Raw genomic sequence first — 57,671 nt, 5'->3', positions numbered from 1 at the left:
TCGGTCACGCGGTGCTGGGCGGCCTGGCCGCCTATCTCGCCGATCGGACCGAGCCCAAACCCAAGACCCTGTACCGCCTGCTCGATGCGTGGATCGGCGAGCACGGGGTCGTGGTGGCCGCCGAGATCGCGGTGCACTGGGCCGGAATCACCTTCGCCAGAACGAAGGTCAATCGCGAGTACCAGCCCGCTGCCGCACGCATCGAGCCGGACGGCCCGTTCACCGATGTGGGTATGCAGTTGCTGTCGCGATTGCGCGCCCACCTGTGCACGGTTCCGGACGCCGAATACGACGCGACGGTCGAAGGTCTCGGGCGCTGCCGGGAATCGGCCACCCTGTCCGTGCGCAGTGCCACCTCGTATCTGATTCCGTCCCAGCGGGAGTGGCTCGAATCCGATCTGCGTTCGATCGGCCGCCACGACTTCATCTGGTACTGGTTCCTGCACCCGCTCGCCGTCGGGGCCGACACTCCGCCGGAACCGCTGCCGCCGGGCTTCTACGTCGGCGGTTTCACCGGCAAGGTCGAGGCGATGCGCGCACTCGTGCACACCGGTCCCGCCGCCGCGGGTTTTCTGGCCAACGCACTCGATGCCTACTACCTGCCCACCGATGATCAACGCCAACTCGGCGGCATGCTCGCCCAATTGCCCACGGACGCGGCCTATATCGCCCTGCTGGAGCGTGCCGATCGCCCGGTGCTGCGCAGCGCCCTCCTCGAGGCCACCCTGCGCTTCCCGAATCGGGCCCACCGCCTGCTCACCACGATATCCCCGCGACACCAGTTGGCGGACGCGTTGCTCCGACAGATAGCGCTCGTATATCCCTGCGCGGCAGTCCATTCCGACACGAACGGCGCATCGACGGACCCGTCGGGCGTCGCCGATCCCAGTGCAGAGGCAGAGTACGCCGCGACGGCAAGCCGGAGTGCCGCACCGGCGGAGCTACCGGAGCTCCTCCGCACGCCACCGTGGGAGCGCGGTACCGTCGCGACAACGCCTTTCGTGTTGAAGCGACCGCCCGCGCCGACCCCGGCCGCCCTGGCCTGGCTGCCCGGCGAGCAGCAGGAGTGGACGAATCTGCCCGCACCGCACTTCGTTCCGCATGAGGGATGGGAGGGCGCGCTCGCACAGGTGTTGTCCGACGAGGGCCGCGCGCGCTACAACCCGATCGACATCTTCGCACTGGCACCGCCCGAGCTCGTCACCCCGCACCTCGATGTGCTTCGCGCGCACTGCTATTCGGGTTGGACCGATCTCATGCGACGGGTGCTGGGCCGCTTCGGTGACGATATCGCCGCGGCGATGGTCGAAGCCGTCCAGCGGTACCCCTATGACAATGCGCACGTGCTGATGCTGGTCACCGGTACCGCGGTCACCACCCTCATGACCCCGCTCTACAGTTCCAAGCGCGGCCGACCGGCCGCACTGGCCTGGTTCGAACGCCATCTGGCCGTCGCGGCACCGGATCTGGTGGTCGCCGCGCTCGGCAAGCCGGGCAAGACGCGGGTGCTGGCGTGGAATGTGCTGCGCGCGTTCGACAATGGCGGTCACCGCGCGGTATTGCTGTCGGCGGCGGCCGGTCTGGGCGATGACGCCGCTCGGGCCCTGGAGGCCGAATTGTCTTCGGACCCGCTGCTGCATCTTCCACCGGAACTCCCGGCCCCGGCCGCCTGGCTCTCCCACGCCGCGCTGCCGCCGATCCTGTTGCGCGACAGCGGAAAAGCTTTGCCACCCGAGGCGGTGCACACGGTCTGTACCATGCTGGCGCTGTGCTCACCCGATGGCGACTACGCCGGGATCACCCAATTCACCGCATTGGCGGACCGCGCTTCGCTCGCGGCCTTCGCCTGGGGGTTGTTCGAAACCTGGCAGCTGGCCGGATATCCCCCGGCGCAGAGCTGGATCATGCACGCGCTGGGAATCTGGGGCGACGATGACATCGCCCGTGCGCTGACACCGTATATCCGGGCCTGGCCGGGCGAGAGCGGGCATGCCCGCGCGGTCGCCGGACTCGATGTGCTCGCCGCGATCGGCAGCGGGCTCGCGTTGCGCCAGCTCAGTGGCATTGCCGAAAAGGTGAAGTTCAAGGGTATTCGGGCGAAGGCGCAGGAGAAGATCACGCAGCTCGCCGCGGAACAGGGCATATCCGCCGATGAACTCGCGGATCGGCTGGTGCCCGAACTCGGGATCGACGCCGGTGGGGCGCTGCGGCTGGACTACGGCACGCGCGAGTTCCGGATCGCCGTCGATGAGCAGTTGCGGCCCTTGATCCTCGACGCGCAGGGCAAACCGTTGAAGGCGCTGCCGAAACCGGGTGTCAGGGACGATCCCGCGCTGGCGGCGGCCGCGTACAAGGAGTTCACCGACTTCCGCAAGGATCTCAAAACCATTGCCTCCGAGCAGATCCAGCGCCTCGAACGAGCGATGGTCGAGAGCCGCCGCTGGACCGTGGCGGCACATCGTGAGCTGTTCGTCGACCATCACCTGTCCACCCAGCTGGCCCGCCGCCTGGTCTGGATCGCCGTCGACGGCGAGGCGACACTGTCCTTCCGAATCGCCGAGGACGGCAGCCTCGCCGATGCCGAGGACAACCCGGTCACGCTCGCGGCGGATGCCGCCATCGGCATCGCACATCCGCTGCACCTGACCGACACCCTGGCGCAGTGGCATGAGCGATTCGCCGATTACGAACTGCTGCAACCGTTCCCGCAGCTCGCCCGCCCGGCGTTCCGGCTCACAGAGGAGGAGCGCGACGCACCGCGCATCGAACGGTTCACCGGCCGCATGGTGCATCCCGCCAAGCTGCTCGGTATGAGCAGATTCGGCTGGTATCGCCAGGAACCGCAGGACGCGGGCCAGTCCTGGTTCATCGCACGTCCGGTTCCGGGTGGTCGTTCGGCCGCGGTCCTGCTGGACCCCGGACTGTCCTCGATCGGCCTGCAGCACCAGCCGGACCAGCGCATCGTCGAGGTGGTGATCGCACCGCCGGGAGCCGAGATGGCGAATTGGCCGGGAGCCCCCGAGCGACACCGACCGGCCGACCTGGATCGGATCACCGCCTCGGAGCTGCTGCGGGAGCTGGATATTCTCACCGCCTAGAGGCTGGCAGTATTCGGACTTGTCGAGCCGCCGACGGCACGACAGGCCGCCCATCGGTCCCGCGAGGATCGATCCGTCCGCCGGTTCGAGCAGCGATTCCGACGGAAACCCACGCCATATAGAACGGTGTGCGCACGAAACCCGGGGAGGGACAGCATGACTGAGTTGCGACGTATGGACGAGGACACGTGGGTGGTGCCCGATGCCTGGTGGGCCAGGGCCGCCCGGTTCCGGGGACGCGGTCCGGAGCGGCCGATGCGGACGGCGAAGAAGTCCGGGGGCAGCGCCCGCGCGCTGGATCCGAAGGCCGTCCGCGCCACCCTCGAGGCCACCGCGGCCGACGGCCCGGATATCGCGGCGGCCGGGCTGGCGACACTGGACGAGACCGTGGTGACGCCGCTCGGGGTGGCGGCCGTCGCGATGAGCAGCCATCTCTACCTGAGCAGAACCTACAGCGGCTCAGCGCCGGACACCGCCATCGCGGACCAGTGGGTTTCGCGGTACGGCCCGGTATTCGCCGCCGAGGCAGCGGTGGCGGTGTCGGGCCTGGAGATTCACCACGGGCAAAACCGCCGCGCCCATCTGCGCTGGATCGCGCCGGACGAAATGCCGAAGGGCGGTGCGATGGGGGTCGTGCGCGGTGTGCGCGGACATCTGGCGAACCTGTCCAACGCCGATTACGCCGCGGCGGTGGCCGCGCTGGAACAGTGGCGCGGCAAAAGCGATGCGCTTTCGGTCCGGGTCGCCGCCTCGTATCTGGTTCCCACCGAACAGGAGTGGTTGGAACGGGATCTGGCGGCAGCGGCCGGAAAACGGACCAGGCACCACTACTACTGGCCGCTGCTCGCGAACTCGGTGACCACCGTGGAGCAGCTCGAATTGCTGGCGGCCGGGTCGATGAACGGCACACCATTCACGACCCCGGATGAGTCGCTGTACAGCGCGATCGTGCACGTCGGCCCGGGAACAGCGCGATTGGTCGCCGCGACAATCGATCTCGCGTGGATCGATATCGACAATCGGCGCTCACTGGCCGCTTTGCTCGCGCATTTCCCGACCGATGAGGCGTTCGGAATTCTGCTGGATCGAATCGCCGTCCCCGGCGTCCTGGGGCCGCTGATCGAGGCGGCGCGACGTTTCCCGCGCCGTGCGTTCCGCCTGCTCGCCGCGGATAACGCCGGTGACCGCAGGCGCACGGACCTGCTCGAAGCACTGGCACAGCTCTATCCGGAGCTGGCCGCAGCGGCCGGACAACCGGTACGGCCATTGTCGAGTTCGATTGCCTTCGAGGGTATTTGCGCCGCCGAGGAACTCCCGGAATTCCTGCGCACCCCGCCGTGGGAGCACGATGCGCGGGCGGCCGCCCCGGCGGTGGTGCCCGGCCTGCGCACGACAGGCGTTCGGCTGACCTGGCAGCCGGGCGAGCAGGAACGCTGGCTGGCCATTCCATCAGTGTGGGACGATCACGGCGCGGAATGGCCCGCCTACGTCGACAGGGTGCTCGGCAACCCGAATTCGATCGCCTGGCCCCGCGGCCACGTTTTCGCCGATGCCCCCGCGGCGCTGGTCGCACCGCGACTGGCCGAGTTGCGCGCCACCGATATCGGATCGAATGTCTCCGTCGCGCAACGCATTCTGGCTCGCTTCGGCACTGCGGTCGCCGACCGCGTGGTCGAGGCGGCGCAGGTGTATACCGCACTGTTGACGGACGCGCTGCAACCCCTGAGCGGACCCGATATCACCGACTCGATGGTGCGACTGCTCGCGGTGCGCAAACATCGCGACATGGCGCTGGGCTGGCTACGCCGCCATATCGACACGGCCGCACTCGATCTGGTGGCCGCCGCACTCGACAAGCCCGGCAAACAGCGCACGCTGACCTGGCAGGCGGTACACGCGCTCGACGAAAACGGTTATCGCGCAGCGCTGCTCGCGGCCGCCGCGACCTTCGGGGAACCGGCGGCAGCCGGATTCGAAGCCGAACTGTCAGCAGATCCGCTGTCCCGCCTGCCCTCTCGTATTCCAGCCCTCCCGACCTGGCTGCTGCCGACGGCACTGCCCGCCCTGGTACTGCGCGATAACCGTCGGGCGCTACCCCGCGATGCGGTCACCGCGGTCTGCGTCATGCTCGCCATGCACGGACCCAATGGTCATTACCCGGGCGCGGTGCGGGTCGCGGAAATCACCGATCCGCGCTCGCGGGCCGAGTTCGTCTGGGCACTCTTCGACGCTTGGCGCGTCGTCGGCTATCCGGCCGCCGACGGCTGGATACTGCACGCGCTCGGCCTGTTCGGGGATGACGACACCGCTCGCCGCCTCACCCCGCTCATCCGGACCTGGCCGGGCGAGTCCGCGCATCAGCGCGCGGTGACCGGGCTCGAGGTGCTGGCGGCCATCGGCACCGATTTCGCGCTCATGCAGCTCAACGGCATTGCCGAGAAGGTCAAGTTCAAGGGCATCCGGACGCGGGCGCAGGAGAAGATCCAGCAGATCGCCGAGGAACGCGAGCTGACCGCCGAACAGCTCGCCGATCGCCTGGTCCCGCGCCTCGGCCTCGCCGATGACGGGACACTGCGACTGGACTACGGGCCGCGCGCCTTCCTCATCGGTTTCGACGAGACGCTCGCACCGGTCGTCAGCGATGCCGACGGTACGCGCCGCAAGAGCCTGCCCAAGCCCGGCGCGAAGGACGATCCGGAGGCGAGCGCGCACGCCTACAAGGCGTTCACCACCCTCAAGAAGGATGCGAAAACCATTGCCAGCGAACAGGTCCGGCGCATGGAACGGGCAATGGTCGATGGCCGTCGCTGGACCGTCGCCGAACATCGGCAACTGTTCATCGACCATCCACTGCTGTGGCATCTGACCCGGCGACTGGTGTGGGCTGCCTTCGACGATGCGGGAGCGCTCACGCGGGCATTCCGCGTCGCCGAGGACCGCACCCTCGCCGATCTCCGGGACGAGGCTTTCGTCCCGGCCAATGACCTGCTGCTGGGCATCGCACATCCACTGCATGTGACCGAAGAACTGGCGGCCTGGAACGAACTGTTCGCCGATTACGAACTGCTGCAACCTTTCCCGCAGTTGGCCCGGGAAACCTACGCCCTCACCGACGCGGAACGCGATGGCACCGATCTCACCCGGTTCGCCGGAATCAAGGTGCCGCCCACCGCCGTTCAGGGTCTGACCGCGCGCGGCTGGGAACGCCAGTCACCGCAGGACGCCGGAAACTCGAACTGCTTCTACCGCCCGGTCTCGGAAGAGTTTTCGGTCGTGGTGGACATCTATCCCGGCTTGAGCGCCGGTATCCCACCCGCCGACCACGATCCGCAGGAGTTGCCGCATGTCCATATCAGCAGGCGCGGCCACGAGGACCGATTGCACTTCTCGACACCCCATCCGTTCAGCGCGATCGATCCGATAGCCGCCTCGGAGATGCTCCGCGATCTGGTCCGGCTCACCGGATAGACAGCGGGCGCTTGCGGGGAGGGATGTCACCGCCTCGCAGCTCCGGCGCGATGTTCGGCCGACCGCCGGTGCGGCACCGCCACCTTCGGGCGGACGACGGATGTCGGCGGGTGTGTTTACAGTCGATCTCGAATCGGCTCGAAGGATGGGGAGTTCATGGCAGAGGCACTTGGTCGCGCCGACGGGGAGGCCGTGGCGGCCGAGGATCGGTTCGCGCCGCCGGAGGCGCTGCGGGCGCTGGTGCGCATCCGCCGCGGTGGCCTGCTGGCGGCCGAGCCGCGAGCGGTTGACGCGTCGGCGGTGGCGGCGCGTGCCGAAGCCTTGACGATCGAGTCCTTCGAAGCCGCGCTGCTTCGCCTGCAATCCCGGGATCCCGCGCATTCGATCGAACCGGCCGCGACCCATGTCAGGAATCTGCTCGCGGCCTCCCCCGCCGAAGGCTCCACTCCCGGCGACGGATTCATCACCGCCACCTGGGAGATGACCGTCGAGATGGCGGCGGCCCTGATCACCGTACGGGTCGAGCGAGCCGTCCGGCCGACACCGAAGGATCGGCGCATCGCGGGCGAGGAAGTGACCGCGCTGCTGGATCACTGGATCGGGGTGCGCGGAATCGAGTTCGCGGCAGAGGCACTGGTGCGGGCGGTGACAGCGCCGCTGTGGCAGAAGCCGAACAGGTGGTCGGACGGGGATATCGAGGCGCTGCGCGGCACGCTGGGGCCATTGCGCGCCCGGCTGGCCGAATGCGCCGATATCGAAGGTGTCATCGCGGTGCTGACACGGTTTCGGGCACGGAATCGGCAGGGGCGGGTGGTTTCCTCCTATCTGCTTCCGACACAGCATGAGTGGGTGGCGGCCGATATCACCGAGGTGACCGCGGCCGGTAAGGCCGACGCGCATGCCCGGCTGCTGGTGGACGCCGCGCACACGCCCGGGCAAGTGCGTCAACTCGACACCGTGTTCACGCACTACTGGATGCCCGGACCGGGGGCGGCGGTCGACTCGGCGGGTTCGGCCATGACCGTCATCGACGGTGTCGGATTCGGGGTGCTGCCGGTGCTGGTGGACTGGCTCGAACATCCCGATGTGGCGGCCGCGCTCAAAGGGCAGGTGGCACAGGCCATTGCGACGATTCCCACCGATGACGCGTTCACCGCGCTCGCGACGCGCCACGGCCAACCGGCCGCTCGCAATGCGGTACGGCAAGCCGCGCAATGGTTTCCACACCGCGCGCTACGACTGCTGGATGCCCGGCGCGATGGCGATGTGCTGCGCGCGCTGGTGCACCTGTCACCTCGGCTCGTCACCGAGTCGATACACCAATTGCCAGCCGACACAGCCGAATTGGTCACCGCGGAATTGGCGGCGATGGCCGTCGCCGCCGCGAACGACCGGCACGCCGACATCCCGGGAATTCTGCGCACCCCGCCGTGGGAGCGCACCCGGCCCGCACCGGTGGTGATCGAGGGCCTGGCCGCACCCGCGACGGTGCGCTGCGCCTGGCAGCACGGCGAGCGCGAGGAATGGCGTACCGCCGCAGAGTTCACACGGCCCGAGAATCTCGGGAAGGAATTGCGGGAGCTCCGGCCGACCGCCCTGACCCCGTGGCAGCTGAACACCCTGCTCAATGCCGAACCCGATTATGTCCGACCGCTGTTGGCCGGGGCCCGGATGGACTACGCCTGGAACGTCCTCGGACGGCTGCGCGTTCTGACCGCACGGTACGAGGCGGACGCGTATCCCCTGATACTCGATATCGCACGCCGATCCGCGCGCGAGGTCGGCGAACTGCTCATGGCATTCGAGTCGGCGACGGCGGTACAACTGGCTACGCAGTGGCTGGAACGACGCACGCTGCGCCCGCTCGGTATCGACTACCTCGAAAGACACGCCGAGTTCGCTTCGCGCACACTGATTCCCGACGCGCTGTCCAAGGGTATGAAGGCGCGCCGGGAGGCCGGACGGACCCTGCGGCTGCTCGCCGACCTCGGCCACGGCGACACCGTTCGGGCCGCCGCCGCGACCTTCGACCCTCGGGTCGTCCTCGGCGTCGACGCGGTGCTGGCGACCGATCCGGTCGATGTGCTGCCCGCGCGCATGCCCGTCCTGCCCGACTGGGTGAATATCCCCGTGCTGCCCCCGATCTCGGCGGGCGCGTGCACCGCGCTGCCGGTCGGCCCGGTGCGCAATCTGCTCACCATGCTGCAGCTCTCGACGCCCGGCGCACCGTATGCCGGACTCCAGATCGTCCAACGCGATTGCGACGCGGCGGCATTGGCCGAATTCGCCTGGGCGGTATATCGGCAGTGGCAGCAGGCGGGCGCGCCGACCAAGCACTACTGGGTGTACGAGGCGCTAGGCGCGTTCGGCGATGACACCACGGTGGAACGGCTGCTGGCCGATGTACGCGGTATGCGTTCGGATCCGCGCTCGGTGGCGGCCTTGGACGCCTTCGTCACCATCGGCTCGGATGCGGCACTGCTGGCGCTGAAGACGATCAGCGAGAAGGTGAAGACCACGCGGGTGCGCGAGGGAGCGCGGGAGCGGATCACCGAGATCGCCGAGCGCATGGGGCTGTCGGCGGATCAATTGGCCGACCGACTGGTGCCCGATCTGGGCTTGCGCGCCGACGGCACCGGCGAACTGGATTTCGGCTCGCGCCGATTCACCGTCGGGTTCGACGAACAGTTGCGGCCCACGCTGACCACCGGGGACGGAAAGACGATCAAGACGCTGCCCAAGGCGGGCGTGAATGACGATCCCGAGCGAGCCGAGCAGGCGCACACGGTCTTCCGGAAGATGAAGAAGGACGCACGCGCCCTGGCCGCGGATCAGATCGCCCGGCTCGAGCGCGCCATGGTGACGCAGCGGCGATTCACCGTCGCCGAGCTGCGGGAGCTGTTCATCGCGCACCCGCTGCGCTGGCATATCACCCGCCGCGTGGTGTGGGGCGTGTACCGGGATGAGGTGCCGGTATCGACCTTCCGGATCGCGGAGGATCGTAGTTTCGCCGATCACTCCGACGAGACGGTGATAATCGCCGAGGACGCGGTCCTCGGCGTTGCCCACCCGCTGCACTTCCCGGAGGAGAACCGAGCCTGGGGCGAAGTGTTCGCCGATTACGAACTACTGCAACCCTTCCCGCAGTTGGCCCGGGAGACATTCACCCTCACGGCGGAGCTGCGCGGGGCGACCGGAATCGCGGACGACGGCGGCAAGATCGACGGCACCCGCTTCTTAGGACTCACCGCCCGCGGCTGGTCGCAGCCCGAGACCGGTGACGGCGGCTGCTTCTACGACTTCCGGAAACCGCTGCCCGACGGCCATTTCCTTCAGGTACTGACCTCACCCGGAATCGCGAGCTGGGATCCGCGCGGGGATCAGACCTTCGATGCCCGGCTCTACCGGGGTCGGCACGGCGGGGGCGAACTCGCCCTCGGCGAGCTGGATCCGGTCACCGCGTCGGAGGTGCTGCGCGATATCGCCTGGCTGCGGGAAGCCGCCGGATAGCTCCGAGTCCACCCGCGGTAATCACAGCTGTCGACCCGCATCGGTCACACCTGTCGACCCGCAGCCATCACACCTGTCGGCCCGGCTCGATACAGTCGGCTCGAAAGCCATACGTACCAGGGGATATCGTGACCAGCACCGAACATATGCAGCGCCCGCCCGCCGAATTGCGCTGGGCGGAGGATCTGGAGCGGCTGCGCGCGGCCGATACCGCGCCCAAGCCGCCCGGGTGGGCGCTGAGCGTGGATGCCGCCAAGCGGTTCATCGTCGGCGATCCCAAGCTCGGCATCGCCAATAAGTTCGTGGGCGACGCCTCGCTGGTGGACCGGGCGCTGGTGAGTCTGGCCACCACGCGCGGACTGTTGCTCACCGGTGAGCCGGGCACCGCGAAATCGCTGCTGTCGGAACTGCTTTCGGCGGCGATCTCCGGGGATTCCACGCTGACCATTCAGGGTGGTGCGGCCACCACCGAGGATCAGATCCGGTACGGCTGGAATTACGCGCTGCTGGTGTCCGAGGGTCCGTCGGAGCGGTCCATCGTGCCCGCGCCCATGATGCGGGGTATGCGCGGCGGCAAGGTGGTGCGGTTCGAGGAGATCACCCGCTGCCCGCTGGAGGTGCAGGACTCGATTCTGTCGCTGCTGTCCGATCGGGTGCTGGCGGTGCCGGAGCTCGGTGAGATGGTGTATGCCACGGCGGGTTTCAATGTCATCGCCACCGCCAATACCCGCGACCGCGGCGTGAACGATATGAGCGCGGCGCTCAAACGGCGGTTCAATTTCGAAACCGTCTTCCCCATCGGGGATTTCGCGGCGGAACTGGCATTGGTCGAGGCCGAGGCCGAAACCCTGTTGCGCAAATCCGGAGTGCCGCAGGCCCCGCCGCGTGATGTGCTGGAGGTGCTGGTCACCGCGTTCCGCGAATTGCGCACCGGGGCAACCGATTCGGGGACGCCGTTGGATCGGATGTCCTCGGTGATGAGCACCGCCGAGGCAGTGTCGGTGGCGCACGCGGTCGGGCTGCGCGGCTGGTATCTGCGCGGTGAGGCCGGGGACGGCGCGGATATCGTGCACTGCCTGGCCGGTACCGCCGCCAAGGACGATCCCGACGATCTGGCGCGGTTGCGCCGCTATCTGGAGCAGCAGGCCCCGCGCAAATCCGGTCCCGCGTGGAAAGCGCTGCACGACGCCCGATTCCAGCTGCCGGGCTGAACATGAGCCTGGAGACGACGGTGACCGCCGGATCGGTGCGCGTCACCTTCATCGGGGTGCGCCACCACAGTCCGGCCTGTGCGCGGCTGGTGCGCGACACCATTCGGGAGCTGCGGCCCGCGCACGTGCTCATCGAGGGACCGGCCGATATGAACGACCGGCTCGATGAACTGTTGCTCGGGCATGAACTGCCGATCGCGGTGTTCAGCAGCTACCGGGACAGCGAGACACGGCATATGTCGTGGGCTCCGCTGTGCGACTATTCGCCGGAGTGGCTGGCGCTCACCGAGGGGCGCGCGGCCGGAGCGCAGGTGCGCTTCATCGATCTGCCCGCCTGGCATCACGCCTTCGCGGGCCAGGAGAACCGCTACGCCGACGCCGAGCGGCGCTATGAGCGCGCGGTGGAACGACTCTGCCGCGAATTCGCCGTCGACAATATCGACGCGCTCTGGGATCACCTCTTCGAACTCGAGTCACCCGAGACACTCGCCGAACGCCTCGCCGCCTATTTCGAATTGGTGCGCGGAGATGACGACGCCTCCCCCGGCGATATCGCCCGCGAGGAATACATGAGCCGCTGGATCGACGCGGCCGTCGCCGACCTCACCGAGAGCGACGCGGCCGCGGCGAACATCGTGGTGGTTACCGGCGGCTTCCACCGGCCCGCACTGATACGCCGCCTCGTCGGCACCGCCGCGGATGCAGCCCACCTGCCCGCCCGAGGGGAGACCGGGCCGAGTCCCGCTGCCACCTCGAAAGGCGTTGATGGACAGACGGAATGGCCCGCGGTTCCACCGTTCCCGGGTGCGGGCATCGGCGGGAGTTATCTGGTGCCGTTCAGTTTTCAGCGGTTGGACGCGTTCGCTGGCTACCAGTCGGGGATGCCGTCACCCGCGTACTACCAGCGGCTGTGGGAGCACAGCGCGCGGGAGGCGGCCGAGAGCGTGACCGAAGCCGTGGTGCGGCGATTGCGGGAACGGGGACAACCGGTTTCCACCGCATCACTGATCGGGGCACGCACGCTCACCATCGGGTTGAGCCGCCTGCGCGGGCATGAATCACCCTCGCGCACAGATGTTCTCGACGGTCTGGCGGGCGCGCTCATCACCGAGGCGCTGGATCATCCACTGCCGTGGACGGGGCGCGGCCAATTGCGTGTGGGCACGGATCCCGTCGTGGTGGAAATGGTTGCGGCACTGTCGGGAACGCGGGTGGGACGCCTGCACCGCAGGACTCCGCATCCACCGCTCGTGCACGATGCCGAAGCCGAACTCGCGCGGTGCGGGGTGCCCGACACCGGCCGCTTCGACGTCGATCTCGCGACCGATTCCGGGATCGCGGCCAGTCGCCTGCTGCATCGGCTGCGTGTTCTCGGCATCCCCGGCTACGCCCGGACCACCGGTCCCGCGATCGGCAGGCCGCCGGAATTGACCGAAACCTGGAAGATCACCGCGACCGACCTGCGCCTGCCACAGCTGATCGAGGCGGGTTCGCTCGGCGCGACCTGCGCCGAGGCCGCGGCCGCCCGGCTCGGCGAGCGATTCGCGCACGCCGGTTCCGAGACAGGCGAACTCGCCACGGTGCTGTTCGACGCCACGCTGTGCGGGCTCTCCGAACTGACCGGGCGCATTGTCGACGCGGTGCGCGGGCATATTGCCGCGGCGAGCGCACCCGGCGGGCTCGGACGGCTGCTCGGCGTGACATTGGGCCTGTGGCGGCATGATCGGCTCTTCGGAACCTCCGACTCCCCCACCCTGGCCACCCTCATCGACGCGGCGGTATTGCGCCTGCTCTGGTTGATCGAGGGTATTCGCGGCGGTCCCGCACCCGCCGACGACGAACTGCTGAAAGCCATTGCGGCCGTGCGTGATGCGGCATTGCACGCCGGTCCGGTGCTGACCATCGCACGCTCGGATACGGTCGGGGTGTTCCAGCGGTGCACCGCCGCCGACCGGCCGCCGGCACTGCGCGGCGCGGCACTCGGCGCGGTGGTATCGCTGGCCCCGCACGAGAGCCTGGATATCGCCCGCGCCGTACGCCTTTCGGGCGCACCGGACGTGCTCGGCGATTTCCTCGCCGGACTCTTCGCCCTCGCCCGCGAACAACTCACGGAAGAGTCGGCGCACACGACCGCTTCCGGCACAGCGACCGCCGGAATGGTGGCCGACCCGGCCTCGGCCGTAACGGCCTCGGGCACAACGTCATTGCTCGCCGTGCTCGATGAGTTGGTGGCGCGGTTCGGCGCGGTGGAGTTCCTGGGCGCGCTGCCCGCGCTGCGGCTGGCCTTCGCGTGGTTCCCGCCGCGCGAACGCGCCGCCATCGCCACCAAGTTGCTCGAACTGCGCGGGCTCGACGGCTCGGGTTCGGCACTGCTGCGCCTGCCCGTCGATGCCGAACTGCTGGCCCGGGCGCGGGTGGTGGAGGAGCGGGTGGATCGGCAATTCGCCGAGCACGGGCTGTTCGGCGAATCATCCTTCGACGCAATGGAACCCAGCGGAGCCGCACATGACTGACATCGATCCGGCGCTGGAGCGCTGGCGGCTGATTCTGGGCGCGCCCGGCAATGGCGTCTGCGGTGGATCCGGGCTCGGCGCGGAGGCGGCGGGACAGGATGCCGCGCTCGACTGGCTGTACGAGCGCGATGACGATCTCGACCAGCGGGGCATACGCCGCACGGGCGGCGACAGCCCCTCGATCGTGCACGCGGTCGACTGGCTCGACGATATCCATCGCCTGTTCCCCAAGGCCACCATCGAGCGGCTGGAACGAGATGCCGTGCAGCGCTACGGCTTGCACGATGTGCTCACCGATCCCGGGGTGCTCGAACGCCTGGAACCCAATGCCGAATTGCTCGGCGCGGTGCTGCGCACCAAACACCTGATGAATCCGGAAGTGCTGCGCATGGCCCGCCGGATCGTCGAGCAGGTGGTGCGCGATCTCATGGAGCGCATGGCCGCCGAGATCCGAGTCTGCTTCACCGGCACCAGATCCCGCCGTCCGAGCCGGATTCCGCGTGCGGCCGACTTCGATTTCCCGAAGACGGTGCGCGCCAACCTCGCCCACTATCGGCCCGAGGAACAGCGGCTGTACGTGGAGACCGCGCACTTCCGCGCGCGCACCCGCAAGCATATGGACAATTGGCAGGTCATTCTGCTGGTCGACCAATCCGGATCGATGGCGAGTTCGGTCATCCACTCGGCCGTCACCGCGGCCTGCCTGTGGAATCTCCCCGGTATCAAAACCCATCTGGTGGCCTTCGACACCGATGTCGTCGACCTCACCCGCGATGCGGACGATCCGGTCGAGTTGCTGATGAAGGTACAGCTCGGCGGCGGTACCGATATCGCCCGCGCGGTCAGCTATGCCGCGCAGTTGGTGGAGCAGCCGCGCCGCACCATCATCGCGCTGATCAGCGACTTCTACGAGGGCGGTGATCCCGGTGCGCTCATTCGAACCTCGGCGGCACTCGTCGCGGAAGGCGTCATCATGCTCGGCCTCGCCGCCCTCGACGAACAATCGGACCCCGCGTACGACCGCGAAACCGGCCAGCGCCTGGCCGATGTCGGCGTGCACATGGGCGCGATGACACCCGGCGAGCTCGCCGGTTTCATCGCCGAAGCGATCGGATAACCCATGCGCGCGGACCTGCTCGCCCTCACCGACGATTCACTCATCACACTCGCGAATCGCGGCATCTTCAAACGCGCGGTCAAGGAGAATACCGCCACCCCGCCCGAGGTGACCGAATCCGCCGACGGCACAGTCGAAGCCGTCTTCCCCGACGGAACCCGCACCACCCTCACGCCCGGCATCACCCTCGAAGCCGCCCCCTGCACCTGCGGCTCCACCACCATCTGCCGTCACCGCATCATGGCGGTGCTCGCGTATCGCACGGTCGCCGCCGACAGCGGTGACAGCCACGGCACCAACGCCGATCTCGGAACGACGATCGCCGAGAGCGGTGCGGATACGGGCGACCAGGCCCCCGCTGCCAACATCATCGATTCGTCCGTCGAAATCGCCGCTGCGACAACCGGAACCGCCGATGACGCACCGAGCACCGTGTCCCCGCCCACCGCGCCGTGGTCCCCCGCCGCCTTCACCGATGACGAACTGCGCGAGCTGCTGGGCGCACGCGCCTTCACCGCCGCCAAGAAGGCGCTGCGCGCCGGGTACCGCGCGACCGTGCGCCGGGCGACCGATCGGGATCCCGTCCCGGCGGTCGAATTATCCGCCGTCACAGTGCGATTCCTGGTTCCCGGTGAGCTCGGCTACGCACGCGCCGACGCCTCGAAGGGTGCGCGCCCCGATGCCATCGCGCTCGCGGTGTGGGCGTTCCGGCTCGCCGACACCCTCGATCCGGCAGCCGACACCCTGGAGGTCACCGTCGGCGACTCCGCCGACGGCTCCACCGCCGTGGCGGCGGCCGCCACCGTGCTGACCCCACTGGCCGATCTGCTGAATGACGGTGTGGCCCACGCCGGTCCGGCACTGCCCGCGGTGTTCAGCGCCGCGTTGCGCACCCTGGATTCGGCCTCCGCGCGCTGGCCGCACGACGCCCTGACCGAACTGCTGGATCAGCTCACCGCGTATCGCGACCGCAGCGCCCGGCATGATCCGCTGCATACCGCCGCCCTCATCACCGAACTCGTCGCCCGCCATCGTGCGAGCGCGCGCGACTGGGTGCCGGTGCTCGGCACCGAGGAGGCCGCGCGCACACCGCTGCGGCATCTGCGACTCACCGGCCTGGGTGCGCGCATCACCGGTGACAGCGAATCCCGCACCGTGGAAACCTATCTCGCTCATCCCGAGGCCCGCATCGTGCTGACCCTGCCGGTCACCGCCGCCATCGCGGAGGGGGCGGCCGCGCCGACGGCCACCGCCCTGGCCGCCCGCCGTACCGGCACCGCACGGCTGGCCGATCTCGCGGCGGGCAATGTGGTGACCGAATCGGCCGTTCGCTCCGCCAATCGCACCGTGCGCCTGGCCAGCAGCCGGGTGGCCCGCACCTCGGTGCTCCCCTCCACCGGCGACTGGTCCACGCTCCCGCCCGAACTGCTCATCACCGATCTCGACGCCGAGGCGGCCCGCCTGACCACACTGGCCCCGGCCGTCATCCGCCCCCGCGTCCACGGTGCGTCACTGCGCGCGGTGGCGGTCGAGTCGATCGGTGAAATCCGTTACCTTCCAGGCGAACAACGGCTCGAAGCCACCCTGCACGCGCCCACCGGCACGGCCACGATCACCCAAACCCACAGTGCCGCAGCGCCGGGAGCCCTGGACGCGCTCGCCCACACGCTGTCCGGTGACGAGGGCGCACCGCGCTATATCGCGGGCTTCCTGCATCGCAGGCACGGCCGATTGCACCTGACGCCGACCGCGGTGGTGGCGGGCGCAACCGTGGTGGTCCCCTGTTTCGCCGATACCGCGCACGCCATCGGGAGCGCGGCCGCGGACATCCATCGGGACCCCCTGTCCGAGGCCGTCACCACCGCCCTGGCCCTGACCGCCGAAGTCCCGCACCGGGGCATTCGCCACCTGCCGCCGAGCTGGTTCACCAGGGCCGGGGAAACCGTCGCAGCCCTGCGCCGCGTCGGCCTCCGCACCGCCGCGACCGCCCTCGACACCCTCCGCCACGCGCTGGGTTCCGCACGCGGCCGTCCGGCCCTCGACCTGTGGGTCACCACCCACCTGCGGTTACAACTCACCGCCGACCAACTGTGAATCGCTGAATCGCGGCCGCCACACGGTTCACAATGGGCGTTATGCGTATTTCCGTAGCGGCGGACGAGAACACCGGGGTCGCGGCCGATGTGGTGTCGGAACTGCGGCGACGCGGGCATGAGGTGCAGGTGCACGGCGCACTCGAGCCCGACGAACGCGATGACTGGGCCTGGGGCAGCGCCGCGGCCGCCTGGGATGTCGCGGAGGGACGCGCCGAACAGGCGGTGGTGTGCTGCTGGACCGGAACGGGGGCCTCGATCGCCGCCAACAAGGTCCCCGGCATTCGAGCCGCACTATGCGTGGACAGCTACACCGCCGCGGGCGCACGGCGGTGGAACGATGCCAATGTGCTGGCGCTGAGCCTGCGTCTGACATCGCGGGCATTGCTCAGCGAAATCCTGGACGGCTGGTTCGGCGGGGCCGCCAGCGACGATCCGGACGATGTCGCCAATATCGAACACCTCGATCGGATCGCCGACTTCTGAACCGGCCGGATCGGATCAGCCCCGCGCGAGATGTGCGTGCGCGGTGCGCAATTCGCGTTTGAGAATCTTGCCGCTCGGGTTCTTGGGCAGTGCCGCAACGAAAGTCACGAACTTGGGCACCTTGAATCCGGCCAGCCGCTCCTTACAGTGCGCGATGACCGATTCGGCGGTGACGGTCTCGCCCGCGCGCACCACCACGATCGCGGTGACCGCTTCGATCCAATGCGGATGCGGGATGCCGACCACGGCGGCCTCGGAAATCCCCGGATGCTGGAAGAGCACCTCCTCGACCTCCCGGCTGGCCACGTTCTCACCGCCGGTCTTGATCATGTCCTTCTTGCGATCGACCACGCTGAGGTAGCCGTCGGCATCCAGCACGCCCAGATCGCCGCTGTGGAACCAGCCGTCGCGGAAGGCATCCGCGGTCTTGTCCGGATCGTTCCAGTAGCCGAGCATGGCCTGCGGGGAGCGGTGCACGATCTCACCGATGACCCCGACACCCACGGGAACGCCGTCGTCATCTACCACGCGGGTCTCCACATTCAATGCGGGGCGGCCCGCCGAACCCGGCTTGGTGAGCTGATCCTCCGGTGCGAGAACCGTTGCCAGCGGGGCGAGTTCGGTTTGACCGTAGAAATTCGCGAGCCCGACCCCGGGTAGGCGTTCGGCGAGTTCGTGCAGCACCTCGACCGGCATGATGCTCGCACCGTAGTAACCCTTGCGCAGTGACGACAGGTCGTAGCTGTCGAAATCGGGGTGGCGCAGCAGCGATAGCCAGACCGTGGGCGGGCAGAAGAGTTTGGTGGCGCGCTCGGTCTGCACGGTGCGCAGAATGGTGGCCGGATCCGGGCCTGGCAGCAGAATGCTGGTCGCGCCCAGGTAGATATCGGGCGTGAGGAAGCAGTGCAGCTGCGCGCAGTGGTAGAGCGGCAGCGCGTGCACCTCGATATCGTCGGCGCTCATGCGGCCGTCCACGATCGCGCTCACATACTGGGCGATCAGGCCGCGTCCGGACATGATCGCGCCCTTGGGCCGGGATTCGGTGCCGGAGGTGTACATGAGCTGCACCGGATCGTCGTCACCGATGTGCACATCGGGTTCGGAAGCGTCGGAATGGTTTTCCCACGCCGAGGCGTCCTCCCAGCCCGCCGCGACCGGCAGGCCGTTCAACCCGATCCACCCGAACAGCCGAATCTCATTATCGCCCAGCTGTTTCACCGCGGCTTCGGCCTCGGATCCGAGCGCGTCCTCGGCGATCAGACCGGTCGCGCCCGAATGCCGCAGGATGTACGCCACCTCATCGGCGGTGAGCATGAAATTGATCGGCACCGATATCGCGCCCAGGCGAGCCAGCGCGAAGTACAGCAGCACGAATTCGCGGCAGTTGTGCGAATACAGTGCGATCCGATCACCCTGCGCCACACCGCGATCGGCGAGACTGTGCGCCACCCGATTCACCGCCGCGTCGAGTTCGGCGAAGCTTTCGCGACGCTCCCGCCACACCAGGGCGGTCTTGTCCGGCACCCGGGCCGCGGTGCGCCGCAACAGTTCTCCGAGTCCCTGCCGCCGCGCACCCGCGACCACGCCATTACCGTCCGAAGCACCCGCTGCACTCATGCCAACACGTTCTACCGGACGAATGTGGCCCGCGTCATACAGTCCCGCTGAGCAGGACCAATTCCCGCCGCCAGGCCGCGCACTGCCGGACGTAGTCCGCCAGGTGATCAGCGGCGAAGTCGCGGGCCGACCAATCACCGGACTCGACCGCTTCGGTCCAGGCGTAGGTCCAGGCATAGCTCACCCGCTTGCCCGCGTGCACACAGACCGGGGACAGGTCGTATTCGTCGTCCTCGAATTCATCGAGCACCCACCACTGCGTGCGGGTGAGGCCGGTGAGCAGGAAACCCTGTGCCGCACCGGATTCGGCGTGGACGAGGCCGGGGTAGATCTTCCCGGGCAGCGCGGCCACTCGGCGACCGGGCACCGTCGCGGGCCGCAATTCCATTGTGCAGCCGATCAATTCGGTCAGCACCTCGGGGAAGCGCAGCGTGCCGTAGACGAACAGCGGGGCATCGCCGCTCGGCAGTCGGCGCGCCCAGGAGCCCTCACTCACCGCCCGGTCCAGCGGGCGAAGACCGCGGCATCGTGCGAATTGACGATGCTGATCTGATGGCCGTGCAGGCGCTTGAGTTCACGCAGACGCCGCTGATTCTCGCGATAGGCATCCCGCACGATCGCACCCTGTTCGAAAACCTGCACCAGGAACGGTGTATTCGGCTGTTCGGGATCGATGGTGCTCTCGGTCATGAACGCGTCACCGGCGTGCAGCAGCCAGCCGCGCCCGGTATCGACCGCCACACCGGCATGCCCGCGGGTATGACCCGCCAGCGGGACGGCCAGGATCTCCGGCGGCAGGCCGGGCAGATCCCGCACCGCGGTGAAACCGAACCAGTCCTGTCCGCCGTCGACCTCGTTGACCATCCACTTGGGGCCGTGCTCCCACTGCTGCGCGCGATAGCGCAGGCGCTCGGACAGCGTGGGCGTGGCGGTGGCGGCACGGAATTCGGGACCGTGCACATGGATGGTGGCCTCCGGGAAATCGGCCAGACCGCCGGAGTGATCGAGATCCAGATGCGTCAGGATGATGTGCCGCACATCGCGCGGGTCGTACCCCAGTTTCTGCACCTGGTAGATCGCGGTCTCGGTCTCGCGCAGCTTCGCGCCGAGGGTGAATCGGCTCGGCCCCACCATTTTCCCCGGCTCCCGCACGCATCCGAGCCCGAATCCGGTGTCGACCAGTACGAGTTCGGTCCGCGTCTCGATGAGTAGGCAGTGGTCGACCAGGCCGAAGGCCATGGTGCCGCAGTTCAGATGGTGAATCCGCATGGCCCCGAGCGTCCCAGACGCATCCGAACCGGTCAATTGGAACGCGGCGCGCCCGGTGTACGCCCCTGGTGACGGCGACGTTTCAGTGCGGGCGATGACTGCGGATGATCTCGGCCAGGCGTTCGTAATCCTCACCGCGCGCGGTGGAGGCGCGATAGGCCAGACCCAGCGTGCGCCCGGGCGCGGGCGCGGCGAAGTGCGCGATATCCAAAGTGCCGCGCGAGGTTTCGGCCGATACCGCCATCTCCGGAATCAGCGTGACACCGAGATCGCCTGCGACACACTGCACCACGGTGGCCAGCGAGGCGGCGCGGGTGTCCCCCACCCCGCCCGGATGCGCGTCATGGGTGCGGCACAGGTCGAGAGTTTGATCACGCAGACAGTGCCCCTCATCGAGCAGCAGCAGCGGTAGCGCGTCCATATCAGCGGGTTTCAGATCCCGCCGCCCCGCGAACTTGTGCCCGCGCGGGACGACCAGCACGAATTCCTCGGTATAGAGCGGAATCTCGACCAGTCCGGTGGCATCGGCGGGCAGCGCCAGCAGCGCGACGTCCAGCACTCCGGAGCGCAGCCCGTCCAGCAGGCGCGCGGTTTGATCTTCGATCACATGCGGAACCAGGTCCGGCAGCTCGCGGCGTAGCTCAGGTAGCAAGGTGGGCAGCACATATGGAGCAACCGTCGGAATGATGCCCATGCGCATGGTCCCGCCGAGCCCCGATCCGGCAGCGGATGCGACAAATCGGTCAGCCGCCTCGAGTGTCGCCATCGCTTGCGGCAGAAGCCTTTTACCTGCGGGTGTGACCAGTACGCGACGCGTACTGCGTTCGATCAATTGCAGACCGAGTCCGTTTTCCAGTGATGCCAGCGCCTGCGATAACGTGGGTTGGCTCACGTTCAGCCGAGCCGCCGCCGTACCGAAATGGCGGTATTCGGCAATCGCCACGAACGCACGCAGCTGCGACAGGGTTGGCTGATAAGTTTGATCAGTCACGCCTATCAGTATAGTGCGACCGATCACCTTTACCTTTTACCGAGGCTTGGGCAAGATCGGCTGCGGCAGTCACGACACGATCGATTCGACTACATACAAGGAGCACACATGGCCCTGCTGACCATCGGCGACCAGTTCCCCGCCTACAACCTGACGGCTGTCATCGGCGGTGACCTCTCGAAGGTGAACGCTCAGCAGCCCGACGACTACTTCACCCAGATCTCGAGCGACGATCACGCCGGCAAGTGGCGCATCGTCTTCTTCTGGCCGAAGGACTTCACCTTCGTCTGCCCGACCGAGATCGCCGCCTTCGGCAAGCTGAACGAGGAGTTCGCCGATCGTGACGCGCAGGTGCTCGGCGCGTCCGTCGACAACGAGTTCGTGCACTTCCAGTGGCGTGCCCAGCACGAAGAGCTCAAGACCCTGCCCTTCCCCATGCTGAGCGACCTCAAGCGTGAATTGGCCGCCGCCACCGGTGTTCTCAATGCCGACGGCGTCGCGGACCGCGCCACCTTCATCGTGGATCCGAACAATGAGATCCAGTTCGTTTCCGTCACCGCCGGTTCCGTCGGCCGCAATGTCGACGAGGTGCTGCGCGTGCTCGACGCACTGCAGTCCGATGAGCTCTGCGCCTGCAACTGGAAGAAGGGCGATCCGACCATCAAGGCCGGCGAGCTCATGACCGCTTCGGTCTGATTTCTTTCGAACCTGCTCTGACACAAAAGGATTGCGCGCTGTGACCATCGAGAACCTCAAGAACTCCCTGCCCGAGTACGCCAAGGACCTGAAGCTGAACCTGTCCTCGATCGCACGCACCACCGTGCTGACCGAACAGCAGCTGTGGGGCACCCTGCTCGCATCGGCGGCGGCCACCCGTTCGGCCACCACGCTGCGCGAGATCGCCGAGGAAGCCGCCGACATCCTGTCGGAGGAGGCGTACAACGCCGCACTGGGCGCCGCTTCGATCATGGGCATGAACAATGTCTTCTATCGGGGCAAGGCGTTCCTGGACGGTAAGTACGACGATCTGCGCGCGGGCCTGCGCATGCAGATCATCGGCAACCCGGGTGTGGCCAAGGCCGATTTCGAGCTGTGGTCGTTCGCGGTGTCCTCGATCAACGGTTGTGCCCACTGCCTCGAGGCGCATGAGCACACCCTGCGGGAAGAGGGCGCCTCGCGTGAGGTGATCTTCGAATCGCTGCGTGCAGCCGCGATCGTGGCCGGTGTCGGTCAGGCCGTGGCGTCGACCGAGGCGCTGGCCACCGCCGCCGTCTGATTCCGGTCGAATCCGGGTCGCATCCGGTCGAATCCGTAGTTCGAGAAGGCCGCACACCCCCGGGTGTGCGGCTTTTTCGTGTCTTCACCTCGGGTACACCGCGGTTATGCGTGGCGAGCCTTCGATGTGATATTTGCCAATGGTTTGCGGCAATCGGATCACCGGTCGGCAACATTGTCTGATTCATCCGGTTCAGCCACTTAGACTCCCCCGCATGCCCACGCGTCCCCGGACCACCGCACGACGCCGCTGGCGCAAGTTCCTCGCCACCACGGTGGTGCTCGCGGCCGTGGCCGCGATCGGATTCACGCTCTGGAGCAATCGCCAGGACGACCCGCGGCCGGACACCCCGGCGGCCGATCCCGGCGGGACGCCGCTCCCCGATACCCGGCAGGCGCGCGGGGATCTGGACGGGCTCACCATCGCCTGGAATCGCAATTGGGAATCCTATGACCGCACCGCCTTCGGCCCCGGCTGGTCGGGGCGCGGCGGGGAACCGGTGCTGACGGGCGGCTGCACCGCGCGCGAGACCGTGATGAAGCGGGATCTCACGGAAGTGCGCCTGGCGGACAGCAATTCATGCATGGCGCTCGCGGGGGTGCTGATCGATCCGTATACCGGCGAGCGGCTGCCGTACGACCGGTTCCAGGCTTCCGATATCGAGATAGACCATGTGGTCGCGCTCGGTGACGCCTGGCGCTCGGGCGCTTCGGAGTGGAGTCCGGAGCGGCGTGAGCAGTTCGCCAATGACATCGGCAATCTGCTCGCGGTGCAGAAGCAGGCCAACCAGGACAAAGGGTCCAAAACGCCGGATCAGTGGCGGCCGCGCACGGCCTACTGGTGCGATTACGCGCGGCGCTGGGTGGCGGTCAAATCCCGCTGGGCGCTCACCGTCCAAGCCACCGAGAAGAGCGCCCTGACGGAGATGCTGGGCACCTGCACACCTCCCGCATAGCGGTAACCGTGGGTATGCTCGGGACTCATGGGCATTCCGGAAAGTGATGGCGCACAGATCGAAGTGGTTCGCGTGTTCACCGACGCGGCGGGCCGATTCGGCAATCCGCTCGGCATCGCCCGCGCCGCCGATGTCGAAGGGGTCGATCATCAGGCCCTGGCCGCCCGGGTCGGATACAGCGAAACCGTCGTGGTGCAGGAACCCGAGCACGAGCGCACCAGTATGCGGATCTACACCCCGGCGGTCGAACTGCCGTTCGCCGGGCATCCCAGCGTCGGCACCGGCTGGTGGCTGTTCCTCAAGGGGCATCCGGTGTCGGTCATCGATGTGCCCGCCGGACCGGTGGACGTCTCGGTCAGCGATGGCATGACCTGGGTGCGCGCCCGCTCGGAATGGGCGCCCGCCTTCACCTTTCACCAATTCGAGAGCATCGAGGAGATCGCGACGCTCGACCCCGCCGACTTCCCCGAGGGCAAGCATTACGTCTGGGGCTGGAGCGATGAGGCGCGGGGTGCGGTGCGGACGCGAATGTTCGCCCCGGCCATGGGAATTCCCGAGGACGAGGCCACCGGCGCGGCGGCCATCGCACTGACCGCGAACCTGCGGCGCGGGCTCTACATCACCCAGGGCGAGGGGTCACAGCTGTTCACCGAATGGGATTCGGACGGCTGGGTGCGGCTGGGCGGCCGGGTCGTCGAGGACCACCCCGTAGTCATCTAGAGGCAGGGTCGCACCCCGTCATCCCGGCGTGTCTTTGGCCGGGATCCACACCGATCAGCGGATGCGCCGCAGGTGTGGATCCCGGCCAAAAGCGTGCCGGGATGACGAAGGGAGTGCTCAGCCCAGTGCGGCTGTGAAGCCCGCCGCCATTTCGGCGATCTGATCCTCGGTGATGACGAAGGACGGGGAGATCTGGAGTGCGCCCTGACCGGCGGCGCGGCCCGAGATGCCGTGCGCCCGCAGGGTTTTCACGAACGGCATGGCCTCGGCGGGATCGGCGAGCTGGACCGCGGCGACCGCGCCCAATCCGCTGCGCACCTCGGCGACCCGGGGGTGCTCGGCCAGCGGCGCGAAGTGCTTGTGCAGCAACCCTTCCAGGTTCTTGCTGGCATCGAGGAGGTTCTCGCGCTCCATGATGTCCAGGTTGGCCATGGCGGCGGCCGCGGCGGCGGCGTGACCGCCATAGGTGTAGCCGTGCCGGAACCAGGTGCCGCCCGCGAAGAACGGCTCGGCGATGTGCGGGGCGATGAAGACCGCGCCCATCGGGATGTAGCCGGAGGTCAGGCCCTTGGCGGTGGTCATGAGATCGGGCTGCAGGTCGAAACGCGAAGAGGCGAACCAGGATCCGCCGATGCGGCCGAAACCGGTGACGACCTCGTCCGCGACGAACAGGATGTCGTTCTCGCGGCAGATCTGACGCACCTCGGTGAGGTAGCCCTCGGGCGGCAGGTAGACCCCGCCCGCGCCGATGATCGGCTCGGCGAAGAAGGCGGCGATACGGTCCGCGCCGACCTCCTCGATCAGCGCCAGCAGCGCCTTGGCGTCATCCCAGCCGATGGTGCGGGCATCGGGCATGAATTCGCCGTAGCCCTCGTGGTTGACCGGGATGCCCGCGAGCGAGGTACCGGCCACGTGCATGCCGTGGTACGCGCGCTGACGGCCGACCACGATGGTCTTGCCCGGCTTGCCCTGCACGTTCCAGTAGCGCCGCGCGAGCTTGACGGCGGTATCGATGCCGTCGGACCCGCCGGAGGTGAAGAAGATCTTGCTGCCGGGGACCGGGGCGATGCCCGCGAGCCGCTCGGCGAGGTCGCGCAGCACCGGCGAGGCCAGGTCACCGAAGTTCGAGTAGTGCGCGATATCGGTCAGCTGCGCGGCGACCGCGTCGGCGATCTCCCGGCGGCCGTGGCCGACATTGGTGAACCACAGTCCGGCGGTGGCGTCCAGGTACCGGGTGCCACCCTCATCCCAGATGTAGGCGCCCTCACCGCGCGCCACCACGAACGCGCCACCGCTCTCGACGGCACCCATATCGGCGAAGCCATGCCACAGCGAACCCATCCCGCACCTCCGTCACACCGACACCGACGGCCCCTTCCCGGGCGCGCCGCACACCCCACCATCACACCATCACGACGGTGAGCAGCGCGAACGACCCCCGCCCAAGCGGTTGGCCCCGTGCGGCGCGCAACGCGGTGCCGGGCCACCACATCCGGCGGCCCGGCAGCGATCGATCAACCCGCGACCGCGAGGACGAGCATGTAGGCCGTCCCGATATCCATCACCAGATGCGGCACCACGGCCGTCGGGCCGCTGCCGACCGGATGCGGGAACACATGGCGTAGTGCCCGCCGGGACCACGGCACCGCCATCACCACCGCGTCGATCGTGAAGAGCGCAGCCAGGGTGAGCATGAGCCAGGGCGCGGGACCGCCCGCCATATGCATGCCGTGCGCACCATGCCCGCTCATCGCGTACAGCATCGCCCCGGCCGCCAGCACGTGATATCCCAGCGCTGCCACACTCGCGCTGCGCCACCGCACAATTCGCGCCGCCAGCAGCGTCGCGTACACCACCACCATGGCGGTCAACACACCCCGAAGTGCCTGGGGATCGGCCGCCGCCGGGAACACCAGCATGACCAGCATGACCATGCACATCATCAGGTGAGCCGCGTCCGACTCCTGATCCAGACTCCGAAACCCACTGCCAGACAGCATATTTCCCGCGCCCGGTAGGGTCTGCCACCCAGCCGTCGACACCCGGCCGGGCGTATTTCCCAAGTCCCGCATATACTCCCGGCCCGACGCGGCGCTTCCCCGCACCGTCGCGTTGCCGTCCTCGCCCCAACCCGTCGTAGCCGCACCGGCAGGCCGCACCGAGGCCAAACGCCTCAGCACAATCACCAGCGCAACACCGAACGCAGCCGCCACCACCCACCGCAGCGCCGCGTACCCCTGCACGAATTCCGCCACACCCCACCACCTCTCAGCGCGGAGCCCCGATCCCCTCCAATGGTGGCATCGAACCCCCCTCCCCGGCACTGCCTTTCCCCCGCCGAACCCCCGGCGCGTCACCGCCCCGGAAGTCCGAAGCACGAACGAGCGATCTCCCGCCCAGCGAGCGAGTCTCCGTCAGCCAACTGATTCCCTCGGCCATCGCCTTCGTCATCCCGGCATACTTTTGGCCGGGATGACCGGGGTACTCGCCGGAAGACGGGGATTCGCACCGGAAGACGGCGGTGGGGACTCACCCGGGGGTCGAGCCCCGGGTGGTGTCGCGAGCCACTCGCGCAAGATCCTCACATTTCCCCCACTGGCTCCCCGAAAACGACCGCTAGCGTGAGGCCATGCGGCAGGTGTGGGAGATGTGGGGCGGGGTGCTCACGGTGTGGGCGCTCGCGGTTCCGGTGCTGGTGGTGTGGATTCGGGTGGTGATGTGGCTGCGGCGGGAACAGCCGCATGCGCTCGCGCTCCGGAATACCCTGGCGGAGGCCGGAATTCTGATCGGGACGGCGCCGTGGATCTGGATGATCCTGACTCCGACCGGCGGACGGCGCGAGGTCGCGCTGGTGCCGATACGCGATCTGGTGGAGACGCTGACCGGCGACCCCGAGCAGGCGGTGGTGCAGGTCGGCGCGAATCTGATCGTCTTTCTGCCATTGGGACTGCTGCTACCACTGCGTCTGCCGCGTTTCGCGGGTGTGCTCCGCATGTTCCTGGTCGGCGCGGCGCTGTCGGCGCTGCTGGAAATCGCGCAGTACGCGTTCGACCTCGGCCGCGTCTCCTCGGTGGACGACGTGCTCATGAACGCGACGGGCGCGGCGATCGGTGCCGCGCTGACCGGGCCCGCGCACCGGCTCGTCATCCGAACTCAGCGCATGCGAAAGACCGGGCCGCGCGGGCGGAATGGGAGTGAGGCGCCCGCGGGGATGAGGTAGACGTGTTCGGTGCGGATGCGCAGGACGTCGCACATGCCGTCGGTGATGATCAGGATCGGGGCCTCGGAGGGGAAGTCCGCGGCCAGACCGACGAACACACAGTGGAGGCCGACGAAGCGCTTCGGGAGATAGTCCGGCGCATCTCGGCCGTCATCACCAGCGAACACGTCTTCATGACGCTGGCCGATGGCCGTCAGGAAGTGATCGTGTTCGAAGCCGCGCGCCGCTATCAACACGAGTGGACGATGTAGAGCCGGACAAAACCGACTCTGACCGGGAGATTGCTTGGCGTATTCCCAGGTTTGCATGTACTGTCGCCGGTGGCTGAGTCTCATGCAGTGCCCGGACACAGCCCGACCTCGTACCCCTCGGCTCCAATCCAGGGGGGGCCTTGTCCACCAGCCTGTTCAGGGGAGAGACGCGAGGCATAGCGGGCATTGGGCAGGTTTTGCACCCCTCAGCCCGGGACAGGTGGCCTGCTAACCAACACTTCGAGATTTGCGATTCACCCTTGGAAAACCGTAGTCCTTCACGGTGAAGAAGGACGCCAAGTTCCTCCTGGCTGGAGGTCGAATCTTGGCTCAGATCAAGCACGTCCACATGATGTGGGCGCGGCATTGGTCGAGCTGAGGTTCGCAGATGCCCTCTCTCGACCACAACCGAGAGAGGAAGAGCCCCAGTGGCATTGACCGATTACACCGAACCCGCGCTGGACGCCCTCGGTCTTCACGAATCTCAAGCGCTGACGGTCGGTCTTCTGCATGATCCTGATGTGGTCATGCTCGCTGCGACTGAAACCGCTACTTCACCCACCACATACCTGGTCCTTGTCGCGCCAGTAGTGACCGCCATCAGCATCGCCGTATCGGCCCATACAGCCAAGCTGGGCAGAGAGACCGAACTGCACCAGATGCACAAAGAGTTGGATGAGCTGGAGCAGAAAGCGAAGGCCGACAGGGAATATCGCGCATCGCGCGACACTGCGATCCGGCTCCTGAAGCAGAAAATCAAGGAGAAGGAAACGCTGGAAAGTCGCCGGAGGACAGTGCGTTCCGCGATTGGCGTGGGTCTGCGATTCGGGTGGTTGTTCGCCATAGTGTGCTGGGTTGTAGCGGGCTTCAGCGCGGTCTACCTTGGAGACTGGAACTGGGACGCTCTCCGGCATTCATACCCGTGGAGTTGGCTCGGTGCCGGTTTCGTGTTCGGATTCGGGTTTGGCTGGTGGTTTGAGACGAGTAGGTAGTTGTCGGCCACGGAGTCGCCCAGTCGATAGGGTGGCTCCGTGGCTGGACGCAAGGCGGACCCGAAGGCCGAGATGGCTTGGGTGCTGGAGCAGATCGAAGCCAAGGCAGCCAAGGGCGAAGACACTTCCGAGCTGGAGCAGTACGCGAACCAACTGTTGGACGAGCAAGCAGACGAGCAGCTTCGCCGCGGCCCGGAGGTCCGGGAAGAGATGCGCCAGCGGCCCCGGCCCGAGCCGGACGAGCACCACCCCGGCAAGCTGTTCTAGCGCCCTGTCATAGCCCGCTCTTTAGATAGAGTAGCGACCACTTCTTGGCCTGGTATTCACTCGTCATTAGCCCCAGTTCAACGTCATATTCCAAGGTAGCTCCAGTGATCTCGCCGCGCATGAACTGCTTCCCGAGTTTTGCCATCCTGGTATCTATCGCGAGCTTGGCCGGTCAATCTCCTCCTGAAGCTCCCTGGCCTGCTTGCTACGGAAGTCCGAGCTGCGCTTCCTCTCCTCACGGTCACGCATTGCCTGGGTCCACGATCGTTTAGCCATGCCTCCCCCAACATCGTTGAGCCGCAACAACATTCCCGTCCAGTATCTGATAGCCCGGCCGGTTCGACCAATACGCCAAAGGATACCGAACGGTTCGAACATAAGTTCGACTCGAGGTAGCCTCTCCCCATGCCTGAACTCTCGCCGCGCGATTTGGCCGCAATGAACCTGGAGCAGGTCCGGAGCCAGCTTCTCGACGCCGCGGCATTCGGCAAGTACCTCACCCCCGAACAGTTGGAGAATGCCGCCGGGAAGATCGGCGAAGGGCTCCGGGTCTTCCGCGCACTATCCGACTAACCCGCCGGGTCATAGCCATATGCGATGATTCCCCCGGCAGTTCCGAACTTCGATCGGGAGGGTGAAGTCATGGCCAGTCGTAAGGCGTATCTCACCGGCAAGTTGCTTCCCAACGGCCAGGTTCAGGTCCAATACGAAGACGGCACAATTGGTTCAATCCTGCTGCACGGCAAGCGTGTTCAGTACCTAAACAAAGATCCCGGGTTTGGACCGACCCGGTATATCGCAAGCTTCGAAGACGGGTCGGATGACGTAGTTGTCTATGAACTGGAGGTGGAGGACTGATAACCATAGGTTCAGTCACTAGAGCAGGCGTCGCCGCATTTGGCTGCGCCTGCCTTCTTGCCGCCTGCGGGTCTGGCGACGACGCGACCACGACGCAGGACGTGAAGTTTCTGGCGGCGATCAAACACGACGGCCTACCGCACGACGGTTCCATGGATGTCTGGGCAGCCGCGAAGAAGGTCTGTGAACAGATGGACCAGGGCAAGACTGCCGACTATGAGGCCGCGGTGGTTTCGCAGGCGAAGCGGGAACCAGCGATCGTCAATGACGTTGCGACCCCGTACTTTACGGCCGAGCAGTCGCGGGAGTTCGTCAACGAAGCGATTACGTTCTACTGCCCGACGTACAAGGATCAGCTGCTGAAGTAGCCCCTGGACATGCGGAAGCCCCCGGGCCGGTAGTCGACTACCCGGGGGCTTCCTCTATCCCCTTCCGGCTGCACATCGTGGACTAGGCACCGGGCGGGGAAGTTTTCAGGCGGGGCCGCTCCAGATGTTCCAAGAGCCCCTAAGCGGGACAACGTTGTTCGAGCTTCGGAGCGTCCGCGACTCACGGTCAAGACGGGCGAAACGCTTTTCGAAATACGCTCGGGCGGAACAGGCCTCGTCGCAATCGGCGTGAGCAGCTTGCCCCTTGCGCGCGACTTCCAGGCTCATGACCGGGTAGTCCGGCGGCTGATGGCTGATCACCATGACCTCACCGCCGCTCAGTTGGTCGCGGGTTCTGTTGCGCCGCATACATTCCCGCGATGGCCTTACGTGCGGCAATCAGTTTCGCGATGGCTTGACGCTTCTTCGGGCAAGCCAGGATCGAGCAGCATTGATGAACTCGTACGACACCCCGCGCGTAGCTGAGGGACATCGCCGTGACTGCTTCGTGGTTCTCGATTGGGATACCCAGCATTGGGCTGCCCCCTTCATGCGAGTTCGTTGACATTGCCTCATCGCCCCCGGTGCTGGCCCCGGTATAGCCAACCCACCCGTGCCCCCTGCGCGGTTGCGGTGATGTCCAGGTATCCGCCTTCGGTACTGGCAAATCGGAGGGACCGAACATCACCAGCCGGGGCGTCATCCTGGAGGTAGCCCGAGTAGCCCCAGGCAACGATTGCGAGCAAGAAAGTGATGAGCAGAGCGAGGAGTACCACTGCGTCCCAAGACATTTCAAATCCCCTTGATCAACCTATGGTGTGGATCTTGGCTTGAATGCCCAGCGGCGGCCCGTTCTCAGTCCCTTGTCGTCGCCAGGTGCGATGGGTCCAGTAGACACCTAAATCGTTGCGAATAACCCGACCCGGGCGGACTCGTCACGAAATACAATGGGTGTCCGCCAGGGACGTGTCCCCCACGGACTAGTCCCCAACGGGCACCGTCCGCGACAGACAATCCACAGATAGCGAGGCTAACGAAAATGGCCGAATTGACGGTCTCTCGCATGGATTTCGGCAAGTTCATGCAAGGGCTTCGACAGAAGGCACCGAAATCGTCAATGACCACCGCTGCACTTCATATCGAAGTGACCCGGCAGGTTCTTGACCGGCTGGAACGCGGTTCGCCAGTCAAGCTAGGCACCATGCACATCAACGGCCTTCTGGACCACTACGAGGCCACCCCCGAAGAGCGGTCGGCCGCGCTATCACTGTGGACAGAGATCAAAGAGCAGGACAAAGCGGCTAAGGCGCAAGGGAATTCGAAGGGCTTCTGGAAGGCATACTCCGACCAGGTCGGTCCAAACTTCGAACGCTTCCTCCGACTGGAGAAGGTCGCAATCGGAATCACAGCGCACCAGCCGGTCATCGTCCCCGGACTGTTGCAGACCCCCGACTACCGCCGTGCGATCCTTCGCATCAACGAAACCAAGAAACTGTCGGCCGTCGACCTTGAACGCCGCGTGGAACTCAACGAGAAGCGACAAGCCCGCCTCGGCGATCCAGACTTCCGGCTGGAGACGTACCTGTCCGAAGCTGTCCTACGGAATCGCGCTGGAGCGCCGCCGGTTATGGCCGGACAACTTCACTGGCTTGCGGAGGTGGGCGCGCGTGACAACGTACGCATTCGAGTGATCCCTTTCACGGCCGAACCCCACGCCGGCATGACGATGCAGACCTTCACCCTGCTCGAACTGCCGACCGGAACGAGCGGATCCGCCCTGCCGCCAGTGGTGTACGCGGAAGGAGCGATCGGGAGCGTTTTCCATGAGCACGACGAGGAGGTCTACCCGTATAGACAGGCCATCGACGGTCTGCGCGCGGTAGCGTTGAGCGAAGAGGACACCCGAGACTTTCTGTCTCAAGTTGCGAAGGAGTACGCGGCGTGAAGATGCCGGTAAGGGGCGAGTGGTACAAATCGAGCTGGTCGGACGCCAACAATCAGTGCGTGGAGATTTGCCACGACGAAGGCCGGACGGGCGTCCGCGACAGCAAGAACCCTGGCGGGCCTGAGCTGTACTTCACGTCCGACCAGTGGTCAAAGTTCGTCCAGTTCGTCAGCGAGTAACGCTCCAGCATAAAGCGAACTGCTATCTGTGCACGCGGGGAGTTCGACCAGCCCCGACCGATCGCGCCAATCAGCGGGGAGCCCTGAGTATTTCTCCCGGGCTCCCCATCCTGTTGCGTAGCAAGATGCTCGACCAGCCTCGTTAGGGCCTCTGATACCGGAAACCGTTGTGCCCCCGGTGTTCTCGCACAGATCCCCCGGATCCGACCCCGTTGGTCAGGGTTCAGGTCGAGTCAGGGTGGGTTGAGAGTGAGGATCCACGAGCCGTTGCAGCCTTGGTCTCTGTTGCCGCTCACGTCGTACCACCAACTGAAAGAGGTTGGTGGATCTATGTTGAGCTGGAATCCGTCACTTTTCAGCGGCTGATGATCGCCGTCGAGGAGGAGACCCCAATCCTCGGCCTGATATGTCCAGACACCGTGCCCGGGCGGATAGTTCGTCCGAATCTTCAGGCTGGTTCCCGAGTGGTTCTGTACAACTATGCAGGTGTTCGGATACTGGTCTTTGCCGGTGCTCGCGATCTCAGCCGCTTTGCTGTCCCGGTGCTGGACCCATATCGCGATCACGGCAACTATGACGCCGACAATGCCAACACCTACACCGATGATGGTCCAGCGATGTCCGGAGGACCAACCGCCCCCGGACCCCGAACTGCCGCTGCCCGAACCGGCGGGTGTTCCTGTGCCATGCGCCATAGCGGACTTTCTATGCGGAGCGCGGGTTCTGTAGCTGACTATTTTGCCCGCCAATCGCGCTGCGCGGCAGCGAATCACGCGCTGGAGGTCTGGCCAACCAGTCAGCGCATGCGAAAGACCGGGCCGCGCGGACGGAATGGGAGCGAGGCGCCCGCGGGGATGAGGTAGGCGTGTTCGGTGCGGATGCGCAGGACGTCGCACATGCCGTCGGTGATGATCAGGATCGGGGCCTCGGAGGGGAAGTCCTCGGCACGTTCGAGCAGGCGGATGCCGGGTTGCAGGACCGTGCCGCCGCGGCCGCGCACGCGGACCCGGGAGGCGATGTCGTCCACCGGGAGGTATCCGGCGTCGTGGGCGGCCGCGTCGCAGTAGATGACTCGGGCGCGCGGGACATCGCGGGCCCGGGAGTAGGCGGCGATCGCACCCAGGCCCTTGCCCATGAGTTCGGCGGACATGGAACCCGAGGTGTCCAGGACCACGCCGAAGGTGGGCAGGCGCACCGATTCCTCCGGGCGCGTCCACGCCGGGCGCGGGATGTCGGGGGTGGAGGATTGGCGGCGGGAGGCGCGGGCGTAGCTGCGGCGCTTCTCGACGGCGGGCACGAATTCGTCGAACCACTGCGCCAATTGGGCATCCCACGGCAGCGGCGGTTGATCCAGGGCGCGGATCTCCTGCTCCAGACCGGCGGGCAGCAGGCCGCGGCCGCTGGACAGGTGGTAGGCCAGACCGTTGGCCAGCGCGCCCCGGTAGTACTGATCCAGATCGACATACCGGCCGGGAGTAGTGCTGTGCGGCAACGGTTCTCCGAAGATGTCACCTTGTCCACGGCCGCGCAGGGTCGCCAGGCGGCGCATACGGCGTAGATCGCCCGCGATGCGATCGTAGATCTGTTCCGCCGAAAGACCTTTCAGCTCCGGGTCGTAGAGCAGTCCCTCGGGCAACTCACCCACGCCCATCTCCACCAGCCAGCCGTTGACCACGTAATCGCACGCGACATTGAACAGGTAGTGGTCACGCCAGGCCGCCCGCTCACCGTGTCGCAGTGCGGCGTGCAGCATTTCGTGCGCCAGTACGAATTTCCACTCCTCATCGCTGAGCGCGGCGAAGGGATTGATGTAGATCTCGGCGGCCTCCGCGTTCACCGCCGCGATCGAAATATCCCAGCCTCGAGCGATTTCCGCCTCGGCGACGATCTTCATTCCGGCGGCGAGCGCGCCCAGCAGCGGATAGGAGGAGACGAACCAGTTCAGCGCACGATCCCAGGAACGCTGCACCTGCTGTGCGCCGCGAGTGACATCGCGCCCGGCGGTATCGAGGGCCGCTCGCGCAGCATCGCTGATACCGATGGCGAACTGCGTGCCGTGATCGCAATCCTTGGCGGTCTCGGAACTGCCGATGAAGAAGTCCGGATAGTCGGGCTGCCCATAGCGCTCGGGAACCCCGGTGGGCCACCAGCGTTCGGCGAGCGCGAGCTCATCGGACCCACCCGGCGCGGGCGGCAGATCGACCGGTGTGCGCCCTACCTTGAGCGTCAACAGGTACTGATCCACCAGCGCGCAGCACGCGGCGCGATACACCGGATGCGGATGCCACGGATCACTCAGCCACGAATGTGCCAGCACATTCTCCGCGAGCACCCGGGTCGGCTTACCTCGCGGGTCGGCGTGCCCGAAACCCAAGTGCAGCAGCAGATGTGCGAACTGCCAGGCCCACTCCTCCGGCTCGGCCCGCCGTTTGGGATTGAAATGGATTGTGCCGTAACCGGATACCACCGCCCACACCTGCGGCGGCAGTTCCCCACGCGCCTCCTGCAAGCCGCGCCGCGCCCAGCGGAACAGCGGGTTGTCGCACACCAGCGCCCACCCGGCGAGCATATTCGCATGCCAGGGGTCCAAGGCCTTACGGCGCTTGCGCGCGGACTGTCCGGCCATCGACTACCGCCGCGCGGCCAGTCGCGGCAGATCCCGCGTGACCTCGATCAGGAACCAGGTGGGCAGCACCGGTACCCCGTCGTCATCAGCGGCGATCACCAGCTGCGCGCACTCCACCGAGATCTCGGCAAGTTCGGTGAGCATGCTCTTCGCCCGCAGCACAAAGCGTTTCAGCCCGGCCGAGGCGTGTTCGCGCGATTCCGGCAGCTCCTTGATCAGGCGAGCGCGGAATGCCTCGGACAGGAAGTACAGCAGATCGCGATCCGCGGGATCACGCGGCCAGCCCACGTCACCTTTGATGACCGCCTCCAGATCGAAGGCGTGCCGCACCGTCTTGACGAAGGCGCGGAACCCGGAAGCGTGTGCGGTGGTGAGGGTTCCGGAGGACAGCACCCACAGCGCGGTGTCCTCGATCTCATTTCCGTAGGAGTGCAACGCATCCGAGAGCATGTGCCAGCCGCGCGGGGTGGAGAACGGCTGCTCGGTCTTGGGCGGGGTGGCCCACAGATGATCGGGTCGCTGCGTCAGGTACTCCACCACCCAGGGGTGAATATCGTTGTGCGCGGCCCACTTCAGCCAGTCGTCGACATCGGCGCGCAGGTGTACGTGCACCATGCGGTTCACCAGCGCCGAGGCCATGGGCCGGGCCAGCGCGTTATCGGTGGCGCGGTTACCTGCCCCGATCACCACCGATCCGGCGGGCAGTTCGTAATTGCCGACGCGGCGATCGAGAATCAGCGAGTAGAAGGATTTCTGCACCTCGGCGGGCGCGGCATTCAACTCGTCGAGGAATAGGCAGTACGGCTGTTCGCGGGCGATCATCTCCGGCGGCGCGAAACGGCTGCGATCATTCACGATCTGCGGCACCCCGATGAGATCCTCCGGTGCGAGCTGGGTGCCGAGCAGGGTGACGCACTCCAGTCCGAGTGAATCGGCGAATGCCCGCACCAGCGAGCTCTTCCCGATTCCGGGCGCACCCCACAGGAATACCGGCCGCACCACCGCGACGTGCAGCAGCAACTCCGGCAACTGATCCGGGGTCACCGTGACAGTCGCTTCCATCGATCCCTTTCCTGGATTCGAACGAACTCCGAGGTTAGAACCGGGTCCATCGCGCTGGCCAGCGAATTTCCCGGCGGTCACCGGCCCGATCCTGCCGACCAACCGGTATCGATAGCCTGGACGCATGCGCATTGTGGTGGACGATCTGTCCGGATCCGAGGTGATCGGGCTACTGGAAGACCATGTGGCCGAGATGCTGGAGAACTCCCCCGAGGACAGCATGCACGCGCTGGACGTGGCCGCGCTGCGCAAGCCCGACATCACCTTCTGGTCGGTCTGGGAGGGCGATGAACTCGCGGGCTGCGGTGCGCTCAAGGAACACGATCCCGGCTTCGCGGAGATCAAGTCCATGCGCATGACCACTGCATTTCGCGGGCGCGGAGTGGCCTCGCTGCTGCTGCGGCACATCATGGACCAGGCCAGGGCGCGCGGATACACGCGACTGAGCCTGGAGACCGGATCCGGGGATTTCTACGCGCCGGCGGTGCGGCTGTACGAACGCCACGGGTTCGAGCACTGCGGGCCGTTCGCGGACTACACCGACGATCCGCACAGCGTATTCATGACGCGGGAACTCTGAATCAGCTGATGTGCGTGCGGCTTTCGCGCCAGAAGCGGGCGACCATGCCGTTCAGCGCGAGCACCGAGGCGGCCAGGAAAGCGAAGACGATCGCCAGCAGCACCAACTTGCCCGCCAGCTCCAGGTAGCCGGGGCCGCGCGGATCGATGAACGGATACGGGTACCAGTCCACGATCGCCCCGCGGATCAGCGTGTACACGCCGTACAGCAGCGGGTAGATGAGCAGTCCGCCGATCATGCGGACGGTCAGCTTCACCGCGGGCGCGACCACCAGCAGCCAATCGGCCAGCATCACGATCGGAATGATGCGGTGCAGGACCGAATTGGTCCACTGACCTTCCATCTGCACATCGATATTCGACAGCAGCAGCGCGTAGATGATGCCGGTGATCACCATGTACAGCACGGCTCCGCAGCGCAGCAGCTGCCAGCGCCGGTCGCCCGGATCGCGCACGGCCCCGACCAGCAGCACCACCATGGCCAGCAGGTTGGACTGAATGGTGAAGTAGCTGAAGTAGTTCGCGTACGAATACCCGGCGGTGTGGATATTGCGCAGCGGTCCGTCCAGCAGGGCGACCAGGGTGAGCACACCGAAGGCGAACCGCAACCCTCGAATCCACAAAGGCGTCCCAGCTGTGGTGTTCATTGCCCGATGGTCGCATGCGACGGACCGGAAACGCGGACGATACGCCGATACAGCACACATAGGGCAATCACCCCTCAGCGAAATGCGCCACCGCGCCGAGCGGTCCGGGCAATGACTTCGCTACGCTTGACGGTGCAATGACCAGGACTGCCGCCACTTCTCGCGAGCTGCGTTCCCGCCTGGCCGACCTCTCGATCCGCGACGAACATCGGTTGCGTCGGCGTCTCGACCAGGTCCGCGGCGGTGACCTCACTCAACTCGAAACAGATATCGACGCCGCTCAACGCCGCGTCGACGCCCGCCGCGCCGCCGTGCCCGAGATCCGGTACCCGGAACAGCTGCCGGTGTCCGCGCGCCGCGACGATATCGCCAAGGCCATCGCCGAGCATCAGGTCGTGATCGTGGCCGGTGAGACCGGCTCGGGTAAGACCACCCAGATTCCGAAGATCTGCCTCGAACTCGGGCGGGGCGTGCGCGGCACCATCGGGCATACCCAGCCGCGGCGGTTGGCCGCGCGCACCGTGGCCGAGCGCATTGCCGAGGAACTCGGCGGTGAACTGGGTGATGTGGTCGGCTATACCGTCCGCTTCACCGATCAGGCGTCGGATCGCACGCTGGTCAAGCTCATGACCGACGGCATTCTGCTTGCCGAGATCCAGCGGGATCGGCTACTTCGCCGCTACGACACCATCATTATCGATGAGGCGCATGAGCGGTCGCTGAATATCGACTTCCTGATGGGATATCTGAAGCAGCTGCTGCCCAAGCGGCCGGATCTCAAGCTCATCATCACCTCGGCCACCATCGATCCGGAGCTGTTCGCGCGGCACTTCAGCGATGAGAAGGGCACGCCCGCACCGATTGTGGAGGTGTCGGGGCGATCCTTCCCGGTGGAGATCCGGTATCAGCCGCTCTCGCTGGAGGTTCCGCTCACCTCGGATGATCCCGATGACGAGGACACGCAGGTGGTGGATCGCGATCCCACCGATGCCATCGGGGACGCGGTGCGCGAACTGCTCGCCGAGGGCGACGGGGACATTCTGGTGTTCCTGTCCGGTGAGCGCGAAATCCGCGATACCGCGGACACGCTGCGCGATATGCGATTGCCGCGCACCGAGATTCTGCCGCTGTACGCGCGGCTGTCGGCGGCCGAACAGCACAAGGTGTTCAGTTCACATGCCGGGCGGCGCGTGGTGCTGGCGACCAATGTCGCCGAGACCTCGCTGACCGTGCCGGGGATTCGCTATGTAGTGGACCCGGGTACGGCGCGCATTTCGCGGTACTCGATGCGCACCAAGGTGCAGCGGCTGCCCATCGAACCGATTTCGCAGGCGTCGGCGCGGCAGCGCTCGGGGCGTTGCGGTCGTGTCGCGGACGGCATCGCGATCCGGCTGTACTCCGAGGACGATTTCGAATCGCGCCCGCAGTTCACCGAACCCGAGATCCTGCGCACGAATCTGGCCGCGGTCATCCTGCAGATGACCGCGCTCGGGCTCGGCGATATCGAGAGCTTCCCGTTCGTGGAGGCCCCCGACAATCGCGCGATTCGCGATGGCATCGCACTGCTCGAGGAGTTGGGCGCGCTCGCCCGGCGCACCGAGGAGGCCGACCGGGCCGAAATACCGGACGCCGGACTGGTTCTCACGCCCATCGGCCGGGAAATGGCGCAGCTGCCGGTGGATCCGCGCATGGCGCGCATGCTGGTCGAGGCCAATCGCACCGGGTGTCTGGCCGAAGTGCTGATCATCGTCGCCGCGCTGTCGATTCAGGATGTGCGCGAGCGCCCGGTGGAATTCCAGCAGGCCGCCGACACCAAACACGCCCGCTTCAATGTGGACGGCTCGGACTTCCTGGCGTACCTCAAGCTCTGGGACTACCTCGGCGAGCAGCGTAAATCGCTGTCCTCCAACCAGTTCCGCCGCATGTGCCGCGACGAATTCCTGCACTACCTGCGCATCCGCGAATGGCAGGACCTGCACGGTCAGCTCCGCACCATCACCCGCGGCCTCGGCTGGTCCACCGATGGCGACCAATCCGCAAGCGGTGCACAGCGTTCCGGTGACGACACCGAACAGGCCGACGGCGGACCCCCCGAGGGCGGCCGCAGAAACCGCCGCGGCGGCGGACGCACCACCGCGAACAAGGCTGCGGGAGCGGAGAATTCCGCGAACTCGGGCAGGGGCGACCTTTCCATTCGGCTGGCGGCACAGGCGGCCGCGGCGGATGAGGCCATGCCGTGGGATGTGACGTCGATTCATCAGGCGTTGCTGGCGGGCATGCTGTCGCATATCGGGGTGCGGGAGGCCGAGAGCCGAGAGTTCCTGGGCGCGCGCAATGCGAAGTTCATGATCTTCCCGGGGTCGTCGCTGGCCAAGAAGGCACCGCGCTGGGTGATGGCGGCCGAGTTGGTGGAGACGTCGCGGCTGTGGGGCCGGACGGCGGCTCGGATCGAACCCGAATGGGCCGAACGGCTCGCCGGGGAGTTGGTGAAACGCACCTACTCCGAACCGCATTGGTCGTCCAAGCGGGGTGCGGCGCTGGCCTACGAGCGGGTGACGCTGTATGGGATTCCACTGGTCACGCAGCGGCGGGTGGATTTCGGGCGGATCGATCCGGAGCTCTCGCGCGAGCTGTTCATCCGGCACGCGCTGGTGCAGGGCGAATGGCAGACGCGGCACGAGTTCTTCGAGCGGAATCGCGAATTGCTCGACGATGTGGCCGATTTGGAGCATCGGGTGCGGCGGCGCGACATCCTGGTCGACGATCAGGTGCTGTTCGATTTCTACGACGGCCGCATTCCGGCCGATGTGGTGTCGGTGCGGCATTTCGACAGTTGGTGGCGCAAGGCGCAGCGGCAGGATCCGGCACTGCTGGATTTCACCGCCTCGACCGTGGTCAATGAGGATGCGGCACTGCTCGATCCGACCGCGTACCCGGACAGCTGGCGACAGGGTGAGCTGATCTTCCCGCTCACCTATCAATTCGAGCCCGGCAATGCCGATGACGGTGTGACGGTGCACATTCCGGTGCCGCAGTTGGCGCATGTGCGCGCGGTCGGCTTCGACTGGCTGGTGCCCGGTATGCGCGAGGAGCTCGCCACCGCGCTCATCAAGACACTGCCCAAACAGCTGCGCCGACTGGTCGTGCCCGCACCCGATTTCGCGAATGCCGCACTGGCGGCGCTGACTCCGCGCGCGGAACCGCTGCGCACCGGGCTGGCACGCGAGCTGTCCCGGCTCGGATCGGCCACCATCGCGCCCGCCGATATCGATCCGGCGGCGCTGCCCGATCATCTGCGCGTGACCTTCGCCGCCACCGACGGCGCGGGCACCATCGTCGATCGTGACAAGAGTCTCGCGGCGCTGAAAACCCGTCTCGCACCGCAGGTGTCGAAATCGGTGGCGCGGGCGACCGCCGCCGCCGAGCGCGCCCCGGCCGCGGTGTGGACCTCCGAATCGCTCGGCACGCTGGAGCCGACGGTGCGCCGTCAGGTCGGCGGGCAGACCATTACCGGTTATCCCGCACTGGTTTCCGAGGGTGACGGCGTCGCGGTGCGGGTGCTCAGCTCACCCAATGAGCAGGCCGCGGCCATGCGCACCGGTACCCGCACGCTGCTGCTCAACGCGCTGCCCACCTCGGCACGGTCGGTGACCGCGGCATTGCCGCCCACCGATCGCCTTGCGCTGAGCCAGAATCCGTACGGTTCACTGGACGGACTGCTGGAGGACTGCCGTGCCTGCGCCGCCGATGAACTGATCGCCAAGCACGGCGGTCCGGTGCGCAGCCCCGAGCAGTTCAAGGCGCTGGTGGACAAGGTGCGCCCGAATTTCACCGGAACCGTCGCCCAGACAGTGCGTTTGGTGGTCCCGGTCCTGGCGGAGGCGCATCGCGTACGTGCGGCGCTGGCCGACACCCGCGACCGCGAAGCCGCCCAGGACGTCACCCATCAACTCGACGATCTGGTCTTCCGCGGCTTCGTCTCCGAATGGGGCAGTACGCGTTTGCGCGAACTGCCCCGCTATCTGGAAGCAGCCCGGCTGCGTCTGGAAGCACTCCCCGCCTCGGCCAATCGCGATCGCGCGGGCATGGCCGAGTTGGACCGCGTGCACGCCGCTTACGATCGCCTGCTGGAACTGCTCCCCGAAGGCCGCCGCAATGGCCGCGACATCCTCGAAATCTGGTGGATGATCGAGGAACTCCGCGTCAGCCTCTTCGCGCAGCAGCTCGGCACTCCCTACGCCGTCTCCACCAAACGCATCGAAAAGGCCATCGACGCCGCCCGGCGGCCCCCGGCCAAGCGCTGACCAACGCCGTGGCGTATCCGGGCGCTCATCGGAACCCTGTACGGCGGCTCGCGCGGGCGCGGGCGATATCCAACCGGTCATGCCCACCCGCTTTCGAGCAGGTGGGCACGAATTCGTTTGGTGGCGGAGGGGTTATCCGTCAGTCGGAGGCGGTCGCGCCCACCGCGTGTTCGGCGCGGTGTTTGCGGAGCGAGGCGATCTCCTGCTCGAAATCCTCGGCGGAACTGAAGGATCGGTACACCGAGGCGAAGCGGAGGTAGGCGACCTCATCGAGATCGCGCAGCGGGCCGAGGATGGCCAGGCCGACCTCATGGCTGGGCACCTCGGGAGAGCCCTTGGCGCGCACCGCATCCTCGACCTGCTGTGCGAGCAGGTTGAGAGCGTCGTCATCGACCTCGCGGCCCTGGCAGGCGCGGCGGACACCGCGCACCACCTTCTCGCGGCTGAACGGTTCGCTCACGCCGCTGCGCTTGACCACCGACAGGATCGCGGTTTCGACCGTCGAGAACCTGCGCCCACACTCCGGACAGGCACGTCGCCTTCTGATGGCGCTGCCTTCTTCGGCCTCACGCGAGTCGACCACCCTCGAGTCTGGGTGACGACAGTACGGGCAATGCATCCGGGGGATCCTTCGTCGGGGCCTGGGCTCCTCAGCAACCTCGAGGATACCCGGACCGGCGAAGTCGGCGTGCGTCCGCCCGGGTGAGCGGCCGCAATCAGGTGGTCAGCTGCCATTGCGCGGTGAGATCACCGAGCAGATCCGGGAGCCTGCGGAGCAGTCGGCCGGATGCGAGTTTGTCCGTAAACGGTTCGGCCAGAATGGGTCTCGCGATGGGCTGGTTCGCGGAGAGCTCCAGATAGCGCGGCAGCAGGTCGTGGGTGATGTAGTTCCAGCGCGTGTCGCGATCGGCCCAGTTGAAATCGGGCAGCGGGGTGCGCAGGGACATACCGCCCGCGGTGATGGTGGTGGGCGCGAACACACCCGGGGCCAGGACGCCGGGTACGGCGGCCTTGCCCGCGACGGTGCTCACATAGGTCATGACCCGGCCCATCACCCCGCGCCCGGACGAGGTGACATCCCATTGATCGGCGATGATCTGGTTCTGTTCGCGGTCGGTCATGCGCAGCGCGGCATCGGCCAGACCGGCCGCGTCACCGTGGTCGATCTCACGCCAGGCGGTGACGGCGTTCTGGTCCAGCACGCCCGCGCGGTACATCTCCTCGACCCCGGCCAGGCCCGCGGCGGCGTAGGCCTCGTGCATGGGCACCTGGTCGATGAAGATGTGCTTCTGCATGATCATCAGCCGGGTCTGGTACCAGATCAGATCCTCGGCGGTGAGCCGCTCGCCCTCGGTGCCGAGCGTCTTGATATCGGCGGGCAGCAGATTCAGCAGTTCGGCCGGCGTGCCGCGCAGCAGATCGGCGACCGCGCCGCCCAACTGATGCACGCCCGGGACGCTCACGATATTGGCCACATCGCCCATATCGAAGAAGCCGGAGGCGAACGATCCGCCCGCCAGCCCGGCCAGCCCGACCCAGTAGAAGTCCGGATGCTCGTTATTGAGCCGCAGGTAATTCACGTACACCTGTACGAAGGTTCGCGAGTTCGCGGGCACGCCGCGCGCGGGATCCCAAGCGCCCAGGTCGATATCGGCATTGCGGGTGGCGACCGTCAGCCAATACTGATGCAGCAGAGTCGCATACCGCTGCGGCGCGACCCCGGCGGCCCGAGCCTGATCGAGCGCACCGCGCAATTCCTCCGGATCGAGCGGCAGCGCGGGATTCAACCCACCCCCGCCCGCACCGTCCCCATTGACGGACGGCAGATCCAGATATGCGGCGTACGCGGATTCGGCCTGCGCCGGAACCGCGACGAACCCGAAGACCAGCGCGATCAACGCGGCCAACAGCACACCCGGGCGAGGTGAACCGGTCCTGCCGATCGGCCCGGCCACCCGACGAGCGTGCATGTCATGCGCGATTCGCATATCTCCATCGGCATGGCCCACCGAATCGGCTCGACCGACTGCAACGATCCGCCCCGCACGATCGACGCGGCCGATCGCATCAACTCGATCCCCGCACTCGCCTCGACCATGATCACCCGCGTGCCCCGCTCGGGCACCGAGGGACGCTCGAACGAGATCCGACGTGCGTGAATACCGGTGGGCTCGTGCGGATTCGGAGTCCGGTCGGTGTGGTGCGTGCACGCCTGCCCGCGTGCGGGCGGTGCCCTGCGCCATGGTGTCCCCTTGCGATACACGCCGGTCCACCCGGGGCCGGCGTGACTGTAGCCTGTGTCACATCTGGGGCACCGTAGCAACGCGTTTCAGTTTTTAATCTGCATTTCCGGCCACACCGACTGGCCGGGCTTCCCTATCGATTACGGGGCAGCCGCCCGCCGGGCGGCTGGCTATCGCGGGGCGACCGCGCTCGCAATCTCGTGGCGACTGCACCGCCATCCCCTGTGGTGCAGGCCGGATCCGGAGCGCGGTGGCGCATCGGATCAGTGCGCGGGCGCGGGCGCCACATCGACGACCGAGGCCGTCTGCGAACCGAATTCGCCGGCGCGCAATTGCGCGAGGGCGATCAAGCCGACGACCGCCATCGCGGTCATCAGGGCGGTGAGCGCGAGCGCGGCGAAGCCGATCTGCGCGCGCTGGACGCGATTGAGCGGATGCATACCGCGGGATTGGCCGACGGGACGGCGCGTCACGATATGCGGGCGGCCGACGCGCGCATGGGCGCGGCCGACGGGCTGCACCCGGGCGCGGCATGGCCGCCGGTCCGCCGCGGGCAGACCGAGCCCCGCGGCGACGCGTTCGGGACCACGAGCGGCGCGCAGCTCCCAGGGGATGCTGTCGAAGCCGAAATCGCTTCCAACGGTGTCTAATTCGCTGATCAGAGTGCGCATCGAAGAAACCTCCCGGGTTGACCTGCCGTATAACTCTGGACGGTTGACTCGCTCATGTGTTCGAAGAACTGATGTTCGAATTTCTACCACGTTCGACCGACAATGTCGCGTATTCGCGCGACATGCGTCGAACAGATGTTTGATCAGCCGCGAGTCTCGGTCTACAGTCGAGGCACGAGATCTCCGGACGTGCGGCGCGAGTCGCCTCGGAGGCCAATTCCGGTGAGACACAGCGGTGAACGGAGGACTGCGGCGGTGAGCGAACACGGCGCTGTGGAGGGTGACAACGGTCCAGCCGACCAGATCGGGGATGGAGCCGAAACATCCGGCACGGGGACGGATCTCACCGTCCGCCAGCGCAAGGTGCTAGAGGTCATCCGAAGCTCGGTGAGCGACCGCGGTTATCCCCCCAGCATTCGGGAGATCGGTGACGCCGTCGGCCTCACTTCGACCTCCTCGGTGGCGCATCAGCTACGCGCCCTGGAACGCAAGGGCTATCTGCGCCGCGATCCGAACAGACCCCGGGCGGTAGACGTGCGCGGGCTGGACGAAACGGCATTGCGCGCCAGTTCCGGTGTGGCGCAGTTGCGTTCGGTCACCACCGAATCGGATGGCACGGGCGATCACCCGATCCCCACCTACGTGCCGGTACTGGGCCGGATCGCGGCCGGTGGTCCGATACTGGCCGAGCAGGCGGTGGAGGATGTGTTCCCGCTGCCGCGCGAATTGGTCGGTGAGGGTTCACTGTTCCTGCTGAAGGTCGTCGGCCAGTCCATGATCGAAGCCGCCATCTGCGATGGCGACTGGGTGGTCGTACGCCAGCAGAACGTGGCCGATAACGGCGATATCGTCGCCGCCATGATCGACGGCGAGGCCACCGTGAAGACCTTCAAGCGCACCGGTTCCCAGGTGTTGCTGATGCCGCACAACCCGCTGTTCGAGCCGATTCCGGGCAATGACGCCCAGATTCTCGGCAAAGTCGTCACGGTCATCCGCAAGGTCTGACCGTGCCGGGTTGCCGTGACCCGGCGCCCGCCCGCAGACCGGGCGCCGGGTCACGACAATCTCGGATGCGACGGATTCAACTTCCGACGCCGGTCCACACCGCGCGGGCTCCCGAGTCGCCGACCCGATAGGTCTGCACCATGGCCGCCGATCCGGCCGCCACCGTGAGCACCGCCACGAGTACGAGCAGCGCTCGTCCCAGCGGTTTGCCCCGTCCCTCGCGCACCTGCACCAGCACCAGCAGTGCCGCGGTGATCAGCAGGGGGACAACGAAATACAGCATCTGCCCGCCCAAGTGCGCGTGCTGATCGATCAGCGGTGGTGAACCGAGCCGCTGCTGCAACCACTCCCCCGCTTCGATGGTCAACGGCGTCAACGCCGTCACCAGTACCGCGAGCGCGGCGGTCGGCCAGATGAAACGCCTCCTGGCCGCGGGCCACACCCCGCATACGATCAACAGCACCGCGGTCAGCGGTACCAGGACGACAATGCCGTGCACGAGCAGTACGTGCACGGGCAGGCCGTGAAATGTCCACATATTCCGGCACCTTCGATTCGGCGATCCGCTGGTACCAGAACCACGGTGTGGGGCCGAAAGCGGTTCGGCCGCGACTCACCCCCGGACGCGCACGCCGAATCGCGCGGAATCAGAACTGTTCGCTGGGCGCGGATACGTCCTCGGCCGGGCGAATCGGCTCGCGAGTCATGCGCTCGGTCGGCGCGGAGGTCTCCACCCGCGAGATGAGCATGGTGGTTTCGAGGTCGGCGGGCCGTTCGGGAACGGCCGAGAGCAGAACGGTCTGCTCGGTGGCGCTCGGCGCGATCGCCTCCGGGGGCGGGACCGGTCGCAGGAAGCCCAGCATTTCGTACTGTGCGCCGATGGTCATGGCGGCCGAGGTCTTGTCCTGGGAGATGAAGCCCTGATTCGGGCCGATCACCCGGCGCAGCGATTCCAGCCAGCGGTGGTCCAGTACCCGGCAATCCGCCCAGGGGAAGTACTCGAGTCCGGTGCGCAGGAAGAAGCGATCGCCGATCCGGCCCAGGCGCAGCAACTCCAGCAACCAGGCGTCGATGCGATTGGGCTGGGCATTGCGGTAGATCCGGGTGAACGGCTCGACGGTGGCCGCGGCGAACTCCCCGAAGGAGTTCAGCAACTCTGCCGGAAACTCGTCGACCCTGACAAAACCGACCACATCAAGACCCTGCAACTGCTCCGGAAGTTGCGCGGCAAGCCTGCGCTCGTCATGCAGTTTGAACTTCCTGTTGATGTCCTCGGTGCGCATTTGTCTCCGATTTCCCGCCTGTACTGCCGGGAACCCTAGCATGAACCCAACCGTTTCAAACCAAGTTGGTCAGCTGGCCAATTCATGCTTTACTCGCACCTCCGCTATGTACCCGCAACCCATTTGCGCACTCCGCGGGACGGTGTTTGCGGTCAGCGGCGATCAGGGGCGATAGCGGCCCGCAATGATTTCGCCCTGCGTGCGCAATGCCGGATTCGCGGTATCCCAATAGTTGCCGTGCGCCCAGGGATCGATCGGGAGTTCGCGTAGTAGCGGCAGGTCGAGCGTCGCACCCGAGGAGCCGAAAACCGTTGCGCCGAAATCGGGATCGGTCGGATCCGTGCCGTGGATGAAATGCCCGAGTTTCGGGATCGGGTCGGCCGGATCGGCTGTGGCGAAGACGTGCGCGCGATTGTGCGCGGGATCGATGCCGTCCAAACGCAATTCGACGGCGCGATCGACTTCCACGCCCGGACTGCCCACGAAGATCAGATTGTCGGCCGCGATGGAATTGCCGTGACTGGCGGCCACACCAATTAACGTACTGCCGTAGCTGTGCCCGACAACGGTGTTATTGGACGGCATCGCGGCATGCGTCACACGCAAGCCGTTCTCGAATTGATCCAGCGCGGGCGCACCGTCCTCGGCATAGCCGTCGTCGAGCGCGCTGCCGAGTACGGGCGGCGCGGCATAGCCGTACCAGGCGATGACCGAAGTGCGCGCCGACCTGTCGGCTCGGCCCGCCGCCTCGAGCAGCGCTCGCGCCCGGCCCACCCCCGTGCCGATACCCGACAGCGGTGACGCGGTGCCGGGTACGAAGGTCGCGATATTGCTCGCGGCGTCGGGATTGTTCAGGGCTATCGCGCCCTGTCCGCGAGTGTCGACGCCGAGCAGAAACCTTGGCGGGCCGCCGGATTCGGTGTGCGCGGCGGCGACGGTCACCGCCGTGTAGTCCGCGAGCCGGGCGCGGACCAGCTGCCGTTGCTCCTCCCAGCGCCACAGCACATGCCAGTCGTGGGCGGTATCGGGAAGGTTCGTGCGGTCGGCCCAGCCCGGATGCAGGGCGTCGAGTGCGCTCAGTTCGGCCGTCGCGGCGGTGCGCAATCGGTCCAGATCGACGCGGTTGTAGAAATCGCGCGCCACCGCGGGCAGCCCGTCCCGATTCCCGATCAGCGGATCGAACGCGAACAGCGCGTCCTGGTCAGCGGGTGAGAGTGAATCCCACAGCTCCGCAAGGGCTTTCGGATTATCGGGCAGGAAAGCGTTCCCGTCGAGGATCGATCGCACCCGCTGATCCATCGGCCCGCCCTGCGGATCGGTGCCCAGCGCGACCAAAGCCGACACCGCGGCGGCGAGCCGAGCCCCGACCCGCGCATCGGTCTCCCCCGCCAGATCGAGCAATGGCGTCAGCCGAGCGTGCAGCGCCGCCGCCTTCGCCTCGAAGCACGCCTGCAAGACGAGATCCAACGCGGCATTACCGGTATCAGCCTTCGGCGCGATGACGCGTCCGTCCTCATCGACTACGCAGCCGTTGGCGACGGCATCGCTCTCGATCTCGCGAACCAGCGCGCAGACATGTGCGAGCGCGGCGGCGTCGGCGAGCGCATCGGCGATATCGGCGACGGCCGCACCGATATGATTCGCCGTCAGCTGCGCCCCGAGTGCGCGCAGCTCCCCCGCGGTGGCCGCCGCTCCCCGCCACCCGAGCACAGTCGCATCAACCTGTCGCCCGACCTCGCGCATGGCTGCGACGAACCGCAGATTCGCCTCGACCACGGCATCACTCGCCACCCCGGCAGCATCTGGCTGCCAACCCCGCACCTGCGACATCGTAGCTCGAACCAAGTCCCTCCCCTCCTCACCGCCACAGCGCCTGTCGGTGAACTCCGGCCGAATGGGCGAACTGGTTAGGACGACCCGCGCATATAGCTGTCGAGCTGAGCTCCTAGCGCGGCGTCCACCTCCTCGTAGGACTTCACGCCGTGTTCGACCACGCCCGATAGTGCGGTCAAGCGTTCGGCGAGTTCACGCAGCGCGGCCGCGATCGGCGCACCCGCTCCAGCGGCTGCCGTGCCGATAGCGGAATTCGGCATGGCCGGGCCGACTTTCGCGATCAGATCGACCGGATCGATCGCGGCGATGGTCTCGGCCTCCACCCGGACGGCGGCTGCCATGGCGCGCAGTGCGTCCAGGTCGGCGCGCAGTAGATCCCCCATGAGCTCCCCTTCGTCGAAGCTCAACACTAGGACTCGAACCGCATACGCGGACTCGCGAAACCGATTATGTGGATAACCAGTTCGCCATCCACAGGGCGCGGCGATGGAGGTTCTTCGGTCGAGAAGGTGATCGATGCGTGCGTGTGGATCCCGGCCAAAAGCATGCCGGGATGACGAGGGGGGAGATCGCGGGTCGGGTGACGCTAGACGGACTCGCGGGCGCGGCGGGCGGCTTCGCGGGCCAGGGAGCGGTCGCGCTGTTCTTCGAAGCGGAGGACGTCCTTGGCCAGTTGGTCGAGGTGGGCGGCCAGGTCGTCGCGAATGCGGTCGCCGCGGGGGGTGAAGTCGGTGCGGTCGAAGATGTTCCACTTGCGCAGGACCGGGAGGAGGACCTCGTCCAGGTGCTGGCGGAGGTCGTAGATGCCGTGTTTGGCGAGCAGAACGCTGTTGCGGCGGAAGTCGGGCATGCCCGCGCCGGGCATTTTGAAGTTGAGGATGACCGCCGAGATGGCTTCGAGGGCGTCGTCGGGGACCAGGTCCAGGGCCGCGGCGCAGATATTGCGGTAGAAGACCATGTGCAGGTTCTCATCGGTGGCGATGCGTGCGAGCAGGCGATCGGCGATGGGGTCATCGCAGACCTTGCCGGTATTGCGATGTGAGACCCGGGTGGCCAGCTCTTGGAAGGTCACATAGGCGACGCCGGGGAGGACACTGTGGTCACCGGTGCCGGTGGGGTCGTCGACGCCCTGACCCATGCAGATCATGCGGGCGTTCTCCAGGGCGACCGGGTCGACGCCGCGGGTGACGACCAGATAGTCGCGGATGGCGATGCCGTGCCGGTTCTCCTCGGCGGTCCAGCGATCCACCCAGGTGCGCCAGGCGCGGTCGCGGGAGAAGGAATCGGAGATCAACCGGTGGTAGGAGGGCAGATTGTCCTCGGTGAGCAGGTTGGTGATCATGGCGGCGCGTGCGAGCGGGCTCAGCTTGGATTGGTCGGGATCCCAATCGATTCCGCCCATGGCGGCGAAATTACGGCCTTCGTCCCACGGCACGAAATCGTGGGGATGCCAGGGTTTGGCCACCGATAGGTGCCGGTTCAGATTGTCCTCCGCCACCGGCTCGAGTTCGCGCAATAGATCCTGAGGTGTCATGGATTTGCCCACGGTCGTGGTCCTGTCTTTTCCCGTTGACGGCCGAATCCCTTGTCCGCGAGCCTACCCGGATCGGGCGGGCGCGCCAGGTGCGGCGAACAAGACGACCGTTATGTAGCCATACGGCGTCGAAGTATCCGATCGCGCAGGCGCGGTCGCGGGGCGAGCCAGGCGGATACCTCACCGTGCACGACGCGCTGATTGAATTCGCCGATCTCGCGGATCGCGGCGCGGGCGTCGGGGAGAATATCGGCGGCCGCGTGGAATACGTGAATAGCTTTGTCCCACACTTGAACCCGGCATTCCACGCCCGCATCGGCACAGCATTGCGCGAGTTGATCGGCGTCGGCGCGCAATACCTCGGTGGAACCGACCTGGATGAGCACCGGCGGCAGTCCGGTGAAATCGCGATTCACCGGTGACAGCATCGGGTCCAGTTTGCCGTCCACCGCGATACCCCAGGCGGCGGGAATCGCCAGCGCCTCGGCCGAAAGCAACGGGTCGATCGCATTATTCGGGTGCGTGAGCTTATCGGTGGAGTCCAGATTCGCCCACGGGGCGATGGCGACGATGCCGCCCGGGATGGGCAGCCCGCGATTGCGCGCCTCCAGCGCGGTGGTGAAGGCCAGCCCGCCGCCGGCGGAATCCCCGGCGAAGATAATGCGTTCGGGCTCGAATCCTTCGTCGAGTAGGTACTGGTACGCGCGGACCGCGTCCTCGATGGTCTCGGTCAGGTGCGCCCACGGCATCTGCCGGTAATCCACATTCAGCAGCGGCATACCGCTCTCGCGGGCAATGCGCGCCACGATCCGGCGATGGGAATTGAGCCCGCCCGCGATGAAGACGCCGCCGTGGAAGTAGAGGATGGCGGCGTCCTGAACACGCTGCGGGTCAACGGTATTGGCATTCCACACCCATTCGGCGCGGAATCGGTCGAACGCGACAGCCCGCCGCCGGGTCCCGCGTGGCGGAACCAGCACCCGCGCCAGCGGATCGGCGAGCTCGACGGGTGCGAAAATCGCGGTCCGCCCGTGCACCGGCCGCAGGCGGCTCAACCACACGAGCCCGTTCACTCCACGCCGAAGTGTGTTGTAGGACAGCGGATGTGCGATGCGCAACGGCAGACTCGCGGGCCCGCGCAATTCTATGGTGACCGAATCAGAGGTGTGATCGCCTCCGGCGTTCCTGGTCTGCGCGGTCATCAATAACTCCTCCACGATGAACGCACCCGGCGGAGCCGGACACTGCCGCCAGAGTACATTGTCTGAGACAGTTGGTCGAGGAGCTGGAGAAATATTTGCCAGCGGCATTTCATCGAACGCCGCTCGCGTAGCTCCTACTTGGCCGGACCCGGCTGCACAGCGGGCAGCCCGGCCAGCGCACCGTCCTGACCCGCACCGGCCTTACTGCCGATGTCCTTGTACCCGAACACCTTCCATTGGCCGCCCACCTTCATCAGGTCGACGTACTCGGTGACGGACCCGGTGGTGGGAGCGTCCTGCCCGGGCGCTTTGCCGGTCAGCTTCACCACCGCGAGCATCCGGATCAGGGTGTCGTTCTGGCTGATCACCGCCGCATCGGACACCACCCCGGTCATGCTCGCATCGGACTCCGCGAGCAGACTCAACAGCGCCTTGGTCTGCCGCACCTGCTCCTTCAGAGTGTCGGTGGTGGCACCGGTCATGGCCGCATTCCATTTGGCCATCCCCTTATCGTTCACCGCGTCCACCGTGTAGGCCGTGGCCAGGAAATCACCGCCGACCTTCAGCGCCGCAGCCCGATCCGCCGCCTGCCCATCCGCCGCGGCGACACCATGCCGCAGCCCATCGCGCGCATCGGCGAAATGCCATGCGCCGAAACCCAATCCACCGCTCAATAGCAGCACCGCCACCGCGACACCGACGACGGCGGGGAAACCAACCCGATCTCCGATGCGAATCCGCGCACGCCCGGATAGAGCGCGCCCCGCCGCCTCCACGGACACTGCACCGCTGCCAACCTCGGCAGCATCCTCAACTGACGCCGCGCGCCCGGAATCATCATGCGGCGCAGCCGATACCCCCGAAACCAGGCCGGACTTCTCGGCGGCGGTGACGTCGTCGGCATGCCCAGCCGCACCCGCCGGATCGGCAGCAACCTCCAACTCGCCCGCCGGAGTCGGCTCGGCCTGAACGGCGAGTTCGCCAGGGACCACCGGTGTGTCCTTCTTCTCTGCGCTCATGGAATTCGTTCCTTCGCCTCAGCGCGGCTTCTGGTCAGGGGTGGGGGCCGGTGGTGTCGGGGCCGCGGGTGGGAGGCCGCCTGCGGGGCCGTAGCCGGAGATCTTCCAGGTGTTGTCGATTTTGCGGAGGTCGATCAGGGCCGAGCTGTAGGTGGTGCCGGGTTCCTTGACGTCCGGGTCGGTGCGGCCGGTGGATTCGATGACCGCGAGCAGGGTCAGTGCGTCGCCGTTCTGGGAGACGACGCCGATATCCTTTACGGTGCTTGCCATTTCGAGGTGGGCCTTGACCAGTTTGTCGAGCACGGTGCGCCATTGGCCGAGTTGGTCGTGCATGGAGTCGGTGGTGGTCGCCAGTACCGCGCTGTCCCAGCGACCCAGGCTGCCGTCGTTGACGGTGAACATGGTGGTGAGGAAGTCCGATCCGGCTTTGGTGGCGGCATCGCGATCGGTGGTGTGCGCCTGGGCGGCGCTGACCTGATCGGCGGCGTCATCGCGCGCGAGCGCGAAGTAGCCGCAGGTCGCCGCGCTGCCGCCCAGCGTGATGGCCGCGGCGGCGAGGGCGGTGAGCACGCGCCGTTCGGTCAGGGCTATGCGCCGGTCGCGCCAGGATCGTTGCCGGACCGGCTTCTTCGTTGTCGCGCACATGGTGTCGGTCTCCTATCTCGGCTGTGCGGTGGTGGGGGCGACCGGTGGCTGGGTGGCGGCCAGATCCCCGCGCAGCGCCTGATCCCCGCGCCCGGAATCGACGGCCTTCCAGCTGCCGCTGTCGCGCGAAAGCTGCACCCATACGGCGGAAGTCGTCTTCACCGGATCGGGTGTCTGGAAATTCTGCGTGCTCTCGTCGATCTGCGCGATCACCCGTACCGCGCCGCCCTGCTGCGCCGTGCAGGCCGCATCGGAGACGGTGGCGGTCTTGCGCAGTTTTCCGGCCTTGATCAAGTCGGTATTGTCCTGCGCCACTTTGGGAGTGGCGAAATAGTCGTGCACCGGACCGGCGGTGAGGGCAGCCATCTTCGCGGTCCATTCATCGGGCTTGCGGTAGTCGAAGTTATTGGCCGCCAGCAGGAAATCGGTGCCGGCCTTGATGGCGGCGGTGCAGTCGGCTTCCTTGCGCCGATAGTCGGCGAGCGTGCTCTCGAGCGCATCGTTCCGGCCGGACAGATCCCAGTTCCGGTACGACATCACCCCCACCGTGGTGGCCACCGCCAGCAGTGCGGCCACCAGTCCGAGGATCGGGATCGGAATTCCCCTGTCGCTCCATAGTTTCCAGCGTGAACGCATCGGCACCCCCTAGTGCGGTATATCGACGAGCACCCGGAAGCCCTTGCCGTCCGGGAAGGCGGCGAGTAGCCCGTCCATGGTCTTGCCCAGATCCACGTACGAGTCCTGCACCGGGTCGAACAGATAGGGCCGCAATACCTCGAGCGCCGGTCCGCCCTTGCCGATGAGCGTGGTCAGATACGCCATCAGCCGCTGTCCGAGTGGAATGAACTGAATCACCTGCCGCCCACCGCTTTCCTCGGTGATGCTGATCAGCTGATCGAGCAGTACCGGCAGCTCCGGCAGCAGCGTGTGGGCCAGCCGGTCCGCGCTCGACCGCAGCAATTCCAGCTTCTCCCCGGAGGATTCGTCGGCCGCCCCGGCCAGGAATCCGACCAGCCGCTGGATGAGTTCGCGATTCTGCCGCAGCGTGGTGGCGAACATGCTGCCCGAGTCGACCAGCTTCTCGATACTGGGCCCGACATCGCGAATGGCCACATCGGCGCCCTGGAGGATGGTGTTGATGGTGGCCGGATCGATCTGCGCCATCACCGATTGCACGCCGCCCAGCGCCCGCGCGATGGTGAGCGGTTGCACCACCTGCGCCGCGGGCACCACGCCGCCATCCGGAAAGTACGGTCCCCGTTCGGATTTGGGCGCGAAGTTGATGTACTGCTCACCGACGGCGGACAGGTTCGCCACCGTCACCACGGAGTCCATGGCGATGGAATAGTCGGCTTTCACCGAAAGCCGCGCCAGCACACCGCCTTCGGCCTTGGCGAGGGTGACGACCTTGCCGACCTGGAGTCCGTTCAGGGTCACCGGCGAGGTCTGCATGAGCCCACCGGAACTCGGCAGCAGCACCGAGAGCGAATAGGTCCGCGCACCCGGGCGGAATCCGAAGACCCCGTAGGTGAGATACAGCGTGGCACTGACCGCCAGCAGCACCATGGCCAGCGCCGACACCAGCACTTTGCGCGTCATCGCACCAACCCCACCAATTTCAGGACCGGGTTCACCCGGTCGCGGAAGCCCTGTTCATTGGCCGCGATAATGCGCGCGTCGGCTTCGGGATCCCCGGTGAGCAGTTCCGGCGCGGTGCGCGGCGCGATATCGGTGATCACCAGCGACGGCAGTCCGCGCGCCGACAGAAACGGGACGATCTTATTGTTCAGCAGCGCGTCCACGGCGGCGAGCGTGCGCGGCACCTCATTGGGCGTGGCGATCACCGCCTGCGCCAGCGGCGTCCACACATCGAGGAAGCGATCGATGCGCCGCACCCGATTGTCGACGGCGGGATTGGATTTGTCGACGAGGATATCGCCCGCGTACGCCGCCAGATCGCGCAGCGATTCGATGAAGCTCATGATGTCGGGCACCACCTTCTGCACCACGGCAAGCAGTACCGGCGCTTGGTCGAAGACGAAGCGCCACACGTCTTCCGCCTGCCGGAAGGTGTCCAGCGCCGTGGTGGCGTTATTGAGGATCGCGCTGAGCTGCGCGGTACTCGAACCGGCGCGTTCGATGGTCACCGAGAACTTCGACATGAACTCCCGGAAGTCCCCGGAATCGGCCGGGAAAGCCTGATTCACACTGGATACGAAGCTCTGCACGAATGGGATATTGCCGCCGGTGACCCAGCCGACCACCGCGGTCATGTACTGCTCGACGCTGGTGGTCTGTTTGGTCTGGGTGATCGGGATGACACCGCCCTGACCCAGCATTCGTCCCGAATTGTGTTCCGGGATACTGAGTTTGACGAAGGTATCGCCGAGCAGCGTCTGCTGCGCCATCTCCACCCGGGTTTCCAAGGGCAGCAGCACATTCCGATCGATGGCCAGCACCGCGGTGGGCTGGTAGTACGGCTGCTGATCAGCGGGCAGTTCCGGCACCTGGGCGTCGGGACGCGGTCGCACGGTGACGGATTCGACGATGCCGACCTGCGCGCCGTTCAATTCCACCTTGGTCTTGAGCGGCAGCGACAGCACATTGCCGAATTCGACCCGCACCTGATAGGTCGGCTTACCGTAGCGCGTTCCCGGCAGCGGCATATCCAGCGGGCGAACCGCACAACCGGTCACCGCCAGCATCGTGAGTACCCCGAGAATGACCGCACGCCAATACTTTCCGCGCATCGCGCTCACCTCCCACCGGCCGCGGACAGCACCAGCTGCACCAGCCCCAGATCGACGGTCTCCCCCGGCGCGAAGGCCCGATCACACGGTGCGTACCAGGGTTTGGCCACGGTGCAGATATCGCGCGCCATATCCGAATCGATGCGCAGACTCGGCGGCACATATTGCAGCCGTCCCGCGCCCAGGTTCTGGTCGAACAGCTTCGCCGCGCCCTGTAGCGCCGGTGGCACATCCTTCAGCAGATCCACGAAATTCTGTGTGTGGCCGAGGATTTGGAATATGACCGGCATGACACCATCCAGTCCGAGCATGATCACCTTGAGCCATTTGTAGACCAGCAGGTTGGCCAGCGGCGGCACCCACACCGCGATATCGGAGATGATGCGCACCAGATCGGGCCCGATGCGATTGACGATATTGACGACATCGGTGGTCGCGTCGAGGACGAAGGTGCCATCGCTGACGCCCTGGTCGAGATTCTCACCGACCTTGCGGAACTCCTTGAGAATCGCGCCCATCATGTAGTTCGCCCCGGCCGCGGAATCGCCGAGGATATCGGAGATATTGCGAATGGCCCCGTTCAAGGGCACGGCGCTGTCCTGCACCTGCTGGGCGATCTTCCCGAGCGAATCACCCAGCACATTGGGTTCCTTCTCCTGTTGCGGAGCGTCGTGCGGTTTCCCGGTGAGATCCTCGGACAGGTTCGCCACCGCCCGCATCGCCTCGGTGAATCCGACCGGAGTCTTGGTGCGCTCGACGGGAATACAGCCGCGATAGTCGAAAGTGCCGCCGCCGCTGTAGGCCGGTCCGAGCTCGACGCGACGATCGGTGACGATCGAATTTGCGATGGTGACCGCGCCCAGCTGCTGCGGCAATCGCAGCTTGCGATCCACCGTCATCCGCACCCGCACGCCCTCGGCCCGCGGTTCGATATCGGTGATGGTGCCGACCTGGATACCGAGCATGGTGACCTTATTGCCCTTGTAGAGCCCGACCGCGTCCCGGAAATCCGCGCAGATGGCGAGCGGGGCACGCGTGCTGTCGTAGTACTGCTTCCCGGTAACCGCCACCACCAGACCCATGACCAGCGCGACCACGAGCACCCCGGCCCCGATGCGTGCCCTGCGGGTGCGCGGTACATAGCGACCGTGCAAGAGCCCCAGTGGATTTCGCATGGTCAGCACCCCGGCTTTCCGGCCGGGCACAGCGGCGTATCGGTGATGGTGGCCCCCGACTGATCGACGCGGACGTACGGGTTGTCGCTGTTCTTGGCGAACCACTCCAGCAGTCGCGCCAGGTTCTGGTTCATGCCCGCGAGCGCGTCCTTGTTGTGCACCAGGTCCGCGACGCTCTTGTCGATGGAGTCGTAGAGCGGTTCGAGGGCCGGTCCCAGTTGATCATTCGCGAATCCGAAGACCGGCGTGACGAGGTCGAAGGCACGCCGGATCTGTGCCACCAGATTCACCAGCCCGTCCCGGTTGGCCGCGACCACCCGGTACAGGTCGAGCAGATGGGTACCGGCGAGCTGGAGGCGATCCACCTTGTTCATCAGCGTTTCGAGGTATTCCTTGGCCACGTCCAGAGCCCGGGAGAATTCGGTGCGCCGCTGTACGACAATGGCCGACAGCTTGTTGACGTTGTTCAGAATGCCGTTGAGCGCCTGGGGTTGCTGTTCGAAGGCGCCGGAGAGTTTGGCGATGGTCTCGCGCAGTTTGCCGACATCCAGGGCGGCCAGCGAGGGCGTGACCTCCTCCATGGCGGCGGTCAGATCGTAGGGCGTCCGGGTGTGCTCGCGCGGAATGATCTTGCCCGCCGCAGTGCCCGGTCCGGCCGGTTCCACCGAGACGTATCGCCCGCCGATCGG

General features: G+C 66.6%; 51 protein-coding genes (2 of these 51 only partly in view). 25 read left to right on the top strand and 26 right to left on the bottom strand.

Annotated features, from left to right (window positions below):
• The 8 genes from ACFC4D_RS31250 to ACFC4D_RS31215 form a co-directional block, all read left to right on the top strand.
• A protein-coding gene (locus ACFC4D_RS31250; protein ID WP_376068589.1) for a DUF4132 domain-containing protein crosses the window boundary here: on the top strand, nt 1–3,098 show its 3' portion. It extends 253 nt beyond the left edge of the window; the window shows 3,098 of its 3,351 coding nt (coding positions 254–3,351); its start codon lies beyond the left edge, outside the window; the stop codon is at nt 3,096–3,098.
• Nucleotides 3,099–3,254: 156 nt separating this feature from the next.
• Nucleotides 3,255–6,566, top strand: coding sequence for a DUF4132 domain-containing protein (locus ACFC4D_RS31245; protein WP_376068587.1), 3,312 nt, complete (start codon nt 3,255–3,257; stop codon nt 6,564–6,566).
• Between the two features lie 156 nt (nt 6,567–6,722).
• Complete coding sequence (locus ACFC4D_RS31240; protein WP_376068585.1) at nt 6,723–10,076, top strand: DUF4132 domain-containing protein; 3,354 nt, start codon at nt 6,723–6,725, stop codon at nt 10,074–10,076.
• Between the two features lie 146 nt (nt 10,077–10,222).
• Nucleotides 10,223–11,287, top strand: a complete 1,065-nt coding sequence (locus tag ACFC4D_RS31235; protein WP_376068696.1) for an AAA family ATPase — start codon at nt 10,223–10,225, stop codon at nt 11,285–11,287.
• Between the two features lie 2 nt (nt 11,288–11,289).
• Nucleotides 11,290–13,800, top strand: a complete 2,511-nt coding sequence (locus tag ACFC4D_RS31230) for a DUF5682 family protein (protein ID WP_376068583.1) — start codon at nt 11,290–11,292, stop codon at nt 13,798–13,800.
• The gene (locus tag ACFC4D_RS31225; RefSeq protein ID WP_376068582.1) at nt 13,793–14,917 is read left to right on the top strand and encodes a VWA domain-containing protein; all 1,125 of its coding nucleotides are present in this window, start codon (nt 13,793–13,795) and stop codon (nt 14,915–14,917) included. Before ACFC4D_RS31230 ends, ACFC4D_RS31225 begins: the two co-directional genes overlap by 8 nt.
• A 3-nt stretch (nt 14,918–14,920) precedes the next feature.
• Nucleotides 14,921–17,011 (top strand): hypothetical protein, encoded by a 2,091-nt coding sequence (locus tag ACFC4D_RS31220; RefSeq protein ID WP_376068581.1) that lies wholly within the window; start codon nt 14,921–14,923, stop codon nt 17,009–17,011.
• Nucleotides 17,012–17,052: 41 nt separating this feature from the next.
• Entirely contained in the window at nt 17,053–17,496 is a 444-nt protein-coding gene (locus tag ACFC4D_RS31215) for an RpiB/LacA/LacB family sugar-phosphate isomerase (RefSeq protein ID WP_376068579.1), read from the top strand.
• Between the two features lie 15 nt (nt 17,497–17,511).
• On the opposite strand, the gene ACFC4D_RS31210 is transcribed toward ACFC4D_RS31215, so the two are convergent.
• The 4 genes from ACFC4D_RS31210 to ACFC4D_RS31195 all read right to left on the bottom strand — a co-directional run bounded on the left by ACFC4D_RS31210 (nt 17,512) and on the right by ACFC4D_RS31195 (nt 21,373).
• Nucleotides 17,512–19,113 (bottom strand): acyl-CoA synthetase, encoded by a 1,602-nt coding sequence (locus ACFC4D_RS31210; RefSeq protein WP_376068577.1) that lies wholly within the window; start codon nt 19,111–19,113, stop codon nt 17,512–17,514.
• A gap of 34 nt (nt 19,114–19,147) precedes the next feature.
• Nucleotides 19,148–19,609: a gamma-glutamylcyclotransferase gene (locus ACFC4D_RS31205; RefSeq protein WP_376068576.1), complete on the bottom strand. Its 462-nt coding sequence runs from the start codon at nt 19,607–19,609 to the stop codon at nt 19,148–19,150.
• Entirely contained in the window at nt 19,606–20,382 is a 777-nt protein-coding gene (locus ACFC4D_RS31200) for an MBL fold metallo-hydrolase (RefSeq protein ID WP_364631414.1), read from the bottom strand. The genes ACFC4D_RS31205 and ACFC4D_RS31200 overlap by 4 nt, the downstream gene beginning before the upstream one ends.
• Before the next feature lie 82 nt (nt 20,383–20,464).
• A complete protein-coding gene (locus tag ACFC4D_RS31195; RefSeq protein ID WP_375954186.1) occupies nt 20,465–21,373 on the bottom strand; it encodes a hydrogen peroxide-inducible genes activator in 909 nt (302 codons plus the stop codon).
• A gap of 108 nt (nt 21,374–21,481) precedes the next feature.
• On the opposite strand from ACFC4D_RS31195, the gene ACFC4D_RS31190 reads away from it, so the two are divergent.
• From ACFC4D_RS31190 to ACFC4D_RS31175, 4 genes are all read left to right on the top strand, one after another.
• Nucleotides 21,482–22,069 carry a peroxiredoxin gene (locus tag ACFC4D_RS31190; protein ID WP_153806595.1) on the top strand — a complete coding sequence of 196 codons (588 nt, stop codon included), beginning with the start codon at nt 21,482–21,484 and terminating at the stop codon, nt 22,067–22,069.
• Between the two features lie 40 nt (nt 22,070–22,109).
• Entirely contained in the window at nt 22,110–22,649 is a 540-nt protein-coding gene (locus tag ACFC4D_RS31185; RefSeq protein ID WP_364631408.1) for a carboxymuconolactone decarboxylase family protein, read from the top strand.
• 214 nt (nt 22,650–22,863) lie between these two features.
• Nucleotides 22,864–23,604, top strand: coding sequence for an HNH endonuclease family protein (locus tag ACFC4D_RS31180; RefSeq protein WP_376068574.1), 741 nt, complete (start codon nt 22,864–22,866; stop codon nt 23,602–23,604).
• Between the two features lie 27 nt (nt 23,605–23,631).
• Nucleotides 23,632–24,324, top strand: a complete 693-nt coding sequence (locus ACFC4D_RS31175; RefSeq protein WP_364631403.1) for a PhzF family phenazine biosynthesis protein — start codon at nt 23,632–23,634, stop codon at nt 24,322–24,324.
• 117 nt (nt 24,325–24,441) lie between these two features.
• On the opposite strand, the gene ACFC4D_RS31170 is transcribed toward ACFC4D_RS31175, so the two are convergent.
• Nucleotides 24,442–25,665, bottom strand: a complete 1,224-nt coding sequence (locus ACFC4D_RS31170; protein WP_376068572.1) for an aspartate aminotransferase family protein — start codon at nt 25,663–25,665, stop codon at nt 24,442–24,444.
• A gap of 173 nt (nt 25,666–25,838) precedes the next feature.
• The gene (locus ACFC4D_RS31165; RefSeq protein ID WP_376068570.1) at nt 25,839–26,579 is read right to left on the bottom strand and encodes a DUF5134 domain-containing protein; all 741 of its coding nucleotides are present in this window, start codon (nt 26,577–26,579) and stop codon (nt 25,839–25,841) included.
• A 374-nt stretch (nt 26,580–26,953) separates the two neighbouring features.
• Between ACFC4D_RS31165 and ACFC4D_RS31160 the strand changes: the two genes are divergently transcribed.
• The 9 genes from ACFC4D_RS31160 to ACFC4D_RS31120 all read left to right on the top strand — a co-directional run bounded on the left by ACFC4D_RS31160 (nt 26,954) and on the right by ACFC4D_RS31120 (nt 32,404).
• Complete coding sequence (locus tag ACFC4D_RS31160; RefSeq protein WP_376068569.1) at nt 26,954–27,544, top strand: VanZ family protein; 591 nt, start codon at nt 26,954–26,956, stop codon at nt 27,542–27,544.
• Between the two features lie 2 nt (nt 27,545–27,546).
• On the top strand, nt 27,547–27,795 hold the full coding sequence (locus tag ACFC4D_RS31155; RefSeq protein ID WP_376068567.1) for a hypothetical protein: 249 nt from the start codon (nt 27,547–27,549) through the stop codon (nt 27,793–27,795).
• Nucleotides 27,796–28,223: 428 nt separating this feature from the next.
• Entirely contained in the window at nt 28,224–28,787 is a 564-nt protein-coding gene (locus ACFC4D_RS31150; protein WP_376068565.1) for a hypothetical protein, read from the top strand.
• A gap of 39 nt (nt 28,788–28,826) precedes the next feature.
• Complete coding sequence (locus ACFC4D_RS31145; RefSeq protein WP_376068563.1) at nt 28,827–29,054, top strand: hypothetical protein; 228 nt, start codon at nt 28,827–28,829, stop codon at nt 29,052–29,054.
• 405 nt (nt 29,055–29,459) lie between these two features.
• Nucleotides 29,460–29,627: a DUF6374 family protein gene (locus tag ACFC4D_RS31140; RefSeq protein WP_376068562.1), complete on the top strand. Its 168-nt coding sequence runs from the start codon at nt 29,460–29,462 to the stop codon at nt 29,625–29,627.
• Nucleotides 29,628–29,696: 69 nt separating this feature from the next.
• Nucleotides 29,697–29,912, top strand: a complete 216-nt coding sequence (locus ACFC4D_RS31135; RefSeq protein WP_376068560.1) for a hypothetical protein — start codon at nt 29,697–29,699, stop codon at nt 29,910–29,912.
• Nucleotides 29,913–30,013: 101 nt separating this feature from the next.
• Nucleotides 30,014–30,280, top strand: a complete 267-nt coding sequence (locus ACFC4D_RS31130) for a DUF732 domain-containing protein (protein WP_376068558.1) — start codon at nt 30,014–30,016, stop codon at nt 30,278–30,280.
• Nucleotides 30,281–31,343: 1,063 nt separating this feature from the next.
• A complete protein-coding gene (locus ACFC4D_RS31125; RefSeq protein ID WP_376068556.1) occupies nt 31,344–32,225 on the top strand; it encodes a DUF5753 domain-containing protein in 882 nt (293 codons plus the stop codon).
• A gap of 2 nt (nt 32,226–32,227) precedes the next feature.
• The gene (locus ACFC4D_RS31120) at nt 32,228–32,404 is read left to right on the top strand and encodes a DUF397 domain-containing protein (RefSeq protein WP_376068694.1); all 177 of its coding nucleotides are present in this window, start codon (nt 32,228–32,230) and stop codon (nt 32,402–32,404) included.
• 233 nt (nt 32,405–32,637) lie between these two features.
• On the opposite strand, the gene ACFC4D_RS31115 is transcribed toward ACFC4D_RS31120, so the two are convergent.
• The 3 genes from ACFC4D_RS31115 to ACFC4D_RS31105 all read right to left on the bottom strand — a co-directional run bounded on the left by ACFC4D_RS31115 (nt 32,638) and on the right by ACFC4D_RS31105 (nt 36,092).
• Nucleotides 32,638–33,099, bottom strand: a complete 462-nt coding sequence (locus tag ACFC4D_RS31115; protein ID WP_376068554.1) for a hypothetical protein — start codon at nt 33,097–33,099, stop codon at nt 32,638–32,640.
• Between the two features lie 101 nt (nt 33,100–33,200).
• Entirely contained in the window at nt 33,201–35,030 is a 1,830-nt protein-coding gene (locus ACFC4D_RS31110) for a hypothetical protein (protein WP_376068552.1), read from the bottom strand.
• A gap of 3 nt (nt 35,031–35,033) precedes the next feature.
• Nucleotides 35,034–36,092, bottom strand: coding sequence for an ATP-binding protein (locus tag ACFC4D_RS31105; protein WP_376068550.1), 1,059 nt, complete (start codon nt 36,090–36,092; stop codon nt 35,034–35,036).
• Nucleotides 36,093–36,216: 124 nt separating this feature from the next.
• Here ACFC4D_RS31105 and ACFC4D_RS31100 point away from each other — a divergent pair, with 124 nt between their 5' ends.
• Nucleotides 36,217–36,672, top strand: coding sequence for a GNAT family N-acetyltransferase (locus ACFC4D_RS31100; RefSeq protein WP_376068548.1), 456 nt, complete (start codon nt 36,217–36,219; stop codon nt 36,670–36,672).
• Between the two features lies 1 nt (nt 36,673).
• On the opposite strand, the gene ACFC4D_RS31095 is transcribed toward ACFC4D_RS31100, so the two are convergent.
• On the bottom strand, nt 36,674–37,318 hold the full coding sequence (locus tag ACFC4D_RS31095) for a Pr6Pr family membrane protein (RefSeq protein ID WP_375954201.1): 645 nt from the start codon (nt 37,316–37,318) through the stop codon (nt 36,674–36,676).
• A gap of 137 nt (nt 37,319–37,455) precedes the next feature.
• Here ACFC4D_RS31095 and hrpA point away from each other — a divergent pair, with 137 nt between their 5' ends.
• The gene (hrpA, locus tag ACFC4D_RS31090; protein ID WP_376068546.1) at nt 37,456–41,622 is read left to right on the top strand and encodes an ATP-dependent RNA helicase HrpA; all 4,167 of its coding nucleotides are present in this window, start codon (nt 37,456–37,458) and stop codon (nt 41,620–41,622) included.
• A gap of 139 nt (nt 41,623–41,761) precedes the next feature.
• Here the strand turns inward: hrpA and nrdR are convergent, their stop codons facing one another.
• The gene (nrdR, locus tag ACFC4D_RS31085; RefSeq protein WP_364631378.1) at nt 41,762–42,241 is read right to left on the bottom strand and encodes a transcriptional regulator NrdR; all 480 of its coding nucleotides are present in this window, start codon (nt 42,239–42,241) and stop codon (nt 41,762–41,764) included.
• Between the two features lie 97 nt (nt 42,242–42,338).
• The gene (locus ACFC4D_RS31080) at nt 42,339–43,610 is read right to left on the bottom strand and encodes a hypothetical protein (protein WP_376068544.1); all 1,272 of its coding nucleotides are present in this window, start codon (nt 43,608–43,610) and stop codon (nt 42,339–42,341) included.
• Between ACFC4D_RS31080 and ACFC4D_RS31075 the strand changes: the two genes are divergently transcribed.
• Nucleotides 43,596–43,781, top strand: coding sequence for a hypothetical protein (locus tag ACFC4D_RS31075; protein WP_376068543.1), 186 nt, complete (start codon nt 43,596–43,598; stop codon nt 43,779–43,781). The two genes, ACFC4D_RS31080 and ACFC4D_RS31075, sit on opposite strands and share 15 nt — an antisense overlap.
• A 347-nt stretch (nt 43,782–44,128) precedes the next feature.
• Here ACFC4D_RS31075 and ACFC4D_RS31070 read toward each other — a convergent pair whose 3' ends face one another.
• On the bottom strand, nt 44,129–44,536 hold the full coding sequence (locus ACFC4D_RS31070) for a hypothetical protein (RefSeq protein ID WP_375954209.1): 408 nt from the start codon (nt 44,534–44,536) through the stop codon (nt 44,129–44,131).
• 303 nt (nt 44,537–44,839) lie between these two features.
• On the opposite strand from ACFC4D_RS31070, the gene lexA reads away from it, so the two are divergent.
• Nucleotides 44,840–45,541 carry a transcriptional repressor LexA gene (gene lexA, locus ACFC4D_RS31065; RefSeq protein ID WP_364632796.1) on the top strand — a complete coding sequence of 234 codons (702 nt, stop codon included), beginning with the start codon at nt 44,840–44,842 and terminating at the stop codon, nt 45,539–45,541.
• Between the two features lie 76 nt (nt 45,542–45,617).
• Here the strand turns inward: lexA and ACFC4D_RS31060 are convergent, their stop codons facing one another.
• The 13 genes from ACFC4D_RS31060 to ACFC4D_RS31000 form a co-directional block, all read right to left on the bottom strand.
• A complete protein-coding gene (locus tag ACFC4D_RS31060) occupies nt 45,618–46,079 on the bottom strand; it encodes a DUF2231 domain-containing protein (RefSeq protein ID WP_375954210.1) in 462 nt (153 codons plus the stop codon).
• Between the two features lie 109 nt (nt 46,080–46,188).
• Nucleotides 46,189–46,824 carry a hypothetical protein gene (locus tag ACFC4D_RS31055; RefSeq protein WP_375954212.1) on the bottom strand — a complete coding sequence of 212 codons (636 nt, stop codon included), beginning with the start codon at nt 46,822–46,824 and terminating at the stop codon, nt 46,189–46,191.
• Nucleotides 46,825–46,986: 162 nt separating this feature from the next.
• Nucleotides 46,987–48,615 (bottom strand): alpha/beta hydrolase, encoded by a 1,629-nt coding sequence (locus ACFC4D_RS31050; protein WP_376068542.1) that lies wholly within the window; start codon nt 48,613–48,615, stop codon nt 46,987–46,989.
• 116 nt (nt 48,616–48,731) lie between these two features.
• On the bottom strand, nt 48,732–49,064 hold the full coding sequence (locus ACFC4D_RS31045) for a hypothetical protein (RefSeq protein ID WP_376068540.1): 333 nt from the start codon (nt 49,062–49,064) through the stop codon (nt 48,732–48,734).
• A gap of 179 nt (nt 49,065–49,243) precedes the next feature.
• Entirely contained in the window at nt 49,244–50,191 is a 948-nt protein-coding gene (locus ACFC4D_RS31040; RefSeq protein WP_376068693.1) for an acyl-ACP desaturase, read from the bottom strand.
• 110 nt (nt 50,192–50,301) lie between these two features.
• Entirely contained in the window at nt 50,302–51,393 is a 1,092-nt protein-coding gene (locus tag ACFC4D_RS31035) for an alpha/beta hydrolase (protein ID WP_376068538.1), read from the bottom strand.
• A 134-nt stretch (nt 51,394–51,527) separates the two neighbouring features.
• Nucleotides 51,528–52,412: a hypothetical protein gene (locus ACFC4D_RS31030; protein ID WP_376068536.1), complete on the bottom strand. Its 885-nt coding sequence runs from the start codon at nt 52,410–52,412 to the stop codon at nt 51,528–51,530.
• Between the two features lie 18 nt (nt 52,413–52,430).
• Nucleotides 52,431–53,057, bottom strand: coding sequence for a hypothetical protein (locus ACFC4D_RS31025; RefSeq protein WP_376068534.1), 627 nt, complete (start codon nt 53,055–53,057; stop codon nt 52,431–52,433).
• A 12-nt stretch (nt 53,058–53,069) separates the two neighbouring features.
• Nucleotides 53,070–53,693: a hypothetical protein gene (locus ACFC4D_RS31020; RefSeq protein ID WP_376068533.1), complete on the bottom strand. Its 624-nt coding sequence runs from the start codon at nt 53,691–53,693 to the stop codon at nt 53,070–53,072.
• Nucleotides 53,694–53,702: 9 nt separating this feature from the next.
• Nucleotides 53,703–54,656 carry an MlaD family protein gene (locus ACFC4D_RS31015; protein ID WP_376068531.1) on the bottom strand — a complete coding sequence of 318 codons (954 nt, stop codon included), beginning with the start codon at nt 54,654–54,656 and terminating at the stop codon, nt 53,703–53,705.
• Nucleotides 54,653–55,807 (bottom strand): MlaD family protein, encoded by a 1,155-nt coding sequence (locus tag ACFC4D_RS31010; RefSeq protein WP_376068529.1) that lies wholly within the window; start codon nt 55,805–55,807, stop codon nt 54,653–54,655. The genes ACFC4D_RS31015 and ACFC4D_RS31010 overlap by 4 nt, the downstream gene beginning before the upstream one ends.
• Nucleotides 55,808–55,812: 5 nt before the next feature.
• Entirely contained in the window at nt 55,813–56,982 is a 1,170-nt protein-coding gene (locus ACFC4D_RS31005; RefSeq protein ID WP_376068527.1) for an MlaD family protein, read from the bottom strand.
• Between the two features lie 2 nt (nt 56,983–56,984).
• Nucleotides 56,985–57,671, bottom strand: partial view of an MCE family protein gene (locus ACFC4D_RS31000; protein WP_375954229.1) — the 3' portion only. 312 nt of this gene lie beyond the right edge of the window; the window shows 687 of its 999 coding nt (coding positions 313–999); its start codon lies beyond the right edge, outside the window — the gene reads right to left on this strand; its stop codon occupies nt 56,985–56,987.

The sequence above is a fragment of the Nocardia sp. NPDC056000 genome, assembly GCF_042269265.1.
Lineage (GTDB): Bacteria > Actinomycetota > Actinomycetes > Mycobacteriales > Mycobacteriaceae > Nocardia.
This window is presented reverse-complemented; position numbering and strand designations above follow the sequence as displayed.

Excerpts from the sequence above, each read along its gene's own strand:
- ACFC4D_RS31190 (WP_153806595.1), top strand. The coding sequence starts at position 21,482 with ATGGCCCTGCTGACCATCGGCGACCAGTTCCCCGCCTACAACCTGACG.
- ACFC4D_RS31005 (WP_376068527.1), bottom strand. The coding sequence starts at position 56,982 with ATGCGAAATCCACTGGGGCTCTTGCACGGTCGCTATGTACCGCGCACC.
- ACFC4D_RS31160 (WP_376068569.1), top strand. The coding sequence starts at position 26,954 with ATGCGGCAGGTGTGGGAGATGTGGGGCGGGGTGCTCACGGTGTGGGCG.
- ACFC4D_RS31235 (WP_376068696.1), top strand. The coding sequence starts at position 10,223 with ATGCAGCGCCCGCCCGCCGAATTGCGCTGGGCGGAGGATCTGGAGCGG.
- ACFC4D_RS31025 (WP_376068534.1), bottom strand. The coding sequence starts at position 53,057 with ATGTGCGCGACAACGAAGAAGCCGGTCCGGCAACGATCCTGGCGCGAC.
- ACFC4D_RS31010 (WP_376068529.1), bottom strand. The coding sequence starts at position 55,807 with ATGCGCGGAAAGTATTGGCGTGCGGTCATTCTCGGGGTACTCACGATG.
- ACFC4D_RS31095 (WP_375954201.1), bottom strand. The coding sequence starts at position 37,318 with ATGAACACCACAGCTGGGACGCCTTTGTGGATTCGAGGGTTGCGGTTC.
- ACFC4D_RS31030 (WP_376068536.1), bottom strand. The coding sequence starts at position 52,412 with ATGAGCGCAGAGAAGAAGGACACACCGGTGGTCCCTGGCGAACTCGCC.
- ACFC4D_RS31245 (WP_376068587.1), top strand. The coding sequence starts at position 3,255 with ATGACTGAGTTGCGACGTATGGACGAGGACACGTGGGTGGTGCCCGAT.
- ACFC4D_RS31175 (WP_364631403.1), top strand. The coding sequence starts at position 23,632 with ATGGGCATTCCGGAAAGTGATGGCGCACAGATCGAAGTGGTTCGCGTG.
- ACFC4D_RS31100 (WP_376068548.1), top strand. The coding sequence starts at position 36,217 with ATGCGCATTGTGGTGGACGATCTGTCCGGATCCGAGGTGATCGGGCTA.
- ACFC4D_RS31115 (WP_376068554.1), bottom strand. The coding sequence starts at position 33,099 with ATGGCGCATGGCACAGGAACACCCGCCGGTTCGGGCAGCGGCAGTTCG.
- ACFC4D_RS31110 (WP_376068552.1), bottom strand. The coding sequence starts at position 35,030 with ATGGCCGGACAGTCCGCGCGCAAGCGCCGTAAGGCCTTGGACCCCTGG.
- ACFC4D_RS31105 (WP_376068550.1), bottom strand. The coding sequence starts at position 36,092 with ATGGAAGCGACTGTCACGGTGACCCCGGATCAGTTGCCGGAGTTGCTG.
- ACFC4D_RS31180 (WP_376068574.1), top strand. The coding sequence starts at position 22,864 with ATGCCCACGCGTCCCCGGACCACCGCACGACGCCGCTGGCGCAAGTTC.
- ACFC4D_RS31240 (WP_376068585.1), top strand. The coding sequence starts at position 6,723 with ATGGCAGAGGCACTTGGTCGCGCCGACGGGGAGGCCGTGGCGGCCGAG.
- ACFC4D_RS31230 (WP_376068583.1), top strand. The coding sequence starts at position 11,290 with ATGAGCCTGGAGACGACGGTGACCGCCGGATCGGTGCGCGTCACCTTC.
- ACFC4D_RS31215 (WP_376068579.1), top strand. The coding sequence starts at position 17,053 with ATGCGTATTTCCGTAGCGGCGGACGAGAACACCGGGGTCGCGGCCGAT.
- ACFC4D_RS31080 (WP_376068544.1), bottom strand. The coding sequence starts at position 43,610 with ATGCGAATCGCGCATGACATGCACGCTCGTCGGGTGGCCGGGCCGATC.
- ACFC4D_RS31055 (WP_375954212.1), bottom strand. The coding sequence starts at position 46,824 with ATGCGCACCGAGGACATCAACAGGAAGTTCAAACTGCATGACGAGCGC.
- ACFC4D_RS31135 (WP_376068560.1), top strand. The coding sequence starts at position 29,697 with ATGGCCAGTCGTAAGGCGTATCTCACCGGCAAGTTGCTTCCCAACGGC.
- ACFC4D_RS31040 (WP_376068693.1), bottom strand. The coding sequence starts at position 50,191 with ATGACACCTCAGGATCTATTGCGCGAACTCGAGCCGGTGGCGGAGGAC.
- ACFC4D_RS31035 (WP_376068538.1), bottom strand. The coding sequence starts at position 51,393 with ATGACCGCGCAGACCAGGAACGCCGGAGGCGATCACACCTCTGATTCG.
- ACFC4D_RS31120 (WP_376068694.1), top strand. The coding sequence starts at position 32,228 with ATGCCGGTAAGGGGCGAGTGGTACAAATCGAGCTGGTCGGACGCCAAC.
- ACFC4D_RS31015 (WP_376068531.1), bottom strand. The coding sequence starts at position 54,656 with ATGACGCGCAAAGTGCTGGTGTCGGCGCTGGCCATGGTGCTGCTGGCG.
- ACFC4D_RS31200 (WP_364631414.1), bottom strand. The coding sequence starts at position 20,382 with ATGCGGATTCACCATCTGAACTGCGGCACCATGGCCTTCGGCCTGGTC.
- ACFC4D_RS31020 (WP_376068533.1), bottom strand. The coding sequence starts at position 53,693 with ATGCGTTCACGCTGGAAACTATGGAGCGACAGGGGAATTCCGATCCCG.
- ACFC4D_RS31060 (WP_375954210.1), bottom strand. The coding sequence starts at position 46,079 with ATGTGGACATTTCACGGCCTGCCCGTGCACGTACTGCTCGTGCACGGC.
- ACFC4D_RS31220 (WP_376068581.1), top strand. The coding sequence starts at position 14,921 with ATGCGCGCGGACCTGCTCGCCCTCACCGACGATTCACTCATCACACTC.
- ACFC4D_RS31075 (WP_376068543.1), top strand. The coding sequence starts at position 43,596 with ATGCGCGATTCGCATATCTCCATCGGCATGGCCCACCGAATCGGCTCG.
- ACFC4D_RS31210 (WP_376068577.1), bottom strand. The coding sequence starts at position 19,113 with ATGAGTGCAGCGGGTGCTTCGGACGGTAATGGCGTGGTCGCGGGTGCG.
- ACFC4D_RS31170 (WP_376068572.1), bottom strand. The coding sequence starts at position 25,665 with ATGGGTTCGCTGTGGCATGGCTTCGCCGATATGGGTGCCGTCGAGAGC.
- nrdR (WP_364631378.1), bottom strand. The coding sequence starts at position 42,241 with ATGCATTGCCCGTACTGTCGTCACCCAGACTCGAGGGTGGTCGACTCG.
- ACFC4D_RS31140 (WP_376068562.1), top strand. The coding sequence starts at position 29,460 with ATGCCTGAACTCTCGCCGCGCGATTTGGCCGCAATGAACCTGGAGCAG.
- ACFC4D_RS31125 (WP_376068556.1), top strand. The coding sequence starts at position 31,344 with ATGGATTTCGGCAAGTTCATGCAAGGGCTTCGACAGAAGGCACCGAAA.
- hrpA (WP_376068546.1), top strand. The coding sequence starts at position 37,456 with ATGACCAGGACTGCCGCCACTTCTCGCGAGCTGCGTTCCCGCCTGGCC.
- ACFC4D_RS31225 (WP_376068582.1), top strand. The coding sequence starts at position 13,793 with ATGACTGACATCGATCCGGCGCTGGAGCGCTGGCGGCTGATTCTGGGC.
- ACFC4D_RS31070 (WP_375954209.1), bottom strand. The coding sequence starts at position 44,536 with ATGCGCACTCTGATCAGCGAATTAGACACCGTTGGAAGCGATTTCGGC.